At 41.3% G+C, this 57,671-nt stretch carries 53 protein-coding genes and 1 pseudogene (2 of these 54 running past the window's edge); 48 read left to right on the top strand and 6 right to left on the bottom strand.

Annotated elements, in window-relative coordinates; all coding sequences use genetic code 11:
- The 5 genes and pseudogenes from K1I97_RS02965 to deoD form a co-directional block, all read left to right on the top strand.
- On the top strand, nucleotides 1-516 hold the 3' end of the coding sequence (locus K1I97_RS02965) for a phosphopentomutase (RefSeq protein WP_084972238.1). Its footprint begins 696 nt before the window's first position; 516 of the gene's 1,212 nt are visible here — the last part of the coding sequence; its start codon lies off the left edge, out of view; it ends in the stop codon at nucleotides 514-516.
- Nucleotide 517: 1 nt separating this feature from the next.
- A complete protein-coding gene (locus tag K1I97_RS02960; RefSeq protein ID WP_084972239.1) occupies nucleotides 518-1,078 on the top strand; it encodes a DUF1697 domain-containing protein in 561 nt (186 codons plus the stop codon).
- Entirely contained in the window at nucleotides 1,075-1,884 is an 810-nt protein-coding gene (locus tag K1I97_RS02955; protein WP_084972240.1) for a purine-nucleoside phosphorylase, read from the top strand. Before K1I97_RS02960 ends, K1I97_RS02955 begins: the two co-directional genes overlap by 4 nt.
- 2 nt (nucleotides 1,885-1,886) lie before the next feature.
- Nucleotides 1,887-3,171: pseudogene (locus tag K1I97_RS02950) on the top strand (chloride channel protein).
- Nucleotides 3,172-3,663: 492 nt separating this feature from the next.
- The gene (deoD, locus tag K1I97_RS02945) at nucleotides 3,664-4,374 is read left to right on the top strand and encodes a purine-nucleoside phosphorylase (RefSeq protein ID WP_012972499.1); all 711 of its coding nucleotides are present in this window, start codon (nucleotides 3,664-3,666) and stop codon (nucleotides 4,372-4,374) included.
- A gap of 33 nt (nucleotides 4,375-4,407) precedes the next feature.
- On the opposite strand, the gene pavA is transcribed toward deoD, so the two are convergent.
- The gene (pavA, locus tag K1I97_RS02940) at nucleotides 4,408-6,063 is read right to left on the bottom strand and encodes an Rqc2 family fibronectin-binding protein PavA (protein ID WP_084972241.1); all 1,656 of its coding nucleotides are present in this window, start codon (nucleotides 6,061-6,063) and stop codon (nucleotides 4,408-4,410) included.
- 104 nt (nucleotides 6,064-6,167) lie between these two features.
- Here pavA and ybeY point away from each other — a divergent pair, with 104 nt between their 5' ends.
- The 14 genes from ybeY (at nucleotide 6,168) to alaS (ending at nucleotide 20,067) form a co-directional block, all read left to right on the top strand.
- The gene (gene ybeY / locus K1I97_RS02935; RefSeq protein ID WP_084972242.1) at nucleotides 6,168-6,665 is read left to right on the top strand and encodes an rRNA maturation RNase YbeY; all 498 of its coding nucleotides are present in this window, start codon (nucleotides 6,168-6,170) and stop codon (nucleotides 6,663-6,665) included.
- Nucleotides 6,646-7,041 (top strand): diacylglycerol kinase family protein, encoded by a 396-nt coding sequence (locus K1I97_RS02930; RefSeq protein ID WP_125827724.1) that lies wholly within the window; start codon nucleotides 6,646-6,648, stop codon nucleotides 7,039-7,041. Before ybeY ends, K1I97_RS02930 begins: the two co-directional genes overlap by 20 nt.
- A gap of 16 nt (nucleotides 7,042-7,057) precedes the next feature.
- The gene (gene era / locus K1I97_RS02925) at nucleotides 7,058-7,957 is read left to right on the top strand and encodes a GTPase Era (RefSeq protein ID WP_000143274.1); all 900 of its coding nucleotides are present in this window, start codon (nucleotides 7,058-7,060) and stop codon (nucleotides 7,955-7,957) included.
- Between the two features lie 48 nt (nucleotides 7,958-8,005).
- Entirely contained in the window at nucleotides 8,006-8,830 is an 825-nt protein-coding gene (gene mutM, locus K1I97_RS02920; protein ID WP_223331513.1) for a DNA-formamidopyrimidine glycosylase, read from the top strand.
- Entirely contained in the window at nucleotides 8,830-9,435 is a 606-nt protein-coding gene (gene coaE / locus K1I97_RS02915; RefSeq protein ID WP_223331512.1) for a dephospho-CoA kinase, read from the top strand. Before mutM ends, coaE begins: the two co-directional genes overlap by 1 nt.
- A complete protein-coding gene (locus tag K1I97_RS02910; RefSeq protein WP_223331511.1) occupies nucleotides 9,422-10,630 on the top strand; it encodes a multidrug efflux MFS transporter in 1,209 nt (402 codons plus the stop codon). The genes coaE and K1I97_RS02910 overlap by 14 nt, the downstream gene beginning before the upstream one ends.
- Nucleotides 10,621-10,770, top strand: coding sequence for a 50S ribosomal protein L33 (gene rpmG / locus K1I97_RS02905; protein ID WP_001809104.1), 150 nt, complete (start codon nucleotides 10,621-10,623; stop codon nucleotides 10,768-10,770). The genes K1I97_RS02910 and rpmG overlap by 10 nt, the downstream gene beginning before the upstream one ends.
- Nucleotides 10,771-10,809: 39 nt before the next feature.
- Entirely contained in the window at nucleotides 10,810-11,043 is a 234-nt protein-coding gene (gene secG, locus K1I97_RS02900; RefSeq protein ID WP_000282517.1) for a preprotein translocase subunit SecG, read from the top strand.
- Nucleotides 11,044-11,135: 92 nt separating this feature from the next.
- On the top strand, nucleotides 11,136-13,490 hold the full coding sequence (gene rnr, locus K1I97_RS02895; protein ID WP_223331510.1) for a ribonuclease R: 2,355 nt from the start codon (nucleotides 11,136-11,138) through the stop codon (nucleotides 13,488-13,490).
- Nucleotides 13,453-13,920 carry an SsrA-binding protein SmpB gene (smpB, locus tag K1I97_RS02890; protein ID WP_001051743.1) on the top strand — a complete coding sequence of 156 codons (468 nt, stop codon included), beginning with the start codon at nucleotides 13,453-13,455 and terminating at the stop codon, nucleotides 13,918-13,920. Before rnr ends, smpB begins: the two co-directional genes overlap by 38 nt.
- Nucleotides 13,921-13,934: 14 nt before the next feature.
- Nucleotides 13,935-14,795 (top strand): SAM-dependent methyltransferase TehB, encoded by an 861-nt coding sequence (gene tehB / locus K1I97_RS02885; protein ID WP_223331509.1) that lies wholly within the window; start codon nucleotides 13,935-13,937, stop codon nucleotides 14,793-14,795.
- A gap of 512 nt (nucleotides 14,796-15,307) precedes the next feature.
- Nucleotides 15,308-16,648 (top strand): LPXTG cell wall anchor domain-containing protein, encoded by a 1,341-nt coding sequence (locus K1I97_RS02880; RefSeq protein WP_223331508.1) that lies wholly within the window; start codon nucleotides 15,308-15,310, stop codon nucleotides 16,646-16,648.
- A 293-nt stretch (nucleotides 16,649-16,941) separates the two neighbouring features.
- A complete protein-coding gene (locus tag K1I97_RS02875) occupies nucleotides 16,942-17,427 on the top strand; it encodes an LURP-one-related/scramblase family protein (protein WP_223331507.1) in 486 nt (161 codons plus the stop codon).
- 21 nt (nucleotides 17,428-17,448) lie between these two features.
- Complete coding sequence (gene alaS / locus K1I97_RS02870) at nucleotides 17,449-20,067, top strand: alanine--tRNA ligase (RefSeq protein ID WP_223331506.1); 2,619 nt, start codon at nucleotides 17,449-17,451, stop codon at nucleotides 20,065-20,067.
- A gap of 88 nt (nucleotides 20,068-20,155) precedes the next feature.
- Here the strand turns inward: alaS and K1I97_RS02865 are convergent, their stop codons facing one another.
- Nucleotides 20,156-21,604 (bottom strand): alpha-amylase, encoded by a 1,449-nt coding sequence (locus tag K1I97_RS02865; RefSeq protein ID WP_223331505.1) that lies wholly within the window; start codon nucleotides 21,602-21,604, stop codon nucleotides 20,156-20,158.
- A 272-nt stretch (nucleotides 21,605-21,876) separates the two neighbouring features.
- Between K1I97_RS02865 and K1I97_RS02860 the strand changes: the two genes are divergently transcribed.
- The 16 genes from K1I97_RS02860 (at nucleotide 21,877) to K1I97_RS02785 (ending at nucleotide 39,814) form a co-directional block, all read left to right on the top strand.
- Nucleotides 21,877-23,040 (top strand): class I SAM-dependent rRNA methyltransferase, encoded by a 1,164-nt coding sequence (locus K1I97_RS02860; RefSeq protein ID WP_223331504.1) that lies wholly within the window; start codon nucleotides 21,877-21,879, stop codon nucleotides 23,038-23,040.
- The gene (gene aroD / locus K1I97_RS02855) at nucleotides 23,037-23,714 is read left to right on the top strand and encodes a type I 3-dehydroquinate dehydratase (protein WP_223331503.1); all 678 of its coding nucleotides are present in this window, start codon (nucleotides 23,037-23,039) and stop codon (nucleotides 23,712-23,714) included. The genes K1I97_RS02860 and aroD overlap by 4 nt, the downstream gene beginning before the upstream one ends.
- A complete protein-coding gene (locus K1I97_RS02850) occupies nucleotides 23,704-24,558 on the top strand; it encodes a shikimate dehydrogenase (protein ID WP_223331502.1) in 855 nt (284 codons plus the stop codon). Before aroD ends, K1I97_RS02850 begins: the two co-directional genes overlap by 11 nt.
- An 18-nt stretch (nucleotides 24,559-24,576) precedes the next feature.
- Nucleotides 24,577-25,644, top strand: a complete 1,068-nt coding sequence (gene aroB, locus K1I97_RS02845; RefSeq protein ID WP_038805453.1) for a 3-dehydroquinate synthase — start codon at nucleotides 24,577-24,579, stop codon at nucleotides 25,642-25,644.
- Nucleotides 25,645-25,653: 9 nt separating this feature from the next.
- The gene (gene aroC, locus K1I97_RS02840) at nucleotides 25,654-26,820 is read left to right on the top strand and encodes a chorismate synthase (RefSeq protein WP_223331501.1); all 1,167 of its coding nucleotides are present in this window, start codon (nucleotides 25,654-25,656) and stop codon (nucleotides 26,818-26,820) included.
- Nucleotides 26,821-26,829: 9 nt separating this feature from the next.
- Entirely contained in the window at nucleotides 26,830-27,933 is a 1,104-nt protein-coding gene (locus K1I97_RS02835) for a prephenate dehydrogenase (RefSeq protein ID WP_038805451.1), read from the top strand.
- Nucleotides 27,934-27,943: 10 nt separating this feature from the next.
- Nucleotides 27,944-28,282, top strand: a complete 339-nt coding sequence (locus tag K1I97_RS02830; protein ID WP_000065973.1) for a YlbF/YmcA family competence regulator — start codon at nucleotides 27,944-27,946, stop codon at nucleotides 28,280-28,282.
- Between the two features lie 89 nt (nucleotides 28,283-28,371).
- Nucleotides 28,372-29,655 carry a 3-phosphoshikimate 1-carboxyvinyltransferase gene (gene aroA, locus K1I97_RS02825; RefSeq protein ID WP_223331500.1) on the top strand — a complete coding sequence of 428 codons (1,284 nt, stop codon included), beginning with the start codon at nucleotides 28,372-28,374 and terminating at the stop codon, nucleotides 29,653-29,655.
- A complete protein-coding gene (locus K1I97_RS02820) occupies nucleotides 29,648-30,124 on the top strand; it encodes a shikimate kinase (protein WP_223331499.1) in 477 nt (158 codons plus the stop codon). The genes aroA and K1I97_RS02820 overlap by 8 nt, the downstream gene beginning before the upstream one ends.
- Entirely contained in the window at nucleotides 30,121-30,966 is an 846-nt protein-coding gene (gene pheA / locus K1I97_RS02815) for a prephenate dehydratase (protein WP_223331498.1), read from the top strand. Before K1I97_RS02820 ends, pheA begins: the two co-directional genes overlap by 4 nt.
- Nucleotides 30,966-32,252: an LCP family protein gene (locus K1I97_RS02810; protein ID WP_223331497.1), complete on the top strand. Its 1,287-nt coding sequence runs from the start codon at nucleotides 30,966-30,968 to the stop codon at nucleotides 32,250-32,252. The genes pheA and K1I97_RS02810 overlap by 1 nt, the downstream gene beginning before the upstream one ends.
- A 147-nt stretch (nucleotides 32,253-32,399) precedes the next feature.
- Nucleotides 32,400-33,236, top strand: coding sequence for a LicD family protein (locus tag K1I97_RS02805; RefSeq protein WP_223331496.1), 837 nt, complete (start codon nucleotides 32,400-32,402; stop codon nucleotides 33,234-33,236).
- Nucleotides 33,233-34,201, top strand: a complete 969-nt coding sequence (locus tag K1I97_RS02800) for a glycosyltransferase family 2 protein (protein ID WP_223331495.1) — start codon at nucleotides 33,233-33,235, stop codon at nucleotides 34,199-34,201. The genes K1I97_RS02805 and K1I97_RS02800 overlap by 4 nt, the downstream gene beginning before the upstream one ends.
- 21 nt (nucleotides 34,202-34,222) lie before the next feature.
- Nucleotides 34,223-36,382, top strand: a complete 2,160-nt coding sequence (locus K1I97_RS02795; RefSeq protein WP_223331494.1) for a LicD family protein — start codon at nucleotides 34,223-34,225, stop codon at nucleotides 36,380-36,382.
- A 57-nt stretch (nucleotides 36,383-36,439) separates the two neighbouring features.
- Nucleotides 36,440-37,252, top strand: a complete 813-nt coding sequence (locus K1I97_RS02790) for a LicD family protein (protein WP_223331493.1) — start codon at nucleotides 36,440-36,442, stop codon at nucleotides 37,250-37,252.
- Between the two features lie 36 nt (nucleotides 37,253-37,288).
- On the top strand, nucleotides 37,289-39,814 hold the full coding sequence (locus tag K1I97_RS02785) for an MBL fold metallo-hydrolase (RefSeq protein ID WP_223331492.1): 2,526 nt from the start codon (nucleotides 37,289-37,291) through the stop codon (nucleotides 39,812-39,814).
- 49 nt (nucleotides 39,815-39,863) lie between these two features.
- Here the strand turns inward: K1I97_RS02785 and K1I97_RS02780 are convergent, their stop codons facing one another.
- The gene (locus K1I97_RS02780) at nucleotides 39,864-41,342 is read right to left on the bottom strand and encodes an oligosaccharide flippase family protein (protein ID WP_061417070.1); all 1,479 of its coding nucleotides are present in this window, start codon (nucleotides 41,340-41,342) and stop codon (nucleotides 39,864-39,866) included.
- A 122-nt stretch (nucleotides 41,343-41,464) separates the two neighbouring features.
- Here K1I97_RS02780 and mecA point away from each other — a divergent pair, with 122 nt between their 5' ends.
- The 13 genes from mecA (at nucleotide 41,465) to lacG (ending at nucleotide 53,666) form a co-directional block, all read left to right on the top strand.
- Nucleotides 41,465-42,202: an adaptor protein MecA gene (mecA, locus tag K1I97_RS02775; protein ID WP_223331537.1), complete on the top strand. Its 738-nt coding sequence runs from the start codon at nucleotides 41,465-41,467 to the stop codon at nucleotides 42,200-42,202.
- Nucleotides 42,203-42,565: 363 nt separating this feature from the next.
- The gene (locus K1I97_RS02770; protein ID WP_223331491.1) at nucleotides 42,566-43,042 is read left to right on the top strand and encodes a PTS sugar transporter subunit IIA; all 477 of its coding nucleotides are present in this window, start codon (nucleotides 42,566-42,568) and stop codon (nucleotides 43,040-43,042) included.
- Nucleotides 43,043-43,078: 36 nt separating this feature from the next.
- Complete coding sequence (locus K1I97_RS02765) at nucleotides 43,079-43,384, top strand: PTS sugar transporter subunit IIB (protein ID WP_061598443.1); 306 nt, start codon at nucleotides 43,079-43,081, stop codon at nucleotides 43,382-43,384.
- Between the two features lie 44 nt (nucleotides 43,385-43,428).
- The gene (locus tag K1I97_RS02760) at nucleotides 43,429-44,904 is read left to right on the top strand and encodes a PTS galactitol transporter subunit IIC (RefSeq protein ID WP_223331490.1); all 1,476 of its coding nucleotides are present in this window, start codon (nucleotides 43,429-43,431) and stop codon (nucleotides 44,902-44,904) included.
- Between the two features lie 107 nt (nucleotides 44,905-45,011).
- Nucleotides 45,012-45,908, top strand: a complete 897-nt coding sequence (locus K1I97_RS02755; protein WP_223331489.1) for an aldose 1-epimerase family protein — start codon at nucleotides 45,012-45,014, stop codon at nucleotides 45,906-45,908.
- Between the two features lie 266 nt (nucleotides 45,909-46,174).
- The gene (lacA, locus tag K1I97_RS02750) at nucleotides 46,175-46,600 is read left to right on the top strand and encodes a galactose-6-phosphate isomerase subunit LacA (RefSeq protein ID WP_125386551.1); all 426 of its coding nucleotides are present in this window, start codon (nucleotides 46,175-46,177) and stop codon (nucleotides 46,598-46,600) included.
- Nucleotides 46,601-46,630: 30 nt separating this feature from the next.
- Complete coding sequence (lacB, locus tag K1I97_RS02745; RefSeq protein WP_001216904.1) at nucleotides 46,631-47,146, top strand: galactose-6-phosphate isomerase subunit LacB; 516 nt, start codon at nucleotides 46,631-46,633, stop codon at nucleotides 47,144-47,146.
- A 10-nt stretch (nucleotides 47,147-47,156) separates the two neighbouring features.
- Nucleotides 47,157-48,086, top strand: a complete 930-nt coding sequence (locus K1I97_RS02740) for a tagatose-6-phosphate kinase (RefSeq protein ID WP_223331488.1) — start codon at nucleotides 47,157-47,159, stop codon at nucleotides 48,084-48,086.
- Nucleotide 48,087: 1 nt separating this feature from the next.
- A complete protein-coding gene (gene lacD, locus K1I97_RS02735; RefSeq protein ID WP_223331487.1) occupies nucleotides 48,088-49,068 on the top strand; it encodes a tagatose-bisphosphate aldolase in 981 nt (326 codons plus the stop codon).
- A 232-nt stretch (nucleotides 49,069-49,300) separates the two neighbouring features.
- Nucleotides 49,301-50,137: a PRD domain-containing protein gene (locus K1I97_RS02730; protein WP_223331486.1), complete on the top strand. Its 837-nt coding sequence runs from the start codon at nucleotides 49,301-49,303 to the stop codon at nucleotides 50,135-50,137.
- Between the two features lie 34 nt (nucleotides 50,138-50,171).
- Nucleotides 50,172-50,489 carry a PTS lactose/cellobiose transporter subunit IIA gene (locus K1I97_RS02725; RefSeq protein ID WP_223331485.1) on the top strand — a complete coding sequence of 106 codons (318 nt, stop codon included), beginning with the start codon at nucleotides 50,172-50,174 and terminating at the stop codon, nucleotides 50,487-50,489.
- On the top strand, nucleotides 50,489-52,183 hold the full coding sequence (locus tag K1I97_RS02720) for a lactose-specific PTS transporter subunit EIIC (RefSeq protein WP_223331484.1): 1,695 nt from the start codon (nucleotides 50,489-50,491) through the stop codon (nucleotides 52,181-52,183). The genes K1I97_RS02725 and K1I97_RS02720 overlap by 1 nt, the downstream gene beginning before the upstream one ends.
- 76 nt (nucleotides 52,184-52,259) lie before the next feature.
- Nucleotides 52,260-53,666, top strand: a complete 1,407-nt coding sequence (gene lacG / locus K1I97_RS02715) for a 6-phospho-beta-galactosidase (protein WP_223331483.1) — start codon at nucleotides 52,260-52,262, stop codon at nucleotides 53,664-53,666.
- Nucleotides 53,667-53,705: 39 nt separating this feature from the next.
- Here the strand turns inward: lacG and K1I97_RS02710 are convergent, their stop codons facing one another.
- From K1I97_RS02710 to nrdE, 3 genes are all read right to left on the bottom strand, one after another.
- On the bottom strand, nucleotides 53,706-54,473 hold the full coding sequence (locus tag K1I97_RS02710) for a DeoR/GlpR family DNA-binding transcription regulator (RefSeq protein WP_223331482.1): 768 nt from the start codon (nucleotides 54,471-54,473) through the stop codon (nucleotides 53,706-53,708).
- Nucleotides 54,474-54,613: 140 nt separating this feature from the next.
- Nucleotides 54,614-55,576 (bottom strand): class 1b ribonucleoside-diphosphate reductase subunit beta, encoded by a 963-nt coding sequence (gene nrdF / locus K1I97_RS02705; RefSeq protein ID WP_223331481.1) that lies wholly within the window; start codon nucleotides 55,574-55,576, stop codon nucleotides 54,614-54,616.
- Between the two features lie 192 nt (nucleotides 55,577-55,768).
- Nucleotides 55,769-57,671, bottom strand: the 3' portion of a protein-coding gene (gene nrdE / locus K1I97_RS02700; RefSeq protein ID WP_223331480.1) for a class 1b ribonucleoside-diphosphate reductase subunit alpha. The gene runs 257 nt beyond the window's last position; the window shows 1,903 of its 2,160 coding nt (coding positions 258-2,160); the start codon falls outside the window, past its right edge; it ends in the stop codon at nucleotides 55,769-55,771.

The raw sequence follows: 57,671 nt of genomic DNA, 5'->3' as shown, positions 1-57,671 counted from the left end.
GTTCTCGACAAACTCAACGAAGCTGGTATCGATACTTATGCCGTTGGAAAAATAAATGATATCTTTAACGGTGCTGGTATCAACCATGACATGGGTCATAACAAGTCAAATAGTCATGGAATTGATACACTGTTGAAGACTATGGGACTTGCTGAGTTTGAAAAAGGATTCTCATTTACAAACTTGGTAGACTTTGATGCTCTTTACGGTCACCGCCGTAACGCTCATGGTTACCGTGATTGCTTGCATGAGTTTGATGAGCGCTTGCCTGAAATTATCGCCGCCATGCGAGAGGATGACCTTCTCTTGATTACTGCGGACCATGGAAATGATCCAACCTACGCGGGTACAGACCACACTCGTGAATACATTCCACTTTTGGCTTACAGTCCTGCCTTTAAAGGAAACGGTTTGATTCCAGTTGGACATTTTGCTGATATCTCTGCAACAGTTGCGGATAACTTTGGTGTTGAAACAGCCATGATTGGAGAAAGTTTCTTAGATAAATTGGTATAAGATGACGAGATATGCTTTACTTGTTCGGGGCATTAATGTCGGTGGGAAAAATAAGGTTGTCATGGCGCAACTCCGTCAAGAACTGACAGAGTTGGGACTGGAAAAGGTTGAAACCTACATCAACAGTGGCAATATCTTCTTTACTTCGATAGCCCCCAAAGCCCGATTGGTTGAAAAGTTAGAGACTTTCTTTAAAGTCCATTATCCATTTATTCAGAGCTTTTCTTTGCTGAGTCTAGAGGACTTTGAGGCGGAACTTGACAATCTACCAGGTTGGTGGACAAAAGACATGGCACGAAAAGATGTCCTCTTCTACACGGAGGGCTTGGATGTGGATCAAGTCATCGAGAAAGTGGACAGTTTGGAACTGGAAGATGAAGTCGTTCATTTTGGTAAACTTGGGATTTTCTGGGGGAAATTTTCTGAAGAATCTTACTATGCAACAGCCTATCACAAGTACTTACTCAAGATGCCTTTCTACCGCCAAATCACCATTCGTAATGCAAAAACCTTTGACAAAATTGGTAAATTACTAAAAAATAATAAAGGAGACACACAATGACATTTTTAGACAAAATCAAGGAAACAGCTGCTTTTTTGAAAGAAAAGGGTGTCCTAGCGCCTGAATTTGGTTTAATCCTTGGATCAGGTCTGGGAGAACTTGCAGAAGAAATCCAAAATCCAGTAGTTGTAGACTATGCAGAAATTCCAAACTGGGGTCGTTCAACCGTAGTTGGTCACGCTGGTAAATTGGTATATGGAGAACTTTCTGGTCGCAAGGTCTTGGCTCTTCAAGGGCGTTTCCATTTCTACGAAGGAAACCCTCTTGAAGTGGTAACTTTCCCTGTACGTGTCATGAAAGTTCTCGGCTGTGAGGGTGTCATTGTTACCAACGCTGCAGGAGGTATCGGCTACGGTCCTGGTACCTTGATGGCTATCTCAGACCATATCAACTTTACGGGTCAAAATCCGTTGATTGGTGAAAATTTAGATGACTTTGGTCCACGTTTCCCAGATATGTCTAAAGCCTACACTCCAGAATATCGTGCAACTGCCCATGAAGTGGCTAAAAAACTCGGTATCAAGCTTGATGAAGGTGTCTATATCGGTGTAACTGGTCCGACTTATGAAACACCTGCAGAGATTCGTGCCTATAAGACATTGGGAGCAGATGCAGTTGGTATGTCCACTGTTCCTGAAGTTATTGTGGCAGCCCACTCAGGCTTGAAAGTTCTCGGTATTTCATGTATTACTAATCATGCTGCTGGTTTCCAAGAAGAACTCAACCACGAGGAAGTTGTAGAAGTGACTGAACGTGTTAAAGACGACTTCAAAGGTTTGCTTAAAGCGATTCTTGCTGAATTGTAATCATGTTAATAGAATTGAGGAGTATTTTTCGAGAAATCCCTTATAATTTTAGATTATTCATAGCAGTAATTCTGCAAGGAATAATTTCGGGTTTATCTGGTATATTTCTCCATTATCTTTTAGAGATGGTGGAGGGGCTAGTTTTTGGTCAGTCAGAGCATCATAGTGGATTTTTGACAGATGGAGTTTCCTCCTCACGGATAGGACTAAGTTTAATAATCGTGGGTCTTAGCTCGTCCTTAGTCTGGTACTTCTTGCAAAAAGGGTCGAAGATTTTATTCCATCAAAGCTCAGATGAAGGATGAGACTTCGCAATACAAGCTTCATTTTTTAAGACAGCTATTTCATTCAATTTGGCAGATTATTGCAGTTGGAGGGGGAGCGCCTATTGGAAAAGAAGCTGCGCCACGAGAGATTGGAACTCTATTTGCAGGGCCAATTGGAAAAATATGTATACTGTCTATGAAGGATCGCATCTTTCTCCTTGCTTGTGGTGCTGGTGCTGGTTTAGCGGCTGTCTATCAGGTTCCATTAACAAGTGTTTTCTTCGTTTTTGAGACTCTAGGAATTACTTTATCTATCAAGCGATTTGTCTTAGTCGGTTTGACTACCTATGTGTCAACCTATACAGCAGGATTGGTTATTTCAGATCATGCTCTCTACCAGATTTCAGCTATTGCATGGTCATTAAAGGAAGTGTGGATTGTCCCTTTATTACTTCTTTTCTTAACCCCCTTAGCTTGGCTTTTTGGTCGCTTAAGTAAAGAAGTGTCTTCAAACAGGATAAAAGATAAACGAATACTTCTCACATTGCCCTCAGCTTTTCTTTTTCTTGTTGGTCTAGCAATTTACTTTCCGCATCTACTTGGCAATGGACGCATGATGGCTCAGGAGATTTTAAATGGCAGCAGTGGTCAAACAGTGCTTCTCATGTTTTTCCTAAAAGCAGTGGTCGTTCTTATTATCCTTTGGGCAGGGGCCTATGGTGGTACTCTTACGCCATCTTTTGCCTTGGGGATGGCTGGAGCTGCTCTCTTGGGCATGATTCTAGGTTTGGACAACCAGCCAACCGTTTTACTTTTAGGATCTGTTTGCTTTTTATCTGTGACCTTGAGGGCGCCCATTTCTGCAACCGGATTAGTTATAGGTTTCACTGGGCTAGGTTTAGATTCTCTTCCGTATCTCTTAGTATCTGCTTTCCTGGCTTATGGTTTTGCAAAAGTGTTAGATCGCTTTCCTTGGGCTAGCATACTGTGTAAGATGTCAAAGAATAAAGTAATTTGGTAGGAAATGCCCGTTTCTTCTAATCAAGGATTTATCTTAAGAGATTAAAAACTATTGTCAGTTTATCAATAACTGTTTTAAATAAAAATGTAGTAGGCTTATCGGAGTCATGATTGAATACGATTTTTCCTAGCTATGAAATATAAAAATAAAAAAAGAAAGGTAGAGCGTGTGTTCTGATTTGAATACGAGCGGAAAACTTTTCAAAACAAAAAAAGAAAGGATGGGTAAACCGTATTTGCTGAACTGAATACGGGCGGAGAACTGTGTAAAAAAGATAAACTGTCTAGCATCTGCGATGCGTCGTCAGTTTCCTATTTTTACTTTGTTCTCTGTCGCTATCCTGAATATACAATAAAGAAAGGTAGAGCAAGGTGTTCTAATTTGAACACGAGCGGAAAACTCGGAAAATAGATAATCTGACTGAGAAATCAGGATTTCTCGTCAGATTCCTAATTTTCAGTCGTTTTCTTCTCGCTCTTTGTATCATAAATTATGTCTATCCATATTGCTGCTCAGCAGGGTGAAATTGCTGACAAAATTCTTCTTCCTGGGGATCCTCTTCGTGCTAAGTTTATTGCGGAGAACTTCCTTGAAGATGCTGTTTGTTTTAACGAAGTGCGTAACATGTTTGGTTACACTGGTACTTACAAAGGTCACCGTGTATCAGTCATGGGAACTGGGATGGGAATGCCGTCTATTTCCATCTATGCGCGTGAGTTGATTGTTGACTACGGTGTTAAGAAATTGATCCGTGTAGGAACTGCAGGTTCTTTGAATGAGGATGTCCATGTCCGTGAATTGGTCTTGGCACAAGCAGCTGCAACTAACTCAAACATCATCCGCAATGATTGGCCTCAGTATGATTTTCCACAAATTGCAAGTTTTGACTTGCTAGATAAGGCCTACCATATCGCCAAAGAACTTGGTATGACAACCCACGTTGGGAATGTTTTGTCATCGGATGTCTTTTACTCAAACTACTTTGAAAAGAATATCGAGCTTGGTAAATGGGGCGTCAAGGCTGTGGAAATGGAAGCAGCAGCACTTTACTATTTGGCAGCCCAACACCATGTGGATGCGCTAGCTATCATGACCATTTCTGATAGCTTGGTCAATCCAGACGAAGACACCACTGCAGAAGAACGACAAAATACCTTCACCGATATGATGAAGGTTGGTTTGGAAACCTTGATTGCAGACTAAAATTGTAATAGAAAATCCTGATTTCACTTGAAATCAGGATTTTTTCATAGATGCGATTTTTTCTGGGTCTGGTGTAACGCGGAGGGTCTTTTGTCCTGTGTAGGTTACAAAGCCAGGTTTTCCACCAGTTGGTTTGTTGAGTTTCTTGACTTCAATCATATCCACCTGCACGAGATTTGACAAGCGCCCTTTGGAGAAATAGGCAGCCAGTTCCGCCGCATCTGTCTTGACTTCGTCAGAAGGATTGAGATTTCCTGAGATAACGACATGACTTCCAGGAATGTTCTTGGCATGGAACCAAAGTTCCTCCTTGCGGGCCATTTTAAAGGTCAATTCTTCATTTTGAAGATTGTTTCGTCCGACATAGATGATGGTTTTTCCGTCGCTAGCCAGATACTGTTCTGGTTTTTTGCGTTTGTGGATTTTCTCCCGCTGTCTTCTTCGGATGAAGCCTGTTTGGATCAATTCTTCACGGATTTCAGCGATTTCCTCTAGTCCAGCTTGACTGAGAACAGTTTCCACACTTTCCAGATAGAGAATGGTAGACTTGGTTTCTTCGATCAGCTCAGTCAGATATTTGACAGCTTCTTTGAGCTTCTGGTAGCGTTTAAAGTAGCGCTGGGCATTCTGACTGGGTGTTAGAGCCTTATCAAGAGCAATGGTGATAGGCTGATTGGTGTAGTAGTTGTCCAAGGTAACCTGGTCTTGGTCATTAGGCACTTGGTGGAGGAAGGTTGTCAGCAACTCTCCTTTTTGGCGAAACTCCTCAGCGTTGTCTGTCGCCAGTAATTCTTTTTCTTGTTTTTTTAGTTTGTGACGATTTTTCTGTAGTTCATTTTCAACACGTCGAATCAGTTCGCTGGCTTGTTGTTTAACGCGGTCGCGCTCGGCTTTATCCTTATAATAGGTATCTAAGAGATCCGAAAGGCTGGCAAAAGGCTCTCCTACACGATTGGCAAAAGGAACTGGACTGAAGGAAGTCTCCGTTAGGTAAGGTTTAGTTTCTTGTCCGAAAAAGTGCTGGAAAGTGGAGAGTTTATCACGAACCAAGAGCCTTTCCAGTTCGTTTGCGGTATCTCTTCCTAGACCTTGAAAAAGGCTTTGAAGATTTTTTGCAGTTAGTTCTTGGGTTTGCAAGATTTCAAAGAGTTTTTCATCCTTGATAGTAAAAGGATTGAGGGATCCCGTACTTGGAGGAGCGATATAGCTCGAGCCTGGAAGTAAGGTTCGGTAGCTATTTTGCGAAAAGCCAACGTGTTTGATGACTTCGAGGATTTTATGACTGCTTTTATCGACCAGTAGAATATTACTGTGTTTTCCCATGATTTCGATAATCAATGTAGCCTGAATATGGTCTCCAATCTCGTTTTTATTGGAAACAGTGATCTCCACGATACGGTCATTTTCCACTTGCTCTATCGACTCAATCAGGGCGCCTTGTAAATACTTTCTCAAAACCATGATAAAGGTGGAAGGTTGGGCTGGATTTTCAAAGGTCGTTTGGGTTAGCTGAATGCGTCCGAAAACTGGATGAGCAGAGAGGAGCAGGCGATGGCTTTGGCGATTACTGCGGATTTGCAAGACCAACTCTTGTTCAAAAGGCTGATTGATTTTTTGGATGCGACCATTGACCAACTCGCTCCGCAATTCCTCAACCATGTGGTGTAAAAAAAATCCGTCAAATGACATCGTTCTCTCCTTGTGATTGTATTCCATAGTATTATATCAAAAAGGTAGAATAAAATCATAGAAATATGGTATAATAAAGCCAAGTAAAGAGAATCGAGAAGCACATGTATATTGAAATGGTAGATGAAACTGGTCAAGTTTCACAAGAAATCTTGCAACAAACCCAAGATATTTTGGAATTTGCAGCCCAAAAAATAGGAAAAGAAGACAAGGAGATGGCAGTTACTTTTGTGACCAATGAACGTAGCCACGAACTCAACCTCGAGTACCGTGATACGGATCGTCCGACAGATGTCATTAGCCTTGAGTATAAGTCAGAATTGAACATTACTGTTGACGAGGAGGATTTGACAGACAATCCAGAATTGGCAGAAATGATGTCTGAATTTGATGCCTATATTGGGGAACTTTTCATCTCTATCGATAAAGCGCATGAGCAGGCCGAGGAATACGGTCACAGCTTTGAGCGCGAGATGGGCTTCTTGGCAGTACACGGCTTTTTACATATCAACGGCTATGATCACTACACTTCGGAAGAAGAAGCGGAGATGTTCGGTTTACAAGAAGAAATTTTGACAGCCTATGGACTCACAAGACAATAAACGAAAATGGAAAAATCGTGACCTTGTATCCAGTTTAGAATTTGCCCTTACAGGAATTCTGACTGCCATCAAGGAAGAACGCAATATGCGAAAACATGCAGTGACAGCTCTAGTGGTTATCCTTGCAGGTTTTGTTTTTCAGGTGTCACGAATCGAATGGCTCTTTCTCCTAATGAGCATTTTCTTGGTAGTAGCGTTTGAGATTATTAATTCTGCTATCGAAAATGTGGTGGATCTAGCCAGTCACTATCACTTTTCTATGTTAGCGAAGAAAGCCAAGGATATGGCAGCTGGTGCCGTACTTGTGGTTTCCCTTCTTGCCGCTTTGACAGGTGCGCTTATATTTCTCCCACGCATTTGGGATTTACTATTTTAAACAATAAGAGGAAATTATGACATTTAAATCAGGCTTTGTAGCCATTTTAGGACGTCCCAATGTTGGGAAGTCAACCTTTTTAAATCACGTTATGGGGCAAAAGATTGCTATCATGAGTGACAAGGCGCAAACAACGCGCAATAAAATCATGGGGATTTACACCACGGATAAGGAACAAATCGTCTTTATCGACACACCAGGAATTCACAAGCCTAAAACAGCTCTTGGGGATTTCATGGTGGAATCTGCCTATAGTACCCTTCGTGAAGTGGATACTGTTCTATTCATGGTGCCAGCTGATGAGCCACGTGGTAAAGGCGACGACATGATTATCGAGCGTCTGAAAGCAGCCAAGGTTCCAGTGATTTTGGTGGTCAATAAGATTGACAAGGTCCACCCAGACCAACTTCTGGCTCAGATAGATGACTTCCGTAACCAGATGGACTTTAAGGAGATTGTGCCTATCTCAGCCCTTCAGGGAAATAATGTTTCTCGTCTAATCGACATTCTTAGTGAAAATCTGGAGGAAGGTTTCCAGTATTTCCCAGCTGATCAAATCACAGACCACCCAGAGCGTTTCTTGGTCTCAGAGATGATTCGTGAGAAAGTTTTGCACCTAACTCGTGAAGAGATTCCTCACTCAGTCGCAGTAGTGGTTGACTCTATGAAACGTGACGAAGAGACAGACAAGGTTCATATCCGAGCTACCATCATGGTCGAGCGCGATAGCCAAAAGGGTATCATCATCGGTAAAGGTGGCGCTATGCTCAAGAAAATTGGGACTATGGCTCGTCGTGATATCGAACTCATGCTAGGGGACAAGGTCTTCTTAGAAACTTGGGTCAAGGTCAAGAAAAACTGGCGTGATAAAAAGCTAGATTTGGCTGACTTTGGCTATAATGAAAAAGAATACTAAGTAGAGGTGGGCTCATGCCTGCTTCTTGTTTTTACAGAAGGAGGACTTATGCCTGAATTACCTGAGGTTGAAACGGTTCGTCGTGGCTTAGAAAAATTGATTTTAGGAAAGAAGATTTCTAATATAGAGATTGCTTATTCTAAGATGATCAAGACAGATTTGGACGAGTTTCAAAAGGGAGTGCCTGGTCAGATTGTTGAGTCCATGGGGCGTCGTGGAAAATATCTACTTTTTTACCTGACTGACAAGGTCTTGATTTCTCATTTGCGAATGGAAGGCAAGTATTTTTACTATCCAGACCAGGTACCTGAACGCAAGCATGCCCATGTTTTCATTCAGTTTGAAGATGGTGGTACACTTGTTTATGAGGATGTACGTAAGTTTGGCACTATGGAACTGCTGGCACCCGACCTATTGGAAGCCTACTTTGTTTCTAAAAAATTAGGGCCTGAACCAAGAGAGCAAGACTTTGATTTGCAGTCCTTTCAAGCTGCCCTAGCCAAATCTAAAAAGCCTATCAAATCCCATCTTTTAGATCAGACCTTGGTAGCTGGCCTGGGAAATATCTATGTGGATGAGGTCCTCTGGCGGGCTCAGGTCCATCCAGCTAGAGCTTCCCAAACTTTGACAGTAGCAGAAGCGACAGCCATTCATGACCAGACCATTGCTGTTTTGGGACAGGCTGTTGAAAAAGGCGGATCAACCATTCGAACCTATACCAATGCCTTTGGCGAAGACGGAACCATGCAGGACTTCCATCAGGTCTATGATAAGACTGGACAAGCATGTTCGCGCTGTGGGACAGTGATTGAGAAATTCCAGCTCGGTGGACGTGGAACTCATTTTTGTCCTCAGTGTCAAAGGAGGGACTGATGGGAAAAATCATCGGAATCACAGGGGGCATCGCCTCTGGTAAGTCAACTGTGACAAATTTTCTGAGACAGCAAGGCTTTCAAGTGGTGGATGCCGACGCAGTTGTTCACCAGCTACAGAAACCTGGAGGCCGTCTGTATCAGGTCTTAGTTCAGCACTTTGGACAGGAAATTCTCTTAGAAAATGGAGAACTCAATCGCCCTCTCCTAGCTAGTCTCATCTTTTCAAAAACTGAAGAGCGGGAATGGTCTAAGCAAACACAAGGAGAGATTATTCGTGAGGAACTGGCAGCATTGCGAGATCAGTTAGCTCAGACAGAAGCGATTTTTTTCATGGATATTCCCCTACTTTTTGAGCAAGACTATGCCAACTGGTTTGATGAAACGTGGTTGGTCTATGTGGATCGAGATGTTCAGGTGGAACGTTTCATGAAACGGAATCAGCTTTCTAAGGAAGTCGCCGAGTCGCGTCTGGCAATCCAGTGGTCTTTAGAAGAAAAAAAGGGCTTGGCGACTCATGTCCTAGATAACAATGGCAGTCGTGATCAGCTTGTGAGTCAAGTAGTGAAGTTACTTGAAGGAGGCGATAGCTGTGCAAGAGATTAGTTGGAAAGAGAATCTTCGTGTCGCCTGGTTCGGTAGTTTTCTAACGGGGGCCAGTATTTCCTTGGTCGTTCCTTTCATGCCTATCTTTGTGGAGCAGTTGGGAATCGAAGGAGACCAAGTTGCTTTTTATGCTGGATTAGCCATCTCAGTTTCGGCTGTTTCAGCAGCTCTAGTTTCTCCTATCTGGGGTATCCTTGCTGACAAGTATGGTCGAAAACCCATGATGATTCGAGCAGGCCTTGCCATGACTATCACCATGGGAGGTTTGGCCTTTGTACCGAATATCTATTGGTTACTCTTTTTGCGCTTGCTCAATGGTGTATTTACTGGATTTGTCCCCAATGCAACAGCTTTGATTGCTAGTCAGGTACCTAAAGATAAGTCGGGAGCGGCTCTGGGGACTCTATCTACAGGTGTTGTTGCAGGAACATTGACGGGCCCCTTTGTAGGTGGCTTGATTGCTGAAATTTTTGGTATCCGCAATGTCTTTTTATTGGTGGGTGCTTTCCTATTTTTAGCTGCAATCCTAACCATTTTCTTTATCAAGGAAGATTTTCAGCCAGTGGCTAAGGAGAAGGCTATCCCAACGAAAGAAGTATTTTCTTCTTTCAAGTATCCTAGGCTTTTAGTGAATCTATTTTTGACGAGCTTTGTCATTCAATTTTCAGCTCAATCAATTGGTCCCATTCTCGCTCTCTATGTTCGGGACTTAGGGCAGACTGAAAATCTCCTCTTTGTATCAGGATTGATCGTATCCAGCATGGGATTTTCCAGTATGATGAGTGCTGGAGTGATGGGAAAACTAGGAGATAAGGTGGGAAATCATAGACTTTTAGTTGCAGCGCAGATTTATTCAGTCATCATTTACCTTCTTTGTGCCCATGCAACCAGCCCCATTCAACTTGGCTTGTATCGTTTTCTCTTTGGTTTGGGAACGGGTGCTCTGATACCGGGGGTCAATGCTCTTCTCAGTAAAATGACTCCAAAATCAGGTATTTCAAGAATTTTTGCCTTTAACCAAGTCTTTTTCTACCTTGGGGGTGTTGTTGGTCCCATGACTGGTTCAGCAGTAGCAGGGCAATTCGGCTACCACTCTGTTTTTTATGCGACAGCAGCCTGTGTAGCTCTTAGTTGTTTATACAACTTAGTTCAATTTAGATCATTATTAAAAGTAAAGGAAATCTCGTGCGAGTAAAAATTAATCTCAAATGCTCCTCTTGTGGCAGTATTAATTACCTAACCAGTAAAAACTCCAAAACCCATCCAGACAAGATTGAGGTTTTAAAGTATTGTCCCAAAGAAAGAAAAGTAACCCTACATCTTGAATCTAAGTAGAATTTATGGTAAAATAATAGGGATTTTAAGGAGTTTGATATGTACAACCTATTATTAACCATTTTATTAGTATTATCTGTTGTGATTGTGATTGCGATTTTCATGCAACCAACTAAGAACCAATCCAGCAATGTATTTGATGCCAGCTCAGGTGATTTGTTTGAACGTAGTAAGGCGCGTGGTTTTGAAGCTGTGATGCAACGTTTGACAGGTATTTTAGTCTTTTTCTGGCTAGCCATTGCCTTAGCATTGACAGTATTATCAAGTAGATAAGAAATGGGCGAGACTAGGTCTTAGCCTATTTTTATTTTATGACACTTATAAAGTTATCAGTCAAAAAAATTATAAAAATCTAGAAAGAAAACATGAAAGATAAAATTAAAGAATATTTGCAAGAGAAGGGGCGAGTGACGGTAAATGACCTAGCTCAGGCTCTCGGAAAGGATGGGTCCAAGGATTTCCGTGAGTTGATTAAAACCCTGTCTCTGATGGAAAGAAAGCACCAGATTCGTTTTGAAGATGATGGTAGTTTATGTCTGGACCAAAAGAAGAAACATGAAATTACCCTCAAAGGGATTTTTCATGCCCATAAAAACGGCTTTGGCTTTGTCAGTCTAGAAGGGGAAGAGGACGATCTTTTTGTAGGAAAAAACGATGTCAACTATGCCATTGATGGCGATACCGTTGAGGTCGTGATTAAGAAAGTCGCTGACCGTAACAAGGGAACAGCAGCAGAAGCCAAAATTATTGATATCCTAGAGCATAGCCTGACGACAGTTGTCGGCCAAATCGTTCTAGATCAGGAAAAGCCCAAGTATGCTGGCTACATTCGTTCAAAAAATCAAAAAATCAGCCAACCGATCTATGTGAAGAAACCGGCTATCAAGTTGGAAGGTACTGAAGTTCTCAAGGTCTTTATCGACAAATACCCAAGTAAGAAACATGATTTCTTTGTCGCTAGTGTGCTGGACGTGGTGGGACACTCGACTGATGCTGGGATTGACGTTCTTGAAGTCTTGGAATCCATGGATATTGTCTCAGAATTTCCAGAAGCTGTTCTCAAGGAGGCAGAAAGTGTGCCAGATGCTCCGTCTCAAAAGGATATGGAAGGTCGTCTGGACCTGAGAGATGAAATCACCTTTACCATTGATGGTGCGGATGCCAAGGACTTGGACGATGCGGTTCATATCAAAGCCTTGAAAAATGGCAATATCGAACTCGGAGTTCACATCGCGGATGTTTCCTACTATGTGACCGAGGGTTCTGCCCTTGATAAGGAAGCTCTCAATCGTGCGACTTCTGTTTATGTGACAGACCGTGTAGTTCCAATGCTTCCAGAGCGTCTGTCAAATGGAATCTGCTCCCTCAATCCTCAAGTAGATCGCTTGACCCAGTCTGCTATTATGGAAATTGATAAACATGGTCGTGTGGTTAATTACACCATTACCCAAACAGTTATCAAGACTAGTTTCCGAATGACCTATAGCGCTGTCAATGACATCCTAGCTGGCGATGAGGAAAAGAGACAAGAGTTTAAGAAAATTGTTCCTAGTATCGAGCTCATGGCTAAGCTTCATGAAAGGCTAGAAGGCATGCGTGAGAAACGTGGAGCTCTCAATTTTGATACCAGTGAAGCTAAGATCTTAGTGGATAAAAAAGGTAAGCCTGTGGATATCGTTCTTCGTCAGCGTGGTGTTGCTGAGCGGATGATTGAGTCCTTCATGTTGATAGCCAACGAAACGGTTGCTGAGCACTATAGCAAACTGGATCTACCTTTTATCTATCGGATTCACGAGGAGCCTAAGGCTGAAAAAGTTCAGAAGTTTATTGATTACGCTTCAAGTTTTGGTTTACGGATTTATGGGACTGCCAGTGAGATTAGCCAGGAGGCGCTTCAAGACATCATGCGTGCTGTTGAGGGAGAACCCTATGCGGATGTATTATCCATGATGCTTCTTCGATCCATGCAGCAGGCTCGCTATTCAGAGCACAATCACGGTCACTATGGACTAGCAGCTGACTATTACACTCACTTTACCAGCCCGATTCGCCGTTATCCAGACCTCCTTGTTCACCGTATGATTCGGGATTATGGGCGTTCTAAGGAAATAGCAGAGCATTTTGAACAAGTGATTCCAGAGATTGCAACCCAGTCTTCCAACCGTGAACGTCGTGCCATCGAGGCCGAGCGTGAAGTCGAAGCCATGAAAAAGGCTGAGTATATGGAAGAATACGTGGGCGAAGAGTATGATGCAGTTGTATCCAGTATTGTCAAGTTTGGTCTCTTTGTCGAATTGCCAAATACAGTTGAAGGCTTGATTCATATCACTAATTTGCCTGAATTTTATCATTTCAATGAGCGTGACTTGACCCTGCGTGGGGAGAAATCAGGCATAACTTTCCGTGTGGGACAGCAGATTCGCATTCGGGTAGAAAGAGCGGATAAGATGACGGGCGAAATTGACTTCTCTTATATCCCAAGTGAGTTTGATGTCATCGAAAAAGGCTTGAAACAAGCTGGGCGCAAAGACAGAAGTCGTGGCTCAAGTCGTCGTTCAGACAAGAAGGAAGACAAGAGAAAATCAGGACGCTCAAATGATAAGCATAAACATTCACAAAAAGATAAGAAGAAAAAGGGAAAGAAACCTTTTTACAAAGAAGTAGCTAAGAAAGGAGCCAAGCATGGCAAAGGGCGAGGGAAAGGTCGTCGCACAAAATAAAAAAGCGCACCACGACTATACAATCGTAGATACGCTAGAGGCAGGAATGGTCCTGACTGGAACTGAAATCAAGAGCGTTCGAGCTGCTCGAATCAATCTCAAGGACGGCTTTGCCCAAGTAAAAAATGGGGAAGTCTGGCTGAGCAATGTTCATATCGCCCCTTACGAAGAGGGGAATATCTGGAATCAGGAACCAGAACGACGTCGTAAACTCCTGCTCCATAAGAAGCAAATTCAAAAATTGGAACAGGAAACCAAAGGAACAGGGATGACCCTTGTTCCCCTTAAAGTCTATCTCAAAGATGGTTATGCCAAGCTTCTTTTAGGACTTGCCAAAGGGAAACATGACTATGACAAACGCGAATCCATCAAGCGACGTGAACAAAACCGCGACATCGCGCGTGTGATGAAAGCTGTCAACCAGCGTTAAGAAGAGGAAGTAAAATGGAAAAATTAATTGCCTATAAACGGATGCCCTTGTGGAACAAACAGACCATGCCAGAAGCTGTCCAGCAAAAGCACAATACTAAGGTCGGCACTTGGGGAAAAATTACTGTCTTGAAGGGGACTCTCAAGTTTATTGAGTTGACTGAAGATGGTGAGGTTCTAGCTGAAAACCTCTTTGAGGCAGGGGCTGACAATCCCATGGCGCAACCACAAGCCTGGCACCGAGTGGAAGCTGCCACTGATGATGTAGAATGGTACTTGGAATTTTATTGTAAACCTGAGGATTATTTCCCTAAGAAATACAATACCAATCCAGTCCACTCAGAGGTCCTAGAGGCTATGCAGACGGTGAAACCGGGGAAAGCCTTGGATTTGGGTTGTGGTCAGGGGCGTAACTCTCTCTTTCTTGCACAGAATGGTTTTGATGTGATAGCTGTGGACCAAAATGAATTGTCCCTTGAAATCTTGCAAAGCATCGTAGAGCAAGAGGATCTAGACATGCCTGTCGGACTTTATGATATCAATTCAGCCAGCATTAGCCAAGACTATGATTTCATCGTATCGACAGTTGTTCTGATGTTCCTACAAGCGGACCGCATTCCAGCTATTATCCAAAATATGCAGGAGCACACCACGGTCGGTGGCTACAATCTTATCGTCTGTGCCATGGATACAGAGGATTATCCTTGCTCAGTGAATTTCCCATTCACCTTTAAAGAAGGGGAGTTGGCGAACTACTACAAGGATTGGGAATTGGTCAAATATAATGAAAATCCAGGACATCTGCACCGTCGTGATGAAAATGGCAATCGCATTCAACTACGCTTTGCGACCATGTTAGCTAAAAAAGTCAAGTAAAATAAACATCTACAAACGAATAGAAACCACTTTGCAAGGTTTCTATTCGTTTTTGTTTGCGTTGGTTGATTGGGGCAAAATTTACTTCTTCCTAATCTAGATAAAATGAATAAAAAAAGCGAATAATATAGATTTATGAGTGTCAGATGAGTGAATATTAATCGGAAATACGCCTGAATCCCATTCTATCAAGCTTTAAAGGCTAGTCCAACTTGACAATTACCGAATTTTGGAGTAAACTAGTAATTAAATGTAGTCTCCTCTTGCTCTCATAAATGCCAAAAATGGTGGCCTTGAAAATCTGTATAAGGGAAATGTGAGCAGATTAACTAGTAACTCAAAGAATTTGAGAATACAAAAGTTGTGATCAACGCGAGGAGATGTAGGAAAAGGGGAGGAAAGACTTAGCTTTATTTAGTATCAGATGTTCTACCGTGTAATGTTTTTTTAGCCCACCTTGGCTAGATTGCTCATCGTTAAAAAATGAAAAGTAAAAGTGAGGTTTATGTAAAATGATTAAATATAAAGGACATGGCTCTATTCGTAAAATGAAAAAAGGTGCTACGGGAGTCTTATTTGTAAGTGCAGCCCTTCTTTTTGGTGCAGTGAATGCGGTAACAGCTAGTGCGGATGAGGTTTCAACTCCTGCTCCAGCAACAGCAACTACTGAATCGACTGCTCCTAAGGCAGAAGTGCCGAAAGTTGATGTAGAAAGTCCAAAAACAGATGTAGAAGAAGCTCCAAAAGCTGAAACTCCAGCCCCTAAGGTAGAGGCAGAGAGTCCTAAAACAGAGGAATCAAAATCTAAAGAAGCGGCACCTAAAGAAGAAGCTTCTAAGACAGAGGCGGATCTTTCTAAGTCCTATCAAGATTTAAAATCACTTCTTAATGAGAATAATCTAAGATATAAGGAAGAAAAAGCAGAGTACGATACGATTCAGGAAGCAACTGAAGCGATGGATAAACAAGTTAAAATGGCTAAAGACTTGATTGCAAAACGTGACCAACTTGAAAAATCTATAGCTGATAAAGTAAAAGAAGCTGAGGCACTTAGAATGATTATCAATCGTGAGGATGAGGTGGTTTATAAGACAGTAGAAGAAGCTAAAAAAGCTACTGAGAAACAATTAGCAGATCTTCAAAGTGATATTCAAATAGTTACAGCAGCCAAAAAAATTGCGGAGAAGTCTAAATCTGATTTACTAGAGGCTGGCGTTACACTTGAACCTAAACCAGCTTCATGGACAGAAAGAGGAGAATATAGAGAGTACTATCATAATGAGATAGATTCATTTATTGAATATACCCCTAAAGCGTTGAAGGCACAACGTGAAGCCAAGCAAGCCTTTGAACAGGTCATAGCTGACTACCGTGCAAAAGGTTTGGATATTACAGTGGATGGTACAGTAGATAATCATTATGGTGCAGTTGTTGGCGATGTGTTAGACATCAAGATTAAGCTGGATAAAATTTATAATAAAAAGCTCATCAATGATCGCTACAATATGCCAACTGATCCAAATTTTCTCAAAGTAACAGTAAAAAGACCTAATGTTGCCTTGTTTGAACCATACTTACCGAGAATGTTAGCAAAAGTTCCTAAGATCAACTTAGAGGCAAGCATTCAAGAAGTTTCGGTTAAGCATGCTGTGTCTGATCTTACTAGTGATGTGAAAGATGTGAAGGGAGACGAACCAGCAGCTCCTCAGACTCAAGAGTTAGCTTATTCAGCACCAGCCAAAACACTTCCGAATACAGGAGAAAAAGATTCGGTTGCTTTGGCAAGTGCAGGTGTAGTGATGGCAGTAGCAGGTTTGCTAGGTCTATCTCAAAAACGTAGACAAGAGGATTAATATATAGTAAAATTTTAACGAATTTGTTGTGGCTGTGGATTCCTTTTAAATTTTTATAGAAAAAGTTGACTAAAATCTAAATAAACAGTATAATAAGAAAGTTGAGAATTGATTTTCTGTCATCTTAGTCCAGAGAAATGGCGGTGCTGCGAGCCATCTAAGGTAGGAAGTCATGCTACTCAATCATACAATTGCATAAGAATAAGAGAATGACAAGTTCATTGAATGAAGGTGGTACCGCGGTTTTTCGCCCTTCGTGATGTGAGCTTGTCTTTTGATTTTTGGAGGTGTTTATGAAGACATTTCTCGTGAAACAAAAGTTTCGTCTTGGAGGTGAACGCTTCGATATCAGGGATGACAGAGGAGTGGTAAACTATCAGGTGGAGGGATCTTTCTTCCAAATTCCTAAGACCTTTACCATCTATGACGCCTATGGTGAGCAAGTCAGTGAAATTAGTAAAGAATTTTTCACCTTGCTTCCTCGCTTTAATATCCAGTTACGAAACGGTTCCAATTTTGTCATTCGTAAGAAGTTGACCTTCTTTCGAGATAAGTATGAGTTTGATGATTTAGGGCTTCGTATCGAGGGCAATATCTGGGATTTGAATTTCAAATTGCTGGATGATCGTGATCAGCTTGTCGCCGAGATTCGGAAAGAGATTTTCCATTTGACCTCAACTTACACCGTAACCGTCTATGAAGACTCTTATGCAGATCTAGTCATTTCCCTCTGTGTCGCAATTGACTATGTGGAAATGTTGGAAAGCCAATCAAATTAAACAAGTAAATAAGGAGATATTATGAAACAACTATCTAGTGCTCAAGTTCGCCAAATGTGGCTAGATTTCTGGGCAAGCAAAGGCCACTCTGTAGAACCATCAGTCAGCTTGGTTCCAGTAAATGACCCAACTCTTTTGTGGATTAACTCTGGTGTAGCAACCCTTAAGAAATATTTTGACGGGACCATTATCCCTGAAAATCCACGTATTACCAACGCGCAAAAAGCCATCCGTACTAACGATATTGAAAACGTAGGGAAGACTGCGCGTCACCATACCATGTTTGAAATGTTGGGGAACTTCTCTATCGGGGATTACTTCCGTGATGAAGCTATCACTTGGGCTTATGAGCTTTTGACAAGCCCAGAATGGTTTGATTTTCCAGCTGAAAAACTGTACATGACCTACTATCCAGATGATAAAGATTCTTACAACCGCTGGATTGAAGTGGGAGTGGACCCAAGCCACTTGATTCCAATCGAGGATAATTTCTGGGAAATCGGTGCGGGACCTTCTGGACCAGATACAGAGATTTTCTTTGACCGTGGAGAAGCCTTTGACCCAGAAAATATTGGCATTCGTCTCCTTGCAGAAGATATCGAAAACGACCGTTACATCGAAATCTGGAACATCGTTTTGTCACAATTTAACGCTGATCCAGCTGTACCTCGTAGTGAGTACAAGGAATTACCACACAAAAACATTGATACGGGCGCTGGTTTGGAGCGTTTGGTGGCAGTTATCCAAGGGGCTAAGACAAACTTTGAAACTGACCTCTTCATGCCGATCATTCGTGAAGTTGAGAAGTTATCTGGTAAGGTTTATGACCAAGATGGCGACAACATGAGCTTTAAGGTCATCGCAGACCATATCCGTTCTCTTTCATTTGCCATCGGTGATGGTGCCCTTCCAGGAAATGAAGGTCGTGGCTATGTCCTTCGTCGTCTCCTCCGTCGCGCTTCTATGCACGGTCAAAAATTGGGCATCAACGAGCCTTTCCTTTACAAACTCGTTCCAACTGTTGGAAAAATCATGGAAAGCTACTACCCAGAAGTGCTTGAAAAACGTGACTTTATCGAGAAAATCGTCAAGAGCGAAGAAGAGTCATTTGCCCGTACCCTTCATTCAGGTCAACACTTTGCAGAAACCATTGTAGCTGATTTGAAAGCGAAAGGTCAAAGCATTATCGCGGGGCAAGATGTCTTCAAACTCTACGACACTTACGGATTCCCAGTGGAGTTGACTGAAGAAATCGCTGAAGAAGCTGGTATGACTGTCGACCGTGAAGGTTTTGAAGCAGCCATGAAAGAGCAGCAAGAACGTGCGCGTGCGTCAGCTGTCAAAGGCGGCTCAATGGGAATGCAAAATGAAACCCTCCAAAACATCACAGTTGAAAGTGTCTTTAACTACAATGCCAGTCAATTGCCGTCTAAGTTGGTGGCTATCGTAGCTGAAAACGCTGAAGTAGAAGCTGTCTCTGAAGGAAATGCCTCTCTTATCTTTGCAGAGACTCCATTCTACGCTGAAATGGGTGGACAAGTAGCTGACCACGGTCAAATCTTGGATGCTGCAGGGAACCTTGTGGCTACTGTAACAGATGTTCAAAAAGCACCAAACGGACAACCATTGCACACAGTGGAAGTTCATGCTCCGCTTGCTTTGAACCAAGAATACACTTTGGCTATCGATACCAATCGTCGTCATCGTGTCATGAAAAATCACACAGCAACTCACTTGCTCCACGCGGCTCTTCATAATATCCTTGGCAGCCACGCAACCCAAGCTGGATCTCTTAATGAAGTAGAATTCCTCCGCTTTGACTTCACACACTTCCAAGCAGTAACTCCTGAAGAGTTGCGCGCTATTGAACAACAAGTCAATGAGAAAATCTGGGAAGCAATCGCAGTAGAAACTGTTGAGACAGATATTGACACTGCTAAAGAAATGGGCGCTATGGCTCTCTTTGGTGAAAAATACGGTAAGGAAGTTCGTGTTGTGACTATCGGCGATTACTCTGTTGAGCTTTGTGGTGGTACCCACGTTGGCAATACTTCTGAGATTGGTCTCTTCAAGATTGTCAAAGAAGAGGGAATCGGATCAGGAACTCGTCGTATCTTGGCAGTGACTGGTAAGGAAGCCTTTGAAGCCTACCGTGAACAAGAAGACGCTCTTAAAGCCGTCGCAGCAACCTTGAAAGCACCTCAACTCAAGGAAGTACCTCATAAGGTTGAAGGGCTTCAAGAGCAACTCCGTCAACTTCAAAAAGAAAATGCTGAGTTGAAAGAAAAAGCTGCAGCCGCAGCTGCTGGCGATGTCTTCAAGGATGTGAAGGAAGTCAACGGACACCGTTACATTGCAAGCCAAGTTTCTGTATCAGATGCAGGTGCCCTTCGTACCTTTGCGGATAACTGGAAACAAAAAGACTACTCTGATGTGCTTGTCCTAGTTGCAGCTATCGGTGACAAGGTGAACGTTCTTGTAGCTAGCAAGACAAAAGATGTGCATGCAGGAAACCTTGTCAAAGAATTGGCTCCAATAGTCGATGGACGTGGTGGTGGTAAACCAGACATGGCCATGGCAGGAGGAAGCAACCAAGCGAAAATCCAAGAACTCTTGGAGGCAGTAGCAGGTAAATTATAAGACAATGAAGATCTATCCATTTGGGTAGGTCTTTTTGTGCATACAAAAAAAGCCAAATCCGGTTGGATTTGACTTGTACCTGATAGGTTTATTTTGCTGCCCAGACACTGACTGAACCCGCTGCTACTGGAAATTCTCCATAACCTTCAGCATTGATTGTAATTTGTGCTGGGTGATTTTCAAGGAGATCAACAAAGGTTTGGTCAGTCCATTCTTGCCCGACAAACATGGACTTGATGTTTTCTTGGTCATTTGAGATAAGGACTGCGATTGGGGATTGGTTTTCAGCACCTGAACGAACCCATCCGATACAGTTAGCATCGTCAAAGTAGTCTGTTTGCTCTCCATAGGCTCGGTCTTTGCGGATGGCGAGGAGTCGGTCAAGGACTTCTTTGAAATCTTCTTGGGCGTATTTTCCTGAAATACCATAGTAGTCTCCGTAAAATACACATGGAAGACCATCTTGGCGTAATAAAATGAGCGCATAGGCTGCTGGTTTAAACCATTCTTCGACGGTTGATTCGAGTGCCTGTCCTCTTTGAGTATCATGGTTATCAACGAAAGTGACAGCCTTATCAGGCTTGAGTTCAGCCAAGCTATCAGTAAAGATAGTACGAAGGTCGTAGCTTGCACCAGCTTGGCTGGCTTCAAAGAGGTTTTGGTGGAGACGAACATCGACAAGGTCAAAGCGTTCTTCCGTTTTCTCGAGATAGTCTAGGTTGGCTTCCTTGTCTGGATTCCAAAATTCCCCGAAAACATAGAAATCCTCACCGTATTTCTCCTTCATATCACGGATGAAATTGCCCATAAAGAAGGAATCGATATGCTTAACGGCATCCAAGCGGAAACCTGCCACACCAGTCGTTTCAATGAACCAGTCAGCCCAGTCATAGATATTTTGGATGACTTCAGGGTGCTTAAAGTCTAGGTCTGCATACATGAGGTAGTCGTAGTTACCGTTTTCGTTATCGACCAATTCCTCATTTGCCCAACCTTTATTGTCTCCTTGGATCAGGTAAATACCAGACTTACGGCGTTTGGCATCGTAGTCTGTACCTGTAAAGTGGTACCAGTGCCAGTGGAAGTCATTGTAGGTGTCTTGGCGACCATCGAAGGTGAAGTGAGTCCAGCCATTGATAGTAAAGGGCTCGCTTAGTTGAACAGTACGATCCTCAGGGTCCACTTCAATAACCTGAAAGGCTTCCATATGATCGGCAGCAGCCTTGTGATTGAGCACCACATCGGCCATAGGTTGAATTCCCTGTGCCTTTAGGGTTTGAATGGCTTGAAGATAGTCTTCTTTAAACCCATACTTGGTGCGGATAGTCCCTTTTTGGTTAAATTCACCTAGGTCAAAAAGATCGTAAACGCCATAGCCTACATCTTTTTCGTTGGTTGCCTTGAAGGCAGGTGGCATCCAGACATGGCTGATACCAAGGTTTGCTAGGTGCTCTGCGTCATCTGCCAATCTCGTCCAGTGTTGGCCGTCGTGGGGTAGATACCATTCAAAGTATTGCATAAGTGTCTGATTTTGCATTGTTTTTCCTCTTGCTTATCAATGTTGTGTTTTATTCTACCATAAAGTTTAGAACTAGACAAACGTTTGCGCAGGATTCTATACTCATTTCTGTTTTTGTCTATTTTTAGCGAATAGAATCTCTCTTTCCATTATAAGGGAAAGGATGTTTTGGTGAAAAAGTAAATGGAATAAACTTATTTGAACAAAAATGACACTAAGTAAACGAAAGTCCAGCTGATTAAACGGTTTCTTTTTTGAGAATTGTCACAAAATTTGCTATAATAGTAGCTATGAATAGAATTAGAGTCAGCAGACGTGTTGAAAAAAAGCTAGCTAAGGGTCTAGTTCTTTTGGAAGCAAGTGATTTAACAGATATTGAACTGACGGATCAGGCAGTAGAAGTTCTTAGTCAAGACGGAGAGTTTTTAGGGAGTGCCTATCTTTCTCAGCAGAACAAGGGAATCGGTTGGTTCATCAGCAAGGAAAAAGTTCCTTTCGATCAAGCCTTTTTTGAAATTCTGTTTCGTAAGGCTAAGGAAGCTAGAAAGCCTTATTATCAGGATGACTTGACCACTGCTTTTCGCCTTTTTAACCAAGAGGGGGATGGCTTTGGGGGTCTGACTATTGATCTCTATGGAGATTATGCTGTCTTTTCTTGGTACAACTCCTTTGTTTACCAGATTCGTGAGCTGATAGTAAAGGCTTTTAAGGAAGTTTTTCCTGAGGTCTTGGGGGCTTATGAGAAGATTCGTTTTAAAGGTCTAGACTACGAGTCTGCCTATGTTTATGGTGAGGAAGCGCCAAATTACTTTACTGTTCTTGAGAATGGCGTGCTCTATCAAGTCTTTATGAATGATGGCTTGATGACAGGTATTTTCCTAGACCAGCATGAGGTTCGTGGGAGTTTGGTTGACGGCCTAGCCATAGGCAAATCCTTGCTCAATATGTTTTCCTATACGGCTGCCTTTTCAGTTGCTGCAGCTATGGGAGGCGCTAGTGAGACAACTTCCGTCGACTTGGCCAAACGGTCCAGAGAGCTGTCAGAAGCTCATTTTCAGGTAAATGGACTCAGCACGGACAATCATCGTTTTATCGTTATGGATGTCTTTGAGTACTTCAAGTATGCCAAGCGAAAAGGCTTGACCTTTGATGTGATTGTTCTTGATCCACCGAGCTTTGCCCGCAATAAAAAACAAACATTCTCTGTAGCTAAGGACTATCACAAGTTGATTTCCCAGAGTCTAGAGATTTTAAATCCGGGAGGCATTATCATCGCCAGTACCAATGCTGCCAATGTTTCCCGCCAGAAATTTACAGAACAAATTGATAAAGGTTTTGCAGGAAGAAGGTATCAGATCTTGAACCAATATGGTCTTCCAGCAGACTTTGCCTATAATAAAAAAGATGAAAGCAGTAATTACCTCAAGGTGATTAGTATGAAGGTTAGTAGATGAAATTAATCGTTTCAGTAATGCCAAGAAGTTTAGAAGAAGCGCAAGAACTGGATGCCACTAGGTATGAAGATGCCGATATCATTGAGTGGCGTGCGGACTTTCTCACAAAGGACGCTATTTTACAGGTAGCACCCGCTATCTTTGAAAAATTTGCAGGACGCGAACTGGTCTTTACCCTTCGGACTCGCGCTGAGGGAGGAGAAATCGAACTTTCCTCAGAAGAGTATGTTCAAATCATCAAGGAAGTGACCCAACTCTACCAACCAGACTATGTGGATTTCGAGTATTTCAGCCACAAGGATGTTTTTGAGGAGATGTTGGATTTTCCAAATCTGGTCTTGAGTTATCACAATTTCCAAGAAACACCTGAAAACATGATGGAAATCTTGTCTGAGTTGACCAGTCTCTCTCCGAAAGTGGTCAAGGTATCAGTTATGGCCCATACGGAGCAGGATGTTTTAGACCTGATGAACTACACACGAGGGTTTAAAACACTCAATCCTGAGCAAGAGTACGTGACCATTTCCATGGGGAAAATGGGCAAGGTATCACGCATTACTTCAGATGTGACGGGTTCAAGTTGGTCATTTGCTAGTCTGGATGAAGCGAGTGCCCCAGGTCAGATTTCTCTATCAAACATGAAGAAAATTAGGGAGATTTTGGATGAAGCTTGATGGCTATACACGTTTAGCTGCAGTTGTTGCCAATCCCATCAAACACTCTATTTCACCCTTCATCCACAATAGGGCCTTTGAGGCGACAGCTACCAATGGTGTCTATGTAGCTTGGGAGATTGAAGCGGGTGACTTGGCAGAAACAGTTGCCAATATTCGCCGTTACCAGATGTTTGGGATCAACCTGTCTATGCCTTACAAGGAGCAAGTGATTCCTTATCTGGATGAGTTGAGTGATGAAGCTCGTTTGATTAGGGCAGTCAACACAGTTGTCAATCATAATGGCACTTTAATTGGATATAATACAGATGGCAAGGGATTTTTTAAGAGCTTGCCTTCTTTTACAATCTCGGATAAGAAAATGACCATTCTGGGCGCAGGTGGTGCGGCCAAATCAATCTTGGCTCAGGCTATTTTGGATGGCGTCAGTCAGATTTCAGTCTTTGTGCGTTCAGCTTCCATGGAAAAAACAAGACCTTACCTAGACAAGTTGCAGGAGCAAACAGGCTTTAAAGTGGACTTGTATGCTTTAGAAGATGTTTCTCAACTGCAATCAAGGATTGCCGAGTCGGACCTGCTCGTCAACGCGACTAGTGTTGGGATGGATGGCCAGTCGTCGCCAGTTCCAGAAAGTATCAATTTGCCAGAGGCTCTCTTGGTCGCAGATATCATTTACCAACCCTTTGAGACGCCATTTTTGAAATGGGCTAGAAGTCAGGGCAATCCAGCTGTCAACGGCCTGGGGATGTTGCTCTATCAAGCTGCTGAAGCTTTTCAACTGTGGACAGGTAAAGAAATGCCGACAGACGAGATTTGGCAGTCCTTAACAGAAAAATATAAATAGTGAAAAGGATACCCTACTATGAAAATCAGAATCGATATTCCGCATCATCCTTATGATATTCAGATTGAAAAAGGTTGTCTAGCTCAGGCTGGTCAGTGGTTGCGAGAACTCTGGCAACCTCAAAAAGTGGTTATAGTAACCGACAACCATGTAGCTTCTCTCTATGCAGAGAAGGTTAAACTCAGCCTAGAAGATGCTGGTTTTCAGGTAGCTGTTTTTGATTTCTTAGAGGGAGAAGAACGAAAAAATTTAACAACTGTACAGAAGGTCTATGAATTTTTAGTCAAGCAAGATCTGACTCGTAGCGATGGAATCGTGGCTCTTGGTGGTGGTGTCGTTGGGGACTTGGCTGGTTTTGTGGCCTCTACCTATATGCGGGGCATTCACTTTGTTCAGATACCAACCAGTCTGACAGCCCAGGTTGATTCGTCTATCGGTGGTAAGACAGGCGTTAACACTCCATTTGCTAAGAATATGGTGGGTACTTTTGCCCAACCAGATGGGGTTCTGATTGATCCGCTTGTCCTTGAAACACTCGGGGAAAGAGAGTTGATTGAGGGAATGGGTGAGGTTATCAAGTACGGCTTGATTGAAGATCCAGAACTATGGGCTCTCTTGACGGAGCTAGATGGTTCTGTAGAGAGCATTCTGGAACATGCAGAGACTTTGATTGAACATTCTTGTCAGGTTAAGCGCAAGATGGTGGTTGAGGATGAATTGGACAACGGTGTTCGGCTTTACCTCAACTTTGGACACACTATTGGCCACGCCATTGAAGCAACTGCTGGTTATGGCAAGGTTATGCATGGTGAGGCAGTGGCTATGGGTATGGTGCAGATTTCCAAGGTTGCTGAGGGAAAAGGCCTCATGCCAGAAGGAATGACCCAATCTATCAAAGATATGTGCCAGAAGTTTGGTTTGCCAGTTGACTATGAAAACTGGGATGTTGAAAAGCTCTATCAGGCTTTGACTCATGACAAGAAAGCGCGTGGCAACACCTTGAAATTGGTCTTGGTACCAGGGATCGGATCAGCGACCATTCACCCAGTTTCTTTGGAAGAGATGAAAGACTACTTGGTAAAATAAGGAGAGTGTATGAGATATTTAACTGCAGGAGAATCACACGGCCCCCGTCTGACGGCTATTATTGAAGGTATTCCGGCCGGACTACCTTTGACAGCTGAGGATATTAATGGAGACCTTAAACGCCGTCAGGGTGGCTACGGTCGTGGTGGTCGTATGAAGATTGAGAGTGACCAGGTTGTCTTTACTTCGGGCGTTCGCCACGGGAAGACGACAGGGGCTCCTATTACCATGGATGTCATCAATAAGGACCACCAAAAATGGTTGGATATCATGTCTGCGGAGGACATTGAAGACCGCCTTAAAAGCAAGCGGAAAATCACTCATCCTCGTCCAGGTCATGCTGATTTGGTTGGGGGCATCAAGTACCGTTTTGACGATTTGCGAAATTCTTTGGAGCGTTCATCAGCTCGTGAAACAACCATGCGAGTAGCAGTTGGAGCAGTAGCCAAACGTCTCTTAGCTGAACTGGATATGGAGATTGCCAATCATGTCGTGGTCTTTGGTGGCAAGGAAATCGATGTACCTGAAAGTCTGACAGTGGCTGAGATTAAGCAACGAGCTGCCCAGTCGGAAGTTTCTATTGTCAACCAAGAACGAGAACAGGAAATCAAGGATTATATTGACCAAATCAAACGTGACGGTGATACCATCGGTGGGGTTGTGGAGACAGTCGTCGGAGGTGTTCCAGTTGGTCTCGGTTCCTATGTCCAATGGGACAGAAAATTGGATGCGCGATTGGCCCAAGCAGTTGTCTCTATCAATGCCTTTAAAGGGGTGGAATTTGGTCTCGGCTTTGAAGCTGGTTATCGAAAAGGCAGCCAAGTTATGGATGAAATTCTCTGGTCTAAAGAAGATGGTTATACTCGCCGCACCAATAATCTAGGTGGTTTCGAAGGTGGCATGACTAATGGGCAACCCATCGTTGTCCGTGGTGTCATGAAACCCATTCCCACTCTTTATAAACCACTTATGAGTGTGGATATCGAAACCCACGAACCTTACAAGGCAACTGTGGAGAGAAGTGATCCGACCGCTCTTCCAGCAGCAGGTGTTGTCATGGAAGCTGTTGTGGCTACTGTGTTGGCACAGGAAATTCTTGAAAAATTCTCATCAGATAATCTTGAAGAATTAAAAGAGGCAGTTTCCAAGCACCGAGACTATACAAAGAACTATTAAGGAGTCCTCATGGCAAAAACCATCTATATCGCAGGTCTCGGTCTGATTGGTGCTTCGATGGCGCTCGGTATCAAGCGTGATCATCCGGACTATGAAATTTTAGGTTATAATCGCAGTCAGGATTCGAGAGAAATTGCCTTGGAGCGGGGGATGATTGACCGTGCGACGGATGATTTTGCCAGTTTCGCTCCCCTAGCAGATATCATCATCTTGACCTTGCCAATCAAACAGACCATTGCTTTTATTAAGGAGTTGGCAGATTTAGACTTGAAAGAAGGCGTCATTATCTCGGATGCTGGCTCGACTAAGTCAGCCATTGTAGATGTGGCGGAGCAGTATTTGGCTGGCAAACCTGTCCGCTTTGTCGGGTCCCATCCCATGGCTGGTAGTCACAAGACAGGAGCTGCCTCTGCGGATGTCAATCTCTTTGAAAATGCCTACTATATCTTCACACCTTCAAGCCTAACAGGTCCTGAAACACTTGAGGAAATGAAAGATCTTCTTTCAGGCCTTCACGCTCGTTTTATCGAGATTGATGCCAAGGAGCATGATCGGGTTACTTCTCAGATTAGCCATTTTCCTCATATTCTGGCTTCCAGTCTCATGGAGCAGACAGCGGTCTATGCACAAGAACACGAAATGGTAAGGCGCTTTGCGGCGGGAGGATTTCGAGATATGACCCGAATTGCGGAGAGTGAGCCAGGTATGTGGACTTCCATTCTCTTGTCTAATCGTGAGACTATTCTAGAGCGAATTGCGGATTTCAAGGAACGTTTGGAAGCGATTGGTCAGTCCATCAGCAATGGAGATGAAGAGCAAATCTGGAACTTTTTCAATCAGGCGCGTGAGCAACGGCAGGCCATGGAAATCCATAAACGTGGAGGTGTGGATAGCTCTTATGACCTCTATGTCGATGTTCCCGATGAAGAAGATGTCATCTTGCGGATTTTGGAATTGCTACGTGGAACTTCCTTGGTCAACATCCACATCAACGAAGAAAACCGGGAGGATGTTCACGGGATTCTACAAATTTCCTTTAAAAATGCTCAGGATCTGGAACGAGCTGAGCGCTTAATTACAGAAAACACGGACTACACAGTCGTCATCAAATAAGGAGAAAATCATGTCAAATATTTACGATAGTGCAAATGAACTCAGCCGTGGGTTACGCGAATTACCAGAATACAAGGCAGTTAAGGCAGCAAAAGATGCCATCCAAGCTGATGAACAAGCTAGCAAGATTTTTGCAGACTACCTCGCTTTCCAGCAAGAAATCCAAGTCATGGCGCAAACGGGACAAATGCCAGACGCCTCTTTCCAAGAAAAGATGCAGTCTTTCAGCAAGCAAATCCAAGAGAACGCTCTTTTGTCAGATTTCTTTGCCAAACAGCAACAATTGTCTATTTACCTTTCAGACATTGAAAAAATTGTCTTTGAACCTGTTTCAGAATTATTGAAATAGTATTTATCTGTATAAAAGCCAGAAATTTCAGGAATTTCTGGCTTTTTTGTGATAAAATAAGAAAAAGTATTGCAAGTATGAGGTCAACTATGAAACTAAAAACAAACATTCGCCACTTACATGGCAGTATCCGGGTTCCAGGTGACAAGTCTATCAGCCACCGTTCGATTATTTTTGGTAGTTTGGCTGAGGGCGAGACCAAGGTATATGATATTCTGCGTGGAGAGGATGTGCTCTCAACCATGCAGGTTTTTCGTGACCTTGGTGTTGAAATTGAGGAAAAAGATGGGGTTATTACCATTCAAGGTGTGGGCATGGATGGCTTAAAAGCGCCGCAAAATGCTCTTGATATGGGAAATTCTGGCACCTCGATTCGCCTGATTTCAGGTGTACTTGCTGGTGCGGATTTTGAAGTTGAAATGTTCGGAGATGATAGTCTTTCCAAGCGTCCTATGGATCGTGTGACGATTCCATTGAAAAAAATGGGCGTCAGCATTTCAGGGCAAACAGAGCGAGACCTGCCTCCTCTTTGCCTAAAAGGGACGAAAAATTTAAAACCGATTCACTATGAGTTGCCAATCGCCTCTGCTCAAGTTAAGTCTGCCTTGATATTTGCAGCCTTGCAGGCTCAGGGGGAGTCCGTTATTATCGAGAAAGAATGTACTCGCAACCACACCGAAGATATGCTTCAGCAATTTGGTGGCCATTTAAGTATGGACGGCAAGAAAATCACACTCCAAGGACCACAAAAATTGACCGGACAAAAGGTAGTTGTTCCAGGAGATATTTCCAGTGCGGCCTTTTGGTTGGTTGCAGGTTTGATTGTTCCAAACTCTCGTGTAGTGCTGCAGAATGTGGGCATCAATGAAACGCGTACTGGTATTATTGATGTCATTCGCGCCATGGGTGGGAAACTCAAAATAACTGAAATTGATCCAGTTGCTAAATCAGCAACCCTGACTGTCGAGTCTTCAGACCTCAAAGAAACGGAGATAGGTGGATCCTTGATTCCACGCTTGATTGATGAATTACCCATTATTGCTCTTCTCGCGACACAAGCGCAAGGTGTAACGGTCATTAAGGATGCTGAGGAGCTCAAGGTCAAGGAAACCGACCGCATTCAGGTGGTGGCAGATGCTTTAAATAGCATGGGGGCGGATATCACTCCTACAGCAGACGGGATGATTATTAAAGGGAAATCAAGCCTTCATGGCGCTAGAGTCAATACTTTTGGTGACCATCGTATTGGCATGATGACAGCCATCGCGGCCCTCTTAGTTGCAGATGGAGAAGTGGAACTTGACCGTGCAGAAGCCATCAATACCAGCTATCCTAGCTTCTTTGATGATTTGGAGAGCTTGATTCATGGCTAAGGTATTACTCGGATTTATGGGAGCTGGCAAGTCGACAATCGCTAGAGGATTGGACCCAGACTACATCGATATGGATGCCTTAATCGAGGAACGTTTGGGCATGTCCATTGCGGATTTCTTCACTGAAAAGGGAGAAGAGGCCTTTCGTCAAGTAGAGTCAGAAGTCCTAGCTGACTTACTAAAAACTGACCGAGTTGTGTCAACTGGCGGAGGAGTTGTCATTTCTCAGAGAAATCGTGACTTGCTCAAAACCAATCCTGATAACATCTACCTAAAAGCAGATTTTGAAACCCTCTACCAACGTATCGCAGCTGATAAGGACAATCAGCGCCCGCTTTTTCTTAACAAAAGCAAGGAAGAACTGGCAAGTATTTTCCATGAAAGACAAGTTTGGTATGAGGAAGTAGCCAGTCAGGTTTTGGATGTGACCAAGTTAAGTCCAGAGGAAATTATAGAGGAACTGAGATGAAAATTGCCTATCTAGGTCCCAAGGGATCTTTTTCGCATCATGTTGTGCAGACAGCCTTTCCCAAAGAGGAATTGCAGGCCTTTGCCAATATCACAGATGTTATCAAGGCCTATGAACAGGGCTTGGTGGACTATTCTGTGGTGCCAGTTGAAAATTCTATCGAGGGTAGTGTTCATGAAAGCTTGGATTACCTTTTTCATCAGACTCACATCCAAGCAGTTGCAGAAATCGTTCAACCCATTCATCAGCAGTTAATGGCAGTTCCAGGTCAATCAAAAATTGAGAAGATTTTTTCTCATCCTCAGGCTCTAGCTCAAGGAAAGAAATTCATCGATAAACACTATCCAGAGGCTAAAATAGAGGTAACAGCCAGTACTGCCTATGCAGCTCGCTTTATTTCGGAACATCCAGACCAGCCATATGCAGCCATTGCTCCTAAAAGTTCAGCTGAAGAATATGGCTTGGAATTAATTGCTGAGGATATTCAGGAAATGGAAGCTAATTTCACGCGTTTTTGGGTGTTAGGGGCAGAGATACCGATAATCCCTTTGAAGCCACAAGCTGAAAAAATGAGTTTGGCCTTGACCTTACCAGACAATCTACCTGGTGCTCTTTACAAGGCACTTTCGACTTTTGCTTGGAGAGGGATTGACTTAACAAAGATTGAAAGTCGCCCCCTTAAAACAGCCTTGGGAGAATACTTTTTCATTATTGATGTAGACTATAGTGACAAAGAACTGGTCCATTTTGCCAGACAAGAACTAGAAGCCATTGGAATCCAGCATAAGATCCTGGGAACCTACCCGATTTTTACCATAACTGATTTAGAAAAGGAGAGTTAATGAGCAAAGAAAATCCTTTAAGTCATCACGAGCAGTTACGTTATGACTATCTCTACAAAAATATTCATTATCTCAATGACAGAGAAAAGAGAGAATTTGACTACCTACAAAGAAAGCTAGATGGAACTTCACCTCACAGTAGAATCTATGAGAAAAATGAGGAAACTTTGGGATCTGATATTGATCTTCCTAGCTACACTAATCGAAGTCGTTCAAATAGACAGCAAAAGAACACTTCACTTCCAAAAGGGAAAAAGAAGAAACCAAGAAAATTTTTCAAACGATTTTTAATTTGGTTTTTACTGTTGATAACCTGTGTGGCTGCGGGGATGATTTTTATGTTTCTTCGCGGTTTCCAGTCAGCAACCTCTACCAATAAGCCAGCTGATGCAAAAGCAGCTCAAGTAGAGGTCTTTAATGGTCAAGATACCAAAGATGGGGTGAATATCCTAGTCATGGGGACAGATGGTCGGATTGGTCAAAATAGTGCAGAAACCCGTACAGACACGATTATGGTGTTGAATGTTAGTGGTTCGGATAAGAAAATCAAGCTAGTCAGCTTTATGCGTGACAACCTAGTCTATATTGATGGCTACAGCCAGATTGTGAATGGCAAGAAACAAACGGATAATAAACTAAATGTTGCCTATGAACTCGGGGAACAAGAAGGGCAAAAAGGGGCAGAAATGGTCCGCAAGGTTCTAAAAGATAACTTTGATTTGGACATTAAGTACTATGCCCTAGTGGATTTTCAGGCCTTTGCAACTGCTATTGATACGCTATTTCCTGATGGGGTGACTATAGACGCTAAGTTTTCAACGTTAAATGGTCAGCCTCTGACAGAAGCCACAGTTGGAGATGACCTACATGCAACAGAAACGGAATCACCAACTCAAACTATTAAAGTTGGGAAACAGCAGATGAATGGCTCGACCTTGCTCAACTACGCTCGCTTCCGTGATGATGATGAAGGAGACTATGGTCGTACCAAACGTCAGCAGCAAGTCATGTCAGCCGTTCTTGAGCAGATCAAAGATCCGACCAAACTCTTTACCGGTTCAGAGGCACTTGGAAAAGTATTTGGAATGACTTCTACCAACCTACCATATACCTTCTTACTGACCAATGGCTTATCAGTTATCGAAGGTGCACAGAATGGTATCGAAAGATTGACAGTGCCAGAACTTGGCGATTGGGTAGATGCTTATGATGTCTACGGAGGACAAGGTCTACTTGTCGACCAGAACAAATACCGGACTAAACTCGCCCAAATGGGAATGAGATAAGAGATAGATAAATAAAAATCAAAGCTTCATTCACCAGTAAAAATGGTGGATTGGGCTTTGATTTTTTACGGTATCTGATGGATTTTTAAGGCTTTTTTATGGTATAATAAAACGATATAACTCGTTTTTGAAAAGAAGAGGAGAGACATGAGTGATTTGAAAGCGATTCAGGCTCGTAGTCTGGAAATGGCTGAATATTTTGTCGCATTTTGTAAAGAACATAATTTGTTGTGCTATCTCTGTGGTGGTGGGGCTATTGGTGCCCTTCGTAATAAGGGTTTCATTCCTTGGGATGATGACTTAGACTTTTTTATGCCTCGAAAGGACTATGAAAAATTAGCAGAGCTGTGGCCACGTTTTGCAGATGAGCGCTATTTCTTATCAAAAAGTGACAAGGAGTTTGTCGATCGAAACCTCTTTATTACTATTCGTGACAAGGAAACCACTTGTATCAAGCCTTATCAAAAGGATTTGGATTTACCACACGGTTTGGCCTTGGATGTTTTGCCTTTGGATTATTATCCTAAAAATCCAGCTGAGCGTAAGAAACAGATTCGTTGGGCCTTGATTTATTCCCTTTTTTGCGCCCAAACTATCCCAGAAAAGCATGGTGCCATCATGAAATGGGGAAGTCGCATCTTACTCGGCCTGACTCCAAAATCTCTACGTTATCGCATTTGGAAAAAAGCTGAGAAAGAAATGACCAAGTATGGTCTGACTGAGAGCGATGGAATTACGGAATTATGCTCAGGTCCCGGCTACATGCGAAACAAATACCCAATCGCATCCTTTGAGGACAATCTCTTCTTGCCATTTGAAGGAACTGAGATGCCCATCCCAGTCGGTTATGATGCCTATCTCAGCACTGCTTTTGGGGATTATATGACACCGCCACCAGCGGACAAGCAAGTACCGCATCATGATGCCATTATAGCAGACATGGACAAGAGCTACACAGAGTACAAGGGAGAATATGGAGCATGATGGGAGAAAAAATAAGCGTTATCGTTCCAGTCTACAATGTAGAAGCCTATCTGGAGCGATGTGTGGAGTCGATTCTTCAACAGACTTATGCCCATTTTGAGTTAATCCTAATCAACGATGGTTCTACCGATTCCAGCGGACAAATCTGTGATCACCTAGCATCTCAGTATGAGAATATCAAGGTTTATCATATCGAAAATGCTGGTGTTTCAAATGCTAGAAATATGGGAATTCAGCTAGCGACGGGTTCTTGGGTTACCTTTATTGATAGTGATGATTTCGTTACTCAGGATTACCTAGCTACCTTAGCAGGTGCAGTTGAGGGGTTGAATGTAGGCTTTGTTATTGCTCCTCTGCACCATATCAAAAACGGCATTGTAACAGACCTACCTCCACATTCTGGAAAAACAGAACTCTGGTCAACAGAAGAAACCATGAAGGAACTATTGATGACTACCAGAACGTCATTTTTTCCAGTTGCAAAACTGTTTAAGAGAGACCTGCTTGCGTATGAAAAGTTTAATACAAATTATCACCTAGCTGAAGATGCCTTATTTTTAACTGAATTGCTACTAAAGACAAGATGCAGTAGCGTATTTATTGACAAGCCTGTTTATTATTATGATCATCGTGAGGGAAGTGCAACAACATCTGTTAATCGACATGTATTTGACACGATAGAAGTTTATCAGCAAATAATTGCTCAAGTTTCACAAGCCTTTCCTAATTTAAAATACGAATTAAAAAATAGAGAATGTTGGTCGTACATCACAGTTTACGATAAAATTATCTTTACCTCACGTGAAGAGTATCAAAAGGAGAAAGTCGAGCTGAGGACTTGGATTGTTCAGCATCGACGTGAAATATGGAAGGATGCTTATTTCACTACATTTCGTAAGATAGCTATCTTGTCACTTGTATTTTCTCCATGGATATATAAGAAAATTGTTGGGTTAAGAAACTAATATTATGAGAAGGAGTTGAAAATGAATTTTTCAAAAATGAATGAATACTTTGAAAAATCAAAATTATGGATTTCATATCTGTTTGTTTTCATTTCGATTTTAAGTATGAGTTCACTAGTTTATAAGGTAGCAAATCCAATCTATAAGGGATTGTCAGCGATTGTTGTACTTTATATTTGCTACACATTGTTGTTTAAGTGGAAACAGATTACAGTAGATCGAAAGTTTTTGGCCTTATTTGGCTTGTTATCTGGTAGTCATCTGCTATCGGCAGTATTCAATCGCTCCGGACATTTGATTGGGAATGTGATTGAAATCCTTTTCATGGTAACCTATGTTTTATTATTTACCATGTTACAATCGGATCAGCTTAAAAGATTATTTGACTGGATTGCCTACACAGTTCAAATCATTTCTTTCTCTTCCGCAATCTTTGCATTTGGTTTATTGGTAAGTAGAGTCCTTATCCTATTTAAGATTGGCGAACAATCCTATTACTATGGTGTCATGAATGGACGTCTATGGGGGATTGTTAATCCAAATGCTAGTGCGATATTTTCATACATTAGCATTATTTTAGCTATGTATTTGATCCACAAAGGAAGTAAATATTCTGTTTATCTTAAACTGAACAATGTGATTCAATTAGTTTACTTCGCTACGATGCAAAGTCGAGGAGCCTTACTTTCTTTACTCCTCATGGTTGGACTTTATAGTTTCTTTGCTACTAGAGGAACTATCATTAAACGATTCCTCACTTTTATTGTTGCCGGTCTGCTAATTACTGCTACTAATATTGGATTAAGCTATGCAACTTCAATTTATATCGCATCTGAAACTGCGACCGTTTTAGATTTAAACAAAGGGCAATCCTACGCTGAAACAGATTCGTCTGCTACTAAAAAGAATGGTGAACTCCATCTGATTGAAACAACACCGAGTGGTAGGACCTACATTTGGAAAAATGCCATCAAGATGGGAAGTGCCAAACCAATTTTTGGTTATGGTGTACGAAATGTTCCAGATTACTATGCAGAATATTTCAGTAAATTTGAGATTCAAAACTCCCTTATTGGTGGGAATTTCCATAACATTTTTGTGACCATATTTGTCAGTTCGGGAGTTCTAGGTTTGGTATCCTTCCTTCTTGTACTGGCTTACGTCATCAAGCGCTTTTTAACGTATTTGATTGTTTCCAAGAAAAATACTGATAAATTAATCATGATCCTTTTCTTCGGTATCTTGTTTGGTCAGCTGTTTGAGAGTCAGATTATGTATTCAACCAACTTTATTAATATCATCTTCTGGTTAGCAATTGGCTATGGACTCGTAGTCTGCAAACGGGATGAAGGAGTTCGGTACCAAGAAGTAACAGATATCAGTGAAATTCAACAGATGGAACTTGGAATCATGGAGTACATTCACGAGGTTTGTCAGAAAATTGGTGTCAAGTATTTCCTAGCATATGGAAGTCTAATTGGTGCGGTTCGCCATAAAGGTTTTATCCCTTGGGACGATGATATGGATATTTGCATGCTAAGAGAAGACTATGAGAAACTACAAGATTACCTCATCGCTAACCCTGATGAACGTTACGAGGTCATGTCTTATAAAAATAATCTCAACTATGTCTATCCCTTCATGAAAGTGCAGGATAACCATACTTATTTACTGGAAGAAGATGTTCGCATCGATTCGAATATGGGAATCTATGTAGATATTTTCCCCGTGGATGGCTATGAGGATGACGTAGATTTTAAAAACAAAATGACGAAACTCATAAAGAAACGTCAATTAAGTTGTTACACTTTTAAAGGAATTACTAATACAAAAAGTCTACTAAATTCTTTGATCCGTTATATCTCTGTTGTCATTTTCTATTTCACAAATACGAATAAGTATGTTGAGCAAATTGATGAGCTTGCTAAATCTAGAGCAGTTGCTGACTACGAGCAAGTTGACTATTTGATTTACAAGGATATGAATAAGCCAGTTTGGAAACGTGAGTGGTTAAAACAAGTGATTGTGGGAACGTTTGAAGGCAAGGAATTTATGATTCCAAAACACTACCATGAAATTTTGACCTCGGACTATGGAGATTACATGCAATTGCCCCCTCTTGAACAGAGAGTATCTCACCATGATTTTAAACTGTGGAAAATCACTAAAAGTTCTAAGTAAGCAAATCGCAGTTAGAAATCGTTTAAAGAATTAGTCGAAATTAGGAGAATAAAACGTATGTCTGAGAGAGTTTTAAGTCTTGAAGAAATAAAACAAGTGGAGTTGGATATTTTAAAGTATCTACATGAACTATGTGAACAGCATCAGATTAAATATTTTATTGATTTTGGAACCTTACTAGGAGCTGTCCGCCATAAAGGATTTATCCCTTGGGATGATGATACCGATATTTCCTTAGCGCGAGATGAATTTGAAAAGCTTTATCAGGTTTTAAAAAATGAGAATCATCCCTACTACAAATTGATTTCATTTAGAGAAACAAAAGGCTATCCTTACAGTTATATGCGTGTCCACGATATTAGAACACGTAGAGACGCCAATCTTTTGGACCCGACAGTTGTATTGGGAACTTGTGTTGACATTTTTCCATACGATGGTGTTGTGACGGAGGAAAGTGATTGTAAGAAAATGAAGCTCTACAAACATTTTATCCGCCTTTCGTCTTTGAATTTCAAAGGAATTAAATCAGAAAATGGGGGGATAAAAAATATACCTCGCTATATTGGGTCAGCTATTTTTCGTTTAAGTTCTCCACAAACTTGGAATCGAAAATTAGAGAACCTTGCTTTGAAATATAGTATAAATCAAGCTACAGATCTTACCTGTACGATATTTGATCCAAGTTTTCCAGAGGGAATCAAAAAAGAATGGCTCTATGATTTGATTGATATGCCATACGAAAACATCGTAGTGAAAGCTCCGAGAAAATACCATGAAATTCTTGTCTACGAATTTGGAGCAGACTATATGACTCCACCACCTGTTGAACAGCAGGTTCCAGGAACTGATAAGAATTATTGGATTGATTAGTAAGAGATTGTTTTCATCTAGAAAGGAGTATTCAAGATGAAGAATAAAAAATTAGTTAAACCAGTCAGTTATGGTTTACTTGCATTCCTTTTTGTGTTGATTGGTTTATCACAACAAGTTAATGCAGACACCATTACTGCTGGTTCAGGCAATCGTATCCATTTCATAAATACTAAAGCAAAATCTGGGAGTGATGCTATCCTTCTGGAAAGCAATGGTCATTATGCCTTGATTGATATGGGGGAAGATTATGACTTTCCTGATGGGAGTGATCCACGCTATCCAAGTCGTTGGGGAATTTCCATGAGAAATTATCAAGTCTTGGAAGACCGTCTGATTCGCCATCTTGACCAAGTTGGTGTTAAAAAACTGGATTTTATTATTGGAACCCATGTACATAGTGACCATATCGGCGGAGCAGATGAGATACTTAATCGTTATCAGGTTGGTAAGTTTTATTTAAAAAAATATTCAGATGACCGGATTACCTCACACTGGGGACTCTGGGATAATCTTTTCAATTATGATAATGCTTTGAGAGCCGCACAAAAACGAGGGGTTACTCTTATTCAGAATATTACAGACGAGGATAGTCACTTTAAATTAGGTGATATGGATATCAAACTCTATAATTATAAAAATGAATATGATGCTGAGGGGAATCTGAAAAAAGTTCGAGATGATAACTCCAACTCTATCGTTTCAGTGGTGACTGTGGCAGGAAAGAGAATCTACCTTGGTGGAGATTTGGATAATGCTGAAGGAGCGGAAGATAAGTTAGGTCCAGTTATCGGCAAGGTTGATATGATGAAATGGAATCATCATTATGATGCGACAATTTCAAATACGATTAATTTTCTTGAAAACCTATCTCCAAAGATGATTATTCAGACAACTGGCGGTGATATTAATGTTGCTTCAACCAGAGAATATCTCCAAAAGAAAAATATTCAAGTTCTCAGAGCTTCTAGTCAAACTCAGGATGCAACTGTTTTTAATATTAGTGATAGCGGATTTGCTAATGTTTCTAATCTCTTCCCTGACATCCCTGTAGTTGACGAAAAATGGTATCAAGAAGGTGGCTACTGGAAATATCGTTTAGCAGATGGAGAAATGGCTATCGGTTGGAAAGAGATTGGCGGAGCCACTTACTTCTTTAATGGAAAAGGGCAAATGCAAGCAGGACGCTGGCTTCACCTTAATGATGATTGGGGAGAAAATGCTAAGGGGAATGATTACTATCTCAACTCAAATGGTAAAATGCAAACAGGCGGTTGGTTCAAGCTGGATGGTCATTGGTATTATATCCAATCAAATGGTGCTAGACGATTTAGTGAACTTTCTGAAATTGGAGGGAAAAAGTATCTCTTTGCAGCAGATGGGAAGATGCTAACAGGACATCAAGTCTATAATGGCAAGAAGATGTTCTTTAGCGAAAGTGGTGCACTCCAAACAGCAGGTAAGCCTTCAACTTGGCAAAAGATTGATTCAGATTGGTATTTCTATGATGAGGATGGGCTAAAGACCGTTGGTAAAAAGAATATCAATGGAAGCACATACTACTTTAATCAAGAAGGTGTCATGCAAACTGGCTGGGCCTTTGTTGATGGTCACTGGAACTATTTTGCAAGTTCTGGAGCTATGAAAACTGGTTGGGTCAAGGATCAGGACACTTGGTATTATCTGGACAAAGATGGCATCATGCTCACTGGAAAACAAGAAATCAACAGTACTCGTTACTACCTGAACGCTAGTGGTGCAATGCAAACAGGCTGGAAATGGCTAGAGAACCATTGGTATTACTATGCGAACTCAGGAGCTATGAAAACAGGCTGGATTAAGGATAATGAGAAATGGTATTATCTAAATCAAGATGGTATTATGCAGACTGGAAAACAAGAAATCAATGGTACGCGCTACTATTTGAATACCAGCGGTGCCATGCAAACAGGCTGGCAGTGGCTTGATAAACACTGGTATTACTACGCTGACTCAGGAGCTATGAAAACTGGTTGGTTGAAGGATCAAGGAACATGGTATTATCTTGAAAATCAGGAAGGTATCATGCTGGTCGGTTTCCAACAAGTAGATGGTAAGCAGTATTACTTTAGTGCATCAGGAGCTATGCAAACAGGCTGGAAATGGTTTGATAATCATTATCGTTACTTTGAGGCAAATGGAGCTATGAAAACAGGTTGGATAAAGGATAAAGGAATCTGGTATTATCTCAATCCTGAAGATGGCATCATGTTGGTTGGCCTTCATAAAGTAAATGATGATCATTATTACTTTGATGAATCAGGAGCTATGCAGACCGGTTGGAAACGAATTGACGGTAATTGGTACTATTTCCAAACAGATGGTTCCTTGTTGAAAAATGCCACCACACCAGATGGTTATAAGGTCAACGAAGAAGGTATTTGGAAACAGGCTGTTGCTGCTGTGAATGACGAAGCAGATCAGTCAGAAAAGAAGCAAGAAGCTAATTCCTCTATTGCTGAGCAGCCAAAACAAGATTCAAATCTAGAAGTCAATACTTCTGACAAGAAAGAAAAAGAATAAAAGAAACACCCTACTAGTGTAAACGCTCGTTTATCAGTAGGGTGTTCTTTTAATTTCTTTTGATCTTAGCTAATACTAGGTTCAGTGCATAGTGAAGTGTTTTATCCTTAGCGATAAAAAGCGTCAAGAGATAGTAGATTCCACAAGTGGCTATGGTAGAGAGAACCATGAGGATCATGTTGAGGTTCACCGTATAGGAACTGATTTGGAAAATCATCTTGAAAATATAGAAGATCGGGATAAAACCAAGGGATATGAGACCATAACGTGTTAAGGTCACAAAGATTTCTTTTAAATTGATTAGTTGGTGTTTCCTAATAAAATGAATTTCTAAGAGAACAACGATGGCTTCTGCAATAATGGTCGTAGCAATATAATACTCAGGGGCAAAAATATTATTGATATACAAGATACAGTTGAAGAGAAGATTTGCTCCACCACCAGCAAAGTAGAAAGCAGTCAAGCGGTTCTCGTGGTCATTGATAAAGATAATTTGCTTACCAAGAATCAATTCAATAGCCCAGATAATAGTTCGAAAGGCGAAGACGCTGGTCACGATACCTGCCTCAAGATACTTTTCAGAAGAGTAGATAACCGTTGCGTACTTTCCTAAAATCATAATTCCGAAACTAGTTGGAATCATGAGAAAATAGAATAATGATGCCGCTTGATTTACAAGATAATTATAAGAATTGTAATCCTTTTTCCCAAGGTAGTAGCCGAGACGTGGAATGCTGACACTGATAGCTCCACTTAAGACACCAGCAATTAGCATGACGATGCTATAGGCAATTGTATAATAAGAAATATAGTTTTCATCTGGTCCCTTGGTGATAAACATTCTATCTAGCAAGGTATAAAGCATATTGGCATTTGCCAAGAGAAGCATAGTAAAGAGTGGTTTAGAAGCCTTAGCTAACTCAATGAAACCAATTTTAACAAAAGAAACTTCTCTCTTAATCCAAAGAAAACTAAGGAGGTAGTTGAGGATAGTTGTCGCAGTCATGACTATAGCGTAGGGAACAATATCATCAGCAGTTTTGACAAAGGCAAAGATGGCGACCAGCATGGTAATCCGAATAATTAACGTTTTGTAGAGGATGAAGGCATAGTTTTCATAAGCCTCGTTCATCCATTCGATATTGAGAAATTGGAAGAGTGCTTGAGCTCCTAGGATGTAGTAGAGAACTTTCAGATTCTCAATGCTGGTGTCAAAGAAGATAAAAAGGAAGTAGATACCAGTAGTTAGGAGAGAAGTGAAAACTGAGATATAAAACAACTTAGAAAAGACGTAGTTGATTTTATTCTTGTCATCCTTAACCTTACTGATAGCTCGAATCCCGTAGTTGTATATTCCAAAGGCAGCTAGTGGAATAACGAAACTTGCCCAGGTATTGGCCGTATTGAAATAACCGTAGTTGGATTTGCTGAGGATCCGCGTCAGATAAGGGTTGGTTATCAGCGGAAAAACGATATTGAGAATATTGACCAGCAAGCTGGCCAAGGCATTTACTTTTATATTTTTCATTGAACTTTCTTTCTTAAATCTAAAATCATCTCTAGTATTATATCACATTCTCGCTTCATTCTTTTGATAAAATCGTAAAAATCTAGTATAATAGATAGACTGAAAGTATGAGGTTAGTAGAAATGAAGATGAAACAAATTAGTGATACAACACTGAAAATCACGATGACTTTAGATGATTTGATGGATCGAGGAATGGAAATCGCAGACTTTCTCGTTCCTCAGGAAAAAACCGAAGAGTTTTTCTATGCTATTTTAGATGAATTGGATATGCCAGACAATTTCTTGGATAGTGGCATGTTGAGTTTCCGTGTGACGCCAAAACCAGATAAGGTCGATGTCTTTGTGACCAAGTCCAAGATTGACCAGACTCTGGATTTTGAAGATTTGGCGGATCTGCCAGACATGGAAGAATTGGCTCAAATGTCTCCGGACGAATTTCTCAAAACCTTGGAAAAGAGTATCGCAGAAAAGACCAAGGACGATATTGAGGCCATCCAATCTCTAGAGCAGGTAGAAGCTAAAGAAGAGCAAGAGCAGGCGGACAAGGAGACTGAGAGCAAGAAGGAACCTTATATCTACTATATCTTGCGTTTTGCAAGTCTTGCTGACTTAGTTGCTTTTGCAAAGACGGTTAACTACCAGATGGAAACATCTGAACTCTATAAGATGAATGGATACTACTATTTGACAATCTTAGTCGATGTGGCAAATCATCCAAGTCTATATCCAGCCTGGCTGTTGGCTCGTATGCGTGAGTTTGCAGACGACAGTGACATCAGTCGTTCAGTCTTACAAGAGTATGGGCAAATCTTGATCAACCACGATGCAGTTCTTAATTTGCAAAAGATTCGTTCATAGATTTTGAAAATCATTTTAATTTATTTAAGAAGTTCAAAATCAATTGCATTGGGGAATGAAACGATAAGATTTGTAAAGGATAAAAGATAGAGCCTACTTAAGAGTCATCATTTGATGGCTTTTTTGCTACTTTGAATCGTAAAATAAATTGGATAATTTTACTGTTGTTCTCTCCATTTTGGTGCCTAGAGAGATGAGAATTCTAGTTTAATAAATCAGGAGAGTGTTTGATAATGATTATATTTATTAAATAAAACAAAATTTATAAAAAAATGAACAAAATAAAACAAAAACTATTGACAACGGTTTCATATAGTGTTATACTTATAACATAAAAAGTTAATTGAAAGAAGGAAAACTGTTATGGGATTAGATCATTTCTTTGATAAAAATCTCGTGTTTTGCTTAGAAGCGGATGATCAAGAACACCTCTTTAATCAGGTAGCAAGCTTGTTGGAAGAACGAAATATCGTAACCCCCACCTATCGTGAAGCCTTGATTACGCGTGAAAAGTCATTTCCAACTGGCTTAGATATGGAATTTCTGGGGAAGGACTTGCCAAATGTAGCGATTCCTCATACAGATATTGTTCATAATCTAGCTGAGAAAGTGGTGGTTGTTCGATTAGAGAAACCAGTTACTTTTCACAATATGATTGCTCCTGATAGAGAAGTGGAAGTATCTCTACTCTTCTTTATCATTAACAATTCAAGTTCGAGTCAAACAAATATTCTGGCTCAGTTGATGGACTTTTTCACAGGAAATGGACATCTGGAAGATCTATCAAAAATTTCCGAACCAGAAAAACTTTATGCTTACATTGCTGAAGCAACCGCTTAATCTTGTCTATTAAAAATAAAATCGGAGGAAATCCAAATGATTAAAATTCTTGCTGCCTGCGGTGCAGGTGTTAACTCAAGTCACCAAATTAAAAGTGCTCTAGAAGAAGAGCTTTCAAATCGTGGTTATGATGTTCACTGCGATGCAGTTATGGTAAAAGATGTAAATGAAGACCTTATCAAAGGATATGATATCTTTACACCAATCGCTGCTACTGACCTTGGTTTTGAACCAGAAATTCCAGTAATTGAAGCTGGACCAATTTTGTTCCGTATTCCAGCAATGAGCGCTCCAGTATTTGACAATATTGAAGCAGCTATCAAAGAACACGGACTAAGTTAATTATTATTTTGTAAGATTCCATAAAAATAAAGGGAGGAACTATTATGGATGTCATTATAAAATTGGCCAACGATATCTTCAAACCTATCTTGGAAATGGGTGGTCCTATCATCATGCTGATCATCTTGACAGTATTGGCCTTACTATTTGGAGTGAAATTCTCCAAAGCGCTTGAAGGTGGTATCAAACTTGCTATCGCTCTTACTGGTATCGGTGCTATCATCGGTATGCTCAACGGAGCTTTCTCAGCATCACTTGCGAAATTCGTTGAAAATACTGGTATTCAATTGAACATCACTGACGTTGGTTGGGCACCACTTGCAACCATCACTTGGGGTTCTGCCTGGACACTTTACTTCTTGCTTGTGATGTTGATTGTCAACGTTGTGATGCTTGCAATGAAGAAAACGGACACTCTTGATGTCGATATCTTCGATATCTGGCACTTGTCAATCACTGGTCTTTTGATCAAATGGTATGCAGACAACAACGGTGTAAGCCAAGGGGTTTCACTCTTCATCGCAACTGCAGCAGTTGTCCTTGTAGGTGTTTTGAAAATCATCAATTCTGACTTGATGAAACCAACATTTGACGACCTTCTTAATGCACCAAGTTCATCACCAATGACTTCAACTCACATGAACTACATGATGAACCCAGTTATCATGGTCTTGGATAAGATCTTTGATAAAGTATTGCCAGGTCTTGATAAATACGACTTTGACGCTGCAAAATTGAACAAGAAAATCGGTTTCTGGGGATCTAAATTCTTTATCGGTTTCATTCTTGGTATCGTTATTGGTTTGATGGGAACCCCACACCCAGTTGCTGGTGTAGAAGGAGCTGATAAATGGGAACTTGTTATTAAAGGTTGGTTGAGCCTTGGTTTGACTGCCGGTGTCTGCTTGGAGCTCTTCTCACTTATCGGATCTTGGTTCATCGCAGCCGTAGAACCACTTTCACAAGGTATTACAAACGTTGCTACTAAACGTCTTCAAGGACGTAAATTCAACATCGGTCTTGACTGGCCTTTCATCGCTGGTCGTGCTGAAATCTGGGCTTGTGCTAACGTACTTGCTCCAATCATGCTAGTAGAAGCTGTACTTCTTTCTAATGTCGGTAATGGTATCTTGCCACTTGCAGGTATCATCGCTATGGGTGTAACTCCAGCTCTCTTGGTTGTTACTCGTGGTAAATTGCTCCGTATGATTATCTTCGGAACTCTCTTGTTGCCACTCTTCCTTCTTTCAGGTACTCTTATCGCACCATTCGCAACAGAACTTGCTAAAGGTGTAGGTGCCTTTCCTAAAGGTGTAGATAGTGCTCAATTGATTACTCACTCAACTCTTGAAGGACCAATCGAAAAACTATTTGGTTGGGCAATCGGTAATGCTACAACAGGCGATATCAAAGCAATCCTTGGTGCAGCAGCCTTCCTTGTATTCTATGTAGGTATCTTTGCTTGGTATAGAAAACAAATGATCAAACGTAACGAAGAATACGCAGCAAATGCTAAATAATTCGCTCCTATAAAATGTAAATTGTGAAAACTAGGTTGTTAATTTCCGACATTGGGAGTGGCAACCTAGTTTTTTATATAAAAATCTAAAAATAGTTGGAGAACTTTATGGTAATTGAAGTAAAATCAGATCAGTTAACGGTTCAGTTTAAAACCTTAGGTGGCGCCTTGTCATCGATCAAGGATCGAGATGGAATTGAGTACTTTTGGCAAGGGGATGCAACCTATTGGAGTGGACAAGCTCCTGTACTTTTTCCAATCTGTGGCTCTTTGAGAGAGGATGTAGCCATTTATAGTCACGCAGATGGGACAGAAACAAAAGGAAGCATTCCGCGTCATGGTTTAGTTCGTAAAAATGAATTTGAATTAGTTAACCAAACAGAAAACAGCGTAACTTTTGCGATCGAAGATGATGAGAATATTTATCAAAACTATCCTTATCATTTCCGCCTTGAAATCACTTATCTAGTGACTGGCAAGACTGTTCGTACTCAATACAAGATTTTCAATAAAGAAACGAATAAAGTAATGCCATTCTTTATCGGTGGACATCCAGGATTTAATTGTCCTCTGCTAGATGGCGAAACTTATGAAGATTACTATTTAGAGTTTGAAAAAGAAGAGACTTGCTCTGTTCCCCGTCCTTTCCCAGAAACAGGAATGTTGGATTTTCAAGATAGAAGTCCATGGTTGGATTCTCAAAAGGAAGTGGAGCTCAGTTATGATCTGTTCAGTGTGGATGCAGTAACCTTAGATGAGTTGCAATCTAAATCAATCGCGCTTCGTTCACGGAAGCATGAGAACGGATTGAAAGTAAACTTCCAAGAGTTTCCTAATCTCATCATTTGGTCTACCCTAAATAAAGGTCCTTTCATCGCTTTTGAACCCTGGTCAGGCTTATCAACTTCACTTGAAGAAGGAGATCATTTAGAAGATAAGAAGAATGTTCGTCTCCTAGAACCTGGTCAAGTAGATCAGATTGGCTTTGATATTGAAATATTTTAGATAAAAAACCACAAAAACAAACATTTACTGTTGACTTTTTCTATAAATAGGAGTATATTATGTTTGTAACAAACAAATAATCGCTTGTTATATTCTGTTTCGAGGAGAAAGTTTCTTTCTAGGAAATTGATTTCCTAGACTTGGATAAGGTGCTATTCATCTCATTCAATCAAATTTGTCACTAAACTGCTAGAAAGTCTTTTGTAGGTAAACTGCTAACTATAAAAGTCTTTACTAGCCTAGAAAAATAAAAAGGAGTATACAATATGTCTATTGTTATCGGTGCAGATACTGCAGGTTTGAGATTGAAAGAAGTTGTGAAAGACTTCTTGGAAAAAGAAAACTTCCACGTTGTGGATGTTACAGCTGAAGGTCAAGACTTTGTTGATGTGACTCTTGCTGTTGCTGCAGAAGTAAACAAAGAAGAACAAAACCTTGGTATCGTGATTGATGCTTATGGTGCTGGTCCATTCATGGTCGCAACTAAAATCAAAGGAATGGTTGCTGCAGAAGTTTCAGATGAACGTTCAGCCTATATGACTCGTGGACACAACAACTCTCGTATGATCACTATGGGTGCACAACTTGTTGGTGACGAATTGGCTAAAAACATTGCTAAAGGTTTTGTTAATGGTAAATACGACGGTGGCCGTCACCAAATTCGTGTCGACATGTTGAACAAAATGTGCTAATTAGATTATAGTAAGAAAGGTAAGATAAAAATGAGAATTGCAATCGGATGTGACCACATCGTAACAGATGAAAAAATGGCGGTTTCAGAATTTTTGAAATCAAAAGGACATGAAGTCATTGACTTTGGTACTTACGATCATGCGCGAACACACTACCCAATCTTTGGTAAAAAAGTTGGTGAAGCTGTAACTAGCGGCCAAGCTGATCTTGGGGTTTGTATCTGTGGTACAGGTGTTGGTATCAATAACGCTGTTAACAAAGTTCCAGGTGTACGCTCTGCCTTGGTTCGTGATATGACAACAGCTCTTTATGCTAAAGAGCAATTGAATGCCAACGTTATCGGATTTGGTGGTAAGATTACTGGTGAATTACTCATGTGTGATATCATCGAAGCTTTCATCAATGCTGAATACAAACCATCAGAAGAAAACAAAAAATTGATTGCGAAAATTGAGCACGTCGAAACTCACAATGCTCATCAAGCAGATGCAAACTTCTTTACAGAATTCCTTGAAAAATGGGATCGCGGTGAATACCACGACTAAGAGGTGACGCATGATTTTAACAGTCACAATGAATCCATCCATTGATATTTCTTATCCTTTGGATGAATTGAAAATTGATACTGTCAACCGAGTGGTGGACGTGACCAAGACAGCTGGTGGTAAAGGGCTCAATGTTACACGAGTTCTTTCAGAATTTGGTGATTCTGTTGCTGCTACCGGTTTGGTCGGTGGTAAACTTGGTGAGTTTTTAGTAGAGCATATCGACGATAAAGTAACGAAACGTTTCTTCTCCATTCAAGGAGAAACTCGTAACTGTATCGCTATTCTCCACGGTGACAACCAAACAGAAATCCTTGAAAAAGGACCTGAAGTTCTGGAACAAGAAGGGCAAAATTTCTTGGCTCATTTCGAGAAACTTCTTGACACTGTAGAGGTAGTAGCCATCTCAGGTAGTCTGCCAGCAGGTCTTCCAGTCGACTATTATGCGAGCTTGGTAGAACTTGCTAATCGCGCAGGAAAACCAGTTGTTCTGGACTGCTCAGGTGCGGCTCTTCAGGCTGTTCTTGAATCACCACACAAACCAACAGTTATCAAACCAAATAACGAAGAATTGTCTCAGCTTCTTGGAAAAGAAGTTTCTGAGGATTTGAATGAATTAAAAGAAGTTCTTCAAGAGCCTCTATTTGCAGGGATTGAGTGGATTATCGTTTCACTTGGTGCAAATGGTGCATTTGCCAAACATGGTGATACTTTCTACAAGGTAGATATTCCAAGAATCCAGGTAGTCAACCCTGTTGGATCTGGAGACTCTACTGTGGCAGGAATTTCTTCAGGACTTCTTCATAAGGAATCTGATCAAGAACTCCTCATCAAGGCCAATGTCCTTGGTATGCTCAATGCCCAAGAAAAGATGACAGGGCATGTCAACATGGCCAACTATCAAGCTTTATATGATCAATTAATAGTAAAAGAGGTATAAAATGGTTTTAACAGAACAAAAACGCAAATATTTAGAAAAACTCTCTGACGAGAACGGCATCATCTCAGCTCTTGCCTTTGACCAACGTGGTGCTTTGAAACGCCTCATGGCTCAATACCAAACAGAGGAGCCAACAGTGGCTCAAATGGAAGAACTCAAAGTCTTGGTAGCAGATGAATTGACAAAATACGCATCTTCTATGCTTCTCGACCCTGAATATGGACTTCCAGCTACAAAAGCGCTTGCGCCAAATGCTGGTCTTCTCCTTGCTTATGAAAAAACAGGCTACGACACAACAAGCACCAAACGCTTGCCAGACTGCTTGGATGTTTGGTCTGCCAAACGCATCAAGGAACAAGGTGCGGATGCTGTGAAGTTTTTGCTTTACTATGATGTAGACAGCTCTGACGAACTTAACCAACAAAAACAAGCCTACATCGAACGCATCGGTTCTGAGTGTGTGGCAGAGGACATTCCATTCTTCCTTGAAATCTTGGCTTACGATGAAAAAATCGCTGACGCAGGTTCTGCAGAATACGCAAAAGTGAAACCACACAAGGTTATCGGTGCCATGAAGGTCTTCTCAGACCCACGCTTCAACATCGATGTCTTAAAAGTGGAAGTTCCAGTCAACGTCAAATACGTTGAAGGCTTTGGCGATGGTGAAATCGTGCATACACGCGAAGAAGCAGCAGCTTTCTTTAAAGCGCAAGATGAAGCGACTAACTTGCCATATATTTACTTGAGTGCGGGTGTATCAGCCAAACTCTTCCAAGAAACACTTGTCTTTGCCCACGAATCAGGCGCAAACTTCAATGGTGTTCTTTGTGGACGTGCAACCTGGGCTGGATCAGTGGAAGCCTACATCAAGGACGGTGAAGCAGCAGCTCGTGAATGGCTACGTACAACAGGTTTTGAGAACATTGACGAACTCAATAAAGTTCTTCAAACAACAGCGACTTCATGGAAAGAACGCGTGTAAGAAACTCCTCCTAGTTTAGGAACATGAATCTAAAAAATTTAAAAAAAGGTGAATGTAAAGGTTTACAAATAAACTGACTTGTGCTATACTTAAATCACAAGTTAATACAAGGTGAGTGTTACTAAGTAATATTAGGCATGATCACAGGTGAATTAGAAATCAATTGATTTTCCAATTCATTTGTGGTCATTTTTTATACTCATATACCTTTAATAGATAAAAGGAGGTTGCCATGTATCGAATTCTAAATCCAATGAATCACAATGTCTCTCTTGTCAGAAATGACAAAGGAGAAGAGGTGATTGTGATTGGTAAAGGGATTGCATTTGGAAAGAAGAAAGGGGATTTGATTGCTGAAGATCAAGTAGAGAAGATTTTTCGGATGAAGACAGAAGAGTCCAGGGAAAACTTTATGGCTCTGCTCAAAGATGTCCCGCTTGATTTTATCACAGTGACATATGAGATTATTGATAAGCTTTCTAAGAAATATCATTATCCGATTCAAGAGTATCTCTATGTGACCTTGACAGATCATATTTACTGTTCTTACCAAGCTCTAACACAAGGAAGGTATAAGGATAGTAATCTGCCAGATATTTCTGCCAAGTATCCTGTAGCTTTTCAAATCGCAAAGGAAGCCTTTGAAATCTATCGTCAGAAGTTGACAGATCATCTCCCTGAGGATGAAATTATTCGGATCGCTTATCATTTCATCAATGCCGAAGGGGAAAATGAAGTTCAAGTGGTTGAGTCAATTGATAAGAGGAAAGAAATCCTCAGGAATGTTGAAGAAGTGCTAAAGACTTACGATATTCAACGAACCAAAGAGAATAACCATTTCTATGATCGCTTTATGATTCATCTCAATTATTTTTTGGATTATTTAGACCGTTCCAGAGATGATAATCAATCGCTTCTAGATATGGAAGACCATATCAAACAATCCTATCCAAAGGCATTTGAGGTTGGCTCCAAGATTTATGATGTGATTACGCAACATACTGGTCTTGATTTGTATAAGAGTGAGCGAGTTTATCTAGTTCTACATATACAACGTTTACTGTCATAAGATTTATCAAATAATATATAAGGAGGATTCTATCATGAATAGAGAAGAAGTAACATTATTAGGTTTTGAAATTGTTGCCTATGCTGGCGATGCTCGATCAAAACTATTGGAAGCCTTGAAGGCCGCTGAAGCTGGTAATTTTGCGAAAGCGGATAGCTTAGTTGAGGAAGCTGGTGGCTGTATCGCCGATGCTCATCACGCGCAAACAAGTCTATTGACCAAGGAGGCAGCTGGTGAAGACTTGGCTTATAGTGTGACCATGATGCACGGTCAAGATCACTTGATGACAACTATCTTGCTCAAAGATTTGATGCACCATTTAATCGAACTCTACAAGAGAGGAGTTAAGTAATGAACAAACTAATTGCTTTTATCGAGAAAGGAAAGCCTTTCTTTGAAAAACTGTCTCGTAATATCTACCTTCGCGCTATTCGTGATGGTTTCATTGCTGGAATGCCAGTTATTCTCTTCTCAAGTATCTTTATCTTGATTGCCTTTGTTCCGAACTCATGGGGTTTTAAATGGTCTGATGAAGTTGTAACCTTTCTGATGAAACCTTACAGCTATTCAATGGGAATTTTGGCTCTCTTGGTTGCTGGTACAACTGCCAAGTCATTGACGGACTCAGTCAACCGTAGCATGGAGAAAACCAACCAAATCAACTATATGTCAACACTTTTGGCTGCGATTGTTGGTTTGTTGATGTTGGCAGCTGATCCGATTGAAGGTGGTTTCGCGACAGGTTTCCTTGGGACAAAAGGATTGCTTTCAGCCTTTCTTGCTGCCTTTGTTACCGTAGCAATCTATAAGGTTTGTGTTAAGAATAACGTCACTATTCGCATGCCTGACGAAGTTCCACCCAATATCTCACAAGTCTTTAAAGATGTGATTCCATTCACTCTTTCAGTTGTTTCTCTTTACGTCCTTGATTTACTAGCTCGTCATTTTGTTGGTGCAAGCGTAGCTGAATCAATCGGTAAATTCTTTGCACCATTATTCTCAGCCGCGGATGGCTATCTGGGTATTACCATTATCTTTGGGGCCTTTGCCTTCTTCTGGTTTGTGGGTATCCATGGTCCTTCCATTGTCGAGCCTGCAATCGCAGCGATTACCTATGCAAATGCTGAAGTCAACTTAAACCTTCTTCAACAAGGGATGCATGCAGACAAGATCCTTACTTCAGGTACACAAATGTTTATCGTTACCATGGGTGGTACGGGTGCGACACTGGTTGTTCCATTCATGTTCATGTGGTTAACAAAATCAAAACGTAACCGTGCAATCGGACGTGCTTCAGTAGTACCAACCTTCTTTGGTGTGAATGAACCAATTCTGTTTGGTGCACCGCTTGTCTTGAACCCGATTTTCTTTATTCCATTTATCTTTGCGCCAATTGCCAACGTATGGATCTTTAAATTCTTCATTGAGACGCTTGGCATGAACTCATTTACAGCCAACCTTCCTTGGACAACACCAGGTCCGCTCGGTATTGTTCTCGGTACAAACTTCCAAGTTCTGTCGTTCATTCTTGCTGCCCTCCTAATCGTTGTTGACATTGTCATTTACTATCCATTCCTCAAGGTTTATGATGAACAAATTCTTGAAGAAGAGCGTTCTGGTAAAGCCAATGATGAATTGAAAGAAAAAGTAGCTGCAAATTTCAATACTGCCAAAGCAGATGCGATTCTTGAAAAAGCAGGTGTAGAAGCAGCGCAAAACACAATTACTGAGGAAACAAATGTTCTCGTTCTCTGTGCAGGAGGAGGTACAAGTGGTCTCCTTGCAAATGCTCTAAACAAGGCAGCTGCGGAGTACAAGGTTCCTGTTAAAGCAGCAGCTGGTGGCTATGGAGCTCACCGTGAAATGTTACCTGAGTTTGATCTGGTTATCCTTGCTCCTCAAGTTGCTTCAAACTTCGAAGACATGAAGGCTGAAACCGACAAGCTTGGTATCAAACTTGCCAAGACAGAAGGTGGCCAATACATTAAATTGACTCGCGATGGAAAAGGCGCTCTTGCCTTTGTTCAAGCGCAATTTGAACAATAAAATTTTAGAAGTGAGATGGCGAAACTCCTCCCAACTCTATCTCCATCTCATTTCTATTTCTTGAAAGGTAAATCAAATGACAAAAACACTTCCAAAAGACTTTATTTTTGGCGGGGCAACAGCAGCCTATCAAGCAGAAGGTGCGACCAATACCGATGGTAAAGGACCAGTTGCCTGGGACAAATACCTCAAAGATAACTACTGGTACACTGCTGAACTAGCCAGTGATTTCTACCACAAATACCCAGTTGACCTCAAACTAGCAGAAGAGTATGGTGTCAATGGTATCCGTATTTCAATCGCTTGGTCACGTATCTTTCCAACTGGTTACGGGAAAGTCAATGCCAAGGGAGTTGAGTTCTATCATAATCTATTTGCAGAGTGCCACAAACGGCATGTTGAGCCCTTCGTGACCCTCCATCACTTTGACACGCCAGAGGCGCTTCATTCAAACGGAGATTTCCTGAACAGAGAAAACATTGATCACTTTGTGGATTATGCGGCCTTCTGTTTTGAAGAATTTCCAGAAGTAAACTATTGGACAACATTCAATGAAATTGGACCGATAGGAGATGGTCAGTATTTGGTTGGGAAGTTCCCTCCAGGTGTCCAGTACGACCTTGCCAAAGTCTTCCAATCTCATCACAATATGATGGTGTCGCATGCGCGTGCAGTCAAGCTATATAAAGATAAAGGTTATAAAGGTGAAATTGGTGTGGTTCATGCCCTGCCTACTAAGTATCCTCTGAATACAGATAATCCAGCAGATGTTCGTGCAGCTGAGTTAGAAGATATCATTCACAACAAATTTATCCTAGATGCGACTTATTTAGGACGATATTCTGAAGAAACCATGGAAGGTGTCAACCATATCTTAGCAGTCAATGGTGGTAGTTTAGATCTTCGTGAAGAAGATTTCATAGCATTAGAAGCTGCAAAAGACTTGAATGATTTCCTAGGAATCAACTACTATATGAGTGACTGGATGGAAGCCTTTGATGGAGAAACTGAAATTATCCATAATGGTAAAGGTGAGAAAGGAAGCTCTAAATACCAAATCAAAGGTGTTGGTCGTCGTGTAGCTCCTGATTATGTACCACGTACGGATTGGGATTGGATTATCTACCCTCAAGGTTTATATGATCAAATCATGCGCGTGAAGAAAGATTACCCAAATTACAAGAAAATCTACATCACAGAGAATGGTCTCGGATACAAAGATGAGTTTGTGGATGGGACAGTCTACGATGACGGACGGATTGATTATGTTAAGAAACATATGGAAGTGATTGCAGATGCAATCTCTGATGGAGCCAATGTCAAAGGCTACTTTATCTGGTCGCTGATGGATGTCTTTTCTTGGTCAAATGGCTATGAAAAGCGTTATGGACTCTTCTATGTTGATTTTGAAACCCAGGAGCGCTATCCAAAGAAATCGGCTCACTGGTATAAAAAACTAGCTGAGACGCAGCTTATTGATTAAAATTCAACAAAAATTCCCCGCCAAAAGGCAGGGGAATTTTTATGGTTTTGATAAAAGAATGGTTGTTTGTTTCGACAGGTCTTCAAATGTTTCTTGACTCAGTTTAGAATCTGAAACGATGGTATCAATTTCTGAGATATTGTAGAAATTGTAAAAATCAAACTTATTAAACTTACTGTGGTCTGCCAGTAAGTATTTTTTATTGGCATTGTTCAAGGCGATTCGTTGTACCTCGCCCTCTTCTTCACTGAAAGTAGCAATTGCCTTATCCTTAATACCATTACAGCTAACAAAAGCCTTAGAAAACTGAAGATTGGTCAAATCCTGCAAGGTAAGTGTCCCTACAAAAGCACCAGTGATAGAGCGATAATTTCCGCCAATCAAAATCAAATCTGTTAGTTTTCGTTCGTTTAGGATGAGAAAGACTGGAAGACTGTTTGTTACGACACGAATATTATCAATTGGGAGCTCACGAGCAAAACATTCTAAGGTTGTTCCTGGCCCGATAAAAATAGTTTCACCTTCGTCAATCAAATGACCTGCAAAACGGCTAATTTCTTGTTTTTCAGCAATCTGCAAGCCTTGTTTTTCGATATTTGAGCGTTCGTTGTTTAAGAGAGAACCTGTACGAAGTTTTTCAGCGCCACCGTGCACACGAACCAGCAAATCCTTATCTGCCAATTCTTGTAAGTAGCGGCGAGCTGTCATATCTGACACATCAAGACTCTCCATAATTTCTTTTACAGTAATGGTACCTTTTGTGTTTACTGCTTCTAGAATACTATCTAGTTTTTCTTGCTTTAGCATCCTTATCACCTCGATTTCTACTATTATTATCTTACCATAAAACGCTCAATCAATCAAATAGAAAAAGAACAAAATAAAACAAAAACAAAAATATCATAGTTTATTTAAACAAACCATGATACTTTGAATGATTGGTCAAATTAGTCTAAACCGTAGTTGTAATCCTCGTCTTGCATGGCTTCAACTTCACCAAGGAGGTAACCATTTCCGACTTGAGAGAAGAAGTCGTGGTTAGAAGTTCCTGTTGAGATTCCATTCATGACGATTGGGTTGACATCATCAGCTGAATCTGGGAAGAGTGGATCTTGTCCTAGGTTCATAAGGGCTTTATTGGCATTGTAACGAAGGAAGGTTTTGACTTCCTCAGTCCAGCCAACACCGTTATAGAGGCTTTCTGTATAGCCCTCTTCGTTCTCGTAGAGGGTGTAGAGCAGGTCGTACATCCATTCTTTGAGTTTTTCTTGCTCTTCTTCAGGCAATTCGTTGAAACCAAGTTGGAATTTGTAACCAATGTAGGTTCCGTGAACAGACTCATCACGAATGATCAGTTTGATGATTTCCGCAACGTTAGCCAGTTTGTTGTTACCGAGATAGTAGAGTGGTGTAAAGAAACCAGAGTAGAAGAGGAAGGTTTCAAGAAAGACACTGGCAACCTTCTTTTCTAGCGGGCTACCATTGAGATAGATTTCATTGATAATTTCCGCTTTTCTTTGTAGGTAGGGGTTAGTGTTGGTCCATTCAAAGATTTCTTCGATTTCAGCCTTGGTATTCAAGGTTGAAAAGATAGAAGAATAGGATTTTGCGTGGACAGATTCCATAAACTGGATGTTGTTGAAAACAGCTTCCTCATGCGGTGTACGGATGTCCGATCGAAGTGCTTGAACCCCTGTTTCAGATTGCATGGTATCCAAAAGGGTCAAACCACCAAAGACTTTTCCAACTAAGTCTTTTTCTTTGTTTGATAGTTTTCTCCAGTCGTCTAGGTCATTTGACAAGGGGATTCGCGTATCGAGCCAGAATTGCTCCGTCAGCTTTTCCCAAGTTGATTTGTCGATAACATCTTCGATGGCATTCCAGTTAATGGCTTTGTAGTAAGTTTCCATTTGAAATCTCTTTCTGTATGTAATAATGCGATTGTCGAATCCTCTCTATTTTATCATAGTCTGAGAAGAGTATCGCACAAAAAGTCGGGAGACCGACTTTTCATTTTTCATAGTATTCAGATACTTATCAAGTTTTGTCTGGCGGGTAACTTAATCAGTAGTCTGAGAAAATGTGGTTGCCTCAGTTAAAAATTAAATTACACAGCTTTCACATTGGTTAGCACCAACTTCCCCACCGTCGTCCGTAAAGGTACGGACGTAGTAGATAGACTTGATACCCTTGTTAAAGGCATAGTTACGAAGGATAGACAAGTCACGTGTCGTTTGTTTGTTTTCTTTCTTCCATTCGTAAAGACCTTTTGGAATGTCGCTACGCATGAAGAGAGTGAGTGAAAGCCCTTGGTCCACGTGTTCAGTAGCAGCAGCGTAAACATCAATCACCTTACGCATATCCATGTCGTAAGCAGAAGTGTAGTAAGGAATAGTATCTGTTGACAAACCTGCAGCAGGGTAGTAGATCTTACCAATTTTCTTTTCCTGACGTTCTTCGATACGTTGCGTAATCGGGTGGATAGAAGCAGAAACGTCGTTGATGTAACTGATAGAACCATTTGGCGCTACAGCAAGACGGTTTTGATGGTAAAGTCCGTCTGCTTGAACCTTTTCGCGAAGTTCAGCCCAGTCAGTAGCGCTCGGGATAAAGACATCTTTGAAGAGTTCTTTAACACGGTCTGATTTTGGAACAAATTCGCCAGTTACATACTTGTCGAAGTAGCTTCCGTTAGCATAGTCTGATTTTTCAAAGTTGTGGAAGGTGATACCACGTTCGCGAGCGATATTGTTTGACTCTACCAAGGTCCAGTAGTTCATAAGCATAAAGTAGATGCTTGTAAATTCAATTGACTCAGGTGATCCGTATTCGATGAGTTGTTGGGCAAGGTAACTATGAAGTCCCATGGCACCAAGACCAAAGGTGTGGGCCAAGCTATTTCCGTGGTCGATAGTAGGAACAGCTACGATGTGTGAACTATCTGTAACGAAAGTAAGGGCACGAACCATAGCTCGAATAGAGCGACCAAAGTCAGGTGAAGTCATCATGTTGACCACATTTGTTGATCCAAGATTACATGATACGTCTGTTCCCATTTGAAGGAATTCTTGAGCATCGTTGATCAAGCTTGGTTCTTGGACTTGGAGAATCTCAGAACACAAGTTACTCATGATGATTTTTCCATCAATTGGATTTGTACGGTTAGCTGTATCAATGTTGACGACATAAGGGTAGCCAGACTCTTGTTGCAATTTAGAGATTTCCGTTTCCAAATCACGCGCCTTAATTTTTGTCTTGCGGATGTTTGGATTTGCGACCAATTCATCGTATTTTTCAGTGATGTCGATGTAGTTGAACGGTACACCATACTCAAGCTCTACAGAGTATGGGCTGAAGAGGTACATTTCTTCATTTTTACGAGCTAATTCGTAGAATTTATCGGGTACTACAACACCAAGTGAAAGGGTCTTTACACGAACTTTTTCATCAGCATTTTCTTTCTTAGTGGAAAGGAAGGCGATGATATCTGGGTGAAAGACGTTGAGGTAGACAACACCAGCACCTTGACGTTGACCAAGTTGGTTTGAGTAGGAGAAACTGTCTTCGAAGAGTTTCATAACTGGAACGACACCAGAAGCTGCTCCTTCATAACCTTTGATAGGTGCGCCAGCTTCACGAAGGTTGCTGAGAGAAATTCCCACACCACCACCGATACGAGAAAGTTGAAGAGCAGAGTTGATAGAACGTCCGATAGAGTTCATGTCATCAGTTACTTGAATCAAGAAACAAGATACCAACTCTCCACGACGAGCACGACCTGCGTTCAAAAAGGAAGGAGTAGCTGGTTGGTAGCGTTGGTGGATGATTTCATTGGCAATATCAGTCGCGATTGCTTCATCACCGTCAGCGAAATAAAGGGCATTAAAGAAGACACGGTCTTCCATGCTTTCAAGATAGTATTCACCGTCGTTAGTTTTCAAGGCGTACTGATTGTAAAACTTATAGGCAGCCATAAATGACTTAAATTGGAAGTTTTGATCCTTG

It is taken from the genome of Streptococcus oralis, assembly GCF_019929345.1.
Taxonomy (GTDB): domain Bacteria; phylum Bacillota; class Bacilli; order Lactobacillales; family Streptococcaceae; genus Streptococcus.
The sequence above is the reverse complement of the archived record's forward strand: the minus strand, read 5'-3'. Positions and strand labels throughout refer to the sequence as shown.

Excerpts from the sequence above, each read along its gene's own strand:
- K1I97_RS02960 (WP_084972239.1), top strand. The coding sequence starts at position 518 with ATGACGAGATATGCTTTACTTGTTCGGGGCATTAATGTCGGTGGGAAA.
- K1I97_RS02955 (WP_084972240.1), top strand. The coding sequence starts at position 1,075 with ATGACATTTTTAGACAAAATCAAGGAAACAGCTGCTTTTTTGAAAGAA.
- deoD (WP_012972499.1), top strand. The coding sequence starts at position 3,664 with ATGTCTATCCATATTGCTGCTCAGCAGGGTGAAATTGCTGACAAAATT.
- pavA (WP_084972241.1), bottom strand. The coding sequence starts at position 6,063 with ATGTCATTTGACGGATTTTTTTTACACCACATGGTTGAGGAATTGCGG.
- ybeY (WP_084972242.1), top strand. The coding sequence starts at position 6,168 with ATGTATATTGAAATGGTAGATGAAACTGGTCAAGTTTCACAAGAAATC.
- K1I97_RS02930 (WP_125827724.1), top strand. The coding sequence starts at position 6,646 with ATGGACTCACAAGACAATAAACGAAAATGGAAAAATCGTGACCTTGTA.
- era (WP_000143274.1), top strand. The coding sequence starts at position 7,058 with ATGACATTTAAATCAGGCTTTGTAGCCATTTTAGGACGTCCCAATGTT.
- mutM (WP_223331513.1), top strand. The coding sequence starts at position 8,006 with ATGCCTGAATTACCTGAGGTTGAAACGGTTCGTCGTGGCTTAGAAAAA.
- coaE (WP_223331512.1), top strand. The coding sequence starts at position 8,830 with ATGGGAAAAATCATCGGAATCACAGGGGGCATCGCCTCTGGTAAGTCA.
- secG (WP_000282517.1), top strand. The coding sequence starts at position 10,810 with ATGTACAACCTATTATTAACCATTTTATTAGTATTATCTGTTGTGATT.
- rnr (WP_223331510.1), top strand. The coding sequence starts at position 11,136 with ATGAAAGATAAAATTAAAGAATATTTGCAAGAGAAGGGGCGAGTGACG.
- smpB (WP_001051743.1), top strand. The coding sequence starts at position 13,453 with ATGGCAAAGGGCGAGGGAAAGGTCGTCGCACAAAATAAAAAAGCGCAC.
- tehB (WP_223331509.1), top strand. The coding sequence starts at position 13,935 with ATGGAAAAATTAATTGCCTATAAACGGATGCCCTTGTGGAACAAACAG.
- K1I97_RS02880 (WP_223331508.1), top strand. The coding sequence starts at position 15,308 with ATGATTAAATATAAAGGACATGGCTCTATTCGTAAAATGAAAAAAGGT.
- K1I97_RS02875 (WP_223331507.1), top strand. The coding sequence starts at position 16,942 with ATGAAGACATTTCTCGTGAAACAAAAGTTTCGTCTTGGAGGTGAACGC.
- alaS (WP_223331506.1), top strand. The coding sequence starts at position 17,449 with ATGAAACAACTATCTAGTGCTCAAGTTCGCCAAATGTGGCTAGATTTC.
- K1I97_RS02865 (WP_223331505.1), bottom strand. The coding sequence starts at position 21,604 with ATGCAAAATCAGACACTTATGCAATACTTTGAATGGTATCTACCCCAC.
- K1I97_RS02860 (WP_223331504.1), top strand. The coding sequence starts at position 21,877 with ATGAATAGAATTAGAGTCAGCAGACGTGTTGAAAAAAAGCTAGCTAAG.
- aroD (WP_223331503.1), top strand. The coding sequence starts at position 23,037 with ATGAAATTAATCGTTTCAGTAATGCCAAGAAGTTTAGAAGAAGCGCAA.
- K1I97_RS02850 (WP_223331502.1), top strand. The coding sequence starts at position 23,704 with ATGAAGCTTGATGGCTATACACGTTTAGCTGCAGTTGTTGCCAATCCC.
- aroB (WP_038805453.1), top strand. The coding sequence starts at position 24,577 with ATGAAAATCAGAATCGATATTCCGCATCATCCTTATGATATTCAGATT.
- aroC (WP_223331501.1), top strand. The coding sequence starts at position 25,654 with ATGAGATATTTAACTGCAGGAGAATCACACGGCCCCCGTCTGACGGCT.
- K1I97_RS02835 (WP_038805451.1), top strand. The coding sequence starts at position 26,830 with ATGGCAAAAACCATCTATATCGCAGGTCTCGGTCTGATTGGTGCTTCG.
- K1I97_RS02830 (WP_000065973.1), top strand. The coding sequence starts at position 27,944 with ATGTCAAATATTTACGATAGTGCAAATGAACTCAGCCGTGGGTTACGC.
- aroA (WP_223331500.1), top strand. The coding sequence starts at position 28,372 with ATGAAACTAAAAACAAACATTCGCCACTTACATGGCAGTATCCGGGTT.
- K1I97_RS02820 (WP_223331499.1), top strand. The coding sequence starts at position 29,648 with ATGGCTAAGGTATTACTCGGATTTATGGGAGCTGGCAAGTCGACAATC.
- pheA (WP_223331498.1), top strand. The coding sequence starts at position 30,121 with ATGAAAATTGCCTATCTAGGTCCCAAGGGATCTTTTTCGCATCATGTT.
- K1I97_RS02810 (WP_223331497.1), top strand. The coding sequence starts at position 30,966 with ATGAGCAAAGAAAATCCTTTAAGTCATCACGAGCAGTTACGTTATGAC.
- K1I97_RS02805 (WP_223331496.1), top strand. The coding sequence starts at position 32,400 with ATGAGTGATTTGAAAGCGATTCAGGCTCGTAGTCTGGAAATGGCTGAA.
- K1I97_RS02800 (WP_223331495.1), top strand. The coding sequence starts at position 33,233 with ATGATGGGAGAAAAAATAAGCGTTATCGTTCCAGTCTACAATGTAGAA.
- K1I97_RS02795 (WP_223331494.1), top strand. The coding sequence starts at position 34,223 with ATGAATTTTTCAAAAATGAATGAATACTTTGAAAAATCAAAATTATGG.
- K1I97_RS02790 (WP_223331493.1), top strand. The coding sequence starts at position 36,440 with ATGTCTGAGAGAGTTTTAAGTCTTGAAGAAATAAAACAAGTGGAGTTG.
- K1I97_RS02785 (WP_223331492.1), top strand. The coding sequence starts at position 37,289 with ATGAAGAATAAAAAATTAGTTAAACCAGTCAGTTATGGTTTACTTGCA.
- K1I97_RS02780 (WP_061417070.1), bottom strand. The coding sequence starts at position 41,342 with ATGAAAAATATAAAAGTAAATGCCTTGGCCAGCTTGCTGGTCAATATT.
- mecA (WP_223331537.1), top strand. The coding sequence starts at position 41,465 with ATGAAGATGAAACAAATTAGTGATACAACACTGAAAATCACGATGACT.
- K1I97_RS02770 (WP_223331491.1), top strand. The coding sequence starts at position 42,566 with ATGGGATTAGATCATTTCTTTGATAAAAATCTCGTGTTTTGCTTAGAA.
- K1I97_RS02765 (WP_061598443.1), top strand. The coding sequence starts at position 43,079 with ATGATTAAAATTCTTGCTGCCTGCGGTGCAGGTGTTAACTCAAGTCAC.
- K1I97_RS02760 (WP_223331490.1), top strand. The coding sequence starts at position 43,429 with ATGGATGTCATTATAAAATTGGCCAACGATATCTTCAAACCTATCTTG.
- K1I97_RS02755 (WP_223331489.1), top strand. The coding sequence starts at position 45,012 with ATGGTAATTGAAGTAAAATCAGATCAGTTAACGGTTCAGTTTAAAACC.
- lacA (WP_125386551.1), top strand. The coding sequence starts at position 46,175 with ATGTCTATTGTTATCGGTGCAGATACTGCAGGTTTGAGATTGAAAGAA.
- lacB (WP_001216904.1), top strand. The coding sequence starts at position 46,631 with ATGAGAATTGCAATCGGATGTGACCACATCGTAACAGATGAAAAAATG.
- K1I97_RS02740 (WP_223331488.1), top strand. The coding sequence starts at position 47,157 with ATGATTTTAACAGTCACAATGAATCCATCCATTGATATTTCTTATCCT.
- lacD (WP_223331487.1), top strand. The coding sequence starts at position 48,088 with ATGGTTTTAACAGAACAAAAACGCAAATATTTAGAAAAACTCTCTGAC.
- K1I97_RS02730 (WP_223331486.1), top strand. The coding sequence starts at position 49,301 with ATGTATCGAATTCTAAATCCAATGAATCACAATGTCTCTCTTGTCAGA.
- K1I97_RS02725 (WP_223331485.1), top strand. The coding sequence starts at position 50,172 with ATGAATAGAGAAGAAGTAACATTATTAGGTTTTGAAATTGTTGCCTAT.
- K1I97_RS02720 (WP_223331484.1), top strand. The coding sequence starts at position 50,489 with ATGAACAAACTAATTGCTTTTATCGAGAAAGGAAAGCCTTTCTTTGAA.
- lacG (WP_223331483.1), top strand. The coding sequence starts at position 52,260 with ATGACAAAAACACTTCCAAAAGACTTTATTTTTGGCGGGGCAACAGCA.
- K1I97_RS02710 (WP_223331482.1), bottom strand. The coding sequence starts at position 54,473 with ATGCTAAAGCAAGAAAAACTAGATAGTATTCTAGAAGCAGTAAACACA.
- nrdF (WP_223331481.1), bottom strand. The coding sequence starts at position 55,576 with ATGGAAACTTACTACAAAGCCATTAACTGGAATGCCATCGAAGATGTT.